This window comes from Sphingobium sp. SJ10-10, assembly GCF_036038995.2.
Classification (GTDB): domain Bacteria; phylum Pseudomonadota; class Alphaproteobacteria; order Sphingomonadales; family Sphingomonadaceae; genus Sphingobium.
The window spans coordinates 497,672-555,342 of the sequence record NZ_CP158133.1; the positions used below are offsets into that span (position 1 = coordinate 497,672).

Here is a 57,671-nt window from a genome sequence, read left to right on the forward strand (position 1 = left end):
GGATACTCGACATCGACTATGCCGACCGGATGGCCGTGGTACAGCCGGGCGTCACCAATCTGGCGATTACCCAGGCCGTCGAAGAAGCGGGATTCTATTACGCGCCCGATCCGTCAAGCCAGATCGCCTGCTCGATCGGCGGTAACGTCGCCGAGAATTCAGGCGGGGTGCATTGCCTCAAATATGGCCTGACCACCAATAACGTGTTGGGCGTGGAACTGGTGCTGATGGATGGCGAGGTTCTGCGGCTCGGCGGGCGGCACCTTGATTCCAGCGGACTCGATCTTCTGGGGGTTGTCGTCGGTTCAGAGGGCTTGTTGGGCGTAGTGACCGAGGTTACGGTACGCATCCTTCCCAAGCCCGAAACTGCGCGAGCGGTGCTGGTGGGCTTCGCCGATCCGGAAGCGGCGGGAGCCTGCGTGGCGCAGGTGATCGCCGATGGCATCATTCCCGCCGGCATGGAAATGATGGACAAGCCCGCTATCCACGCGGCGGAAGCCTTCGTCCACGCCGGCTATCCGCTCGATGTCGGCGCTCTGCTGATTGTCGAGGTTGATGGCCCCGCAGCGGAATGCGACCATCTGATCGAGGAAATCGCGCGGATCGCGCAGGCAAACGGCGCGGTCACCACGCGCGTTTCGCAAGACGACGCCGAGCGCATGACCTTCTGGGCAGGGCGCAAGGCGGCATTTCCGGCGGTGGGGCGCATCTCTCCCGATTATTATTGCATGGATGGCACGATCCCGCGTCGGCGTCTGCCCGAAGTGTTGCGCCGCATGGAGGAGCTTTCGCAAAAATATGGTCTTGGCGTCGCCAATGTCTTCCATGCGGGCGATGGCAACCTGCACCCCCTGATTCTCTACGATGCAAACGTGCCCGGCGAACTCGACCGGGCCGAGGATTTCGGCAACGACATCCTGCGACTATGTGTTGCGGTAGGCGGAGTGCTGACCGGCGAACATGGCGTCGGGATCGAGAAGCGCGACTTGATGCCGGAAATGTTCAGCGAGGATGACCTCAAGCAGCAGCAGCGGGTCAAGTGCGCGTTCGACCCTGGACTGTTGCTGAACCCGGGCAAGGTGTTTCCAACACTGCACCGTTGCGCCGAACTGGGCCGGATGCATGTGCATCATGGCGAAGTGCGGTTCCCGGAACTGGAGCGCTTCTGATGCTGCGGCCGCGCGATACCGAAGACCTGCGTGAGATCGTCGCCGCTGCGGTGGAGAAAGGTACGCGACTCGAATTGCGGGGCGGCGGCACGCGCGCCGGTTTCGGCGCGCCGAGGGATGTGGAAACGCTGTCGCTGGCGGCGCTGTCGGGTGTGATCGATTACGATCCTGCCGAGCTGGTGCTGAGCTTGCGCCCGGCAACGCCGCTGGCCGAGGTGCAGGCACTGGTGGCGAGCGAGGGGCAGATGCTGGCTTTCGAGCCGTGGGGCGATGCGGCCTCCACCATCGGCGGCGTGGTGGCGGCGGGAGTGGCCGGCTCGCGCCGTATCACCGCTGGCAGCGCACGTGACCATCTGCTCGGTTTCTCAGCGATATCCGGCCGGGGTGAGCGCTTCGTCGCGGGTGCAAAGGTCGTGAAGAACGTGACGGGCTACGATCTGCCTAAGTTGATGGCGGGGTCGTGGGGACGGCTCGGAGCGATGACCGAATTGACGCTGAAGGTGCTGCCCGCCCCGCGTGAGGCGGTGACGATGGTGGCCGATGGCCTCTCCGCCGCCGCCGCCCATGCCGCGATGGCCGCTGCATTGGGCAGCAAGGCGGAAGTCTCCGCCGCCGCCCATCTGGCGCGCGGGTTGACGCTGCTGCGGGTGGCGGGGTTTGCTCCCTCCGTCGCGGCGCGTTGCGCTGCTTTGCCTGGCCTGCTTGCCAAGCATTGCGAACTGCGCCGGGTCGACGATGCGGATTCGCTATGGGCCGAGGCAATGACTGCGGTGGGGCTGAAGGGAGCGGTGCGATGGCAGGTTCACCTCCCGCCCAGGCACGCCCCTGAACTGGTCGAGAGCCTGGCCTCGCTGGAGATCGACTGGGCGATGGACTGGGGTGGCGCACGCGTGTGGATTGCCCTGGATAATGAGGGCGAGGATGTGCGCGCGCAAGCTGCGCGACTGGGCGGCGAGGCAATGCTGGTTTCCGCGCCCGCGGCGATGCGCGCCCGCGTGCCTGCGCTGCCGCCCCGCGCAGCGGGTCTGATCGCACTGGAGCAGCGGGTACGCCGCGCCTTCGATCCTGCCGGAGTCTTCTCTACGGGCCGCTTCAAGGAGGATATGGATGCAGACCAGCTTTCCGCCTGAAACGCGGGACGATCCGGCGATGCGTTCGTCGGAAGAGGTGATCCGCAAGTGCGTCCACTGCGGCTTTTGCACCGCTACCTGCCCGACCTATGTGCTCCTTGGTGACGAGCTGGATTCGCCGCGCGGGCGCATATACCTTATCAAGGACATGCTGGAGAATCGGCGCGAACCGAGTGTCGAAGTGGTCAAACATGTCGATCGGTGCCTCTCTTGCCTGTCGTGCATGACCACGTGCCCTTCGGGCGTGAACTACATGCACCTCGTCGATCACGCGCGCACTTATATTCAGGAGAGGCATCGCCGACCGTTGGCCCAGCGGCTGATCCGCGGAACCTTGGCCGCGATCCTGCCTTATAGTAATCGTTTTCGCGCAGCCCTGATGCTTGCCATGCTGGCCAAGCCCGTCCGCCCGCTGCTGCGTCGCATCAACGCTCTCCGGCCGCTGGCCGCGATGCTGGAACTTGCCCCCTCGCGGGTGCCGGCACGGGCTACTAACGACGCGAAGCCGTTGCCGCAACGCAAAGGGCGGGTCGCGCTGCTGCAGGGTTGCGCCGAGCCGGTTCTGCGCCCGGAATTTCGTGCTGCGACAATCCGGCTGCTCAACCGTTTCGGACATGAGGTAGTCCTTTCCTCAGGAGAGGGATGTTGTGGCGCGCTGGTCCACCATATGGGGCGCGAGCACGACGCTCTGGATGCCGCCCGGCGAAATGTCGACGCATGGATCGCCGAGATTGAGGGAGAAGGGCTCGACGCCCTCATCGTCACGGCATCCGGTTGCGGCACCACAATCAAAAACTACGGCTTTATGCTGAGAGATGACCCGGCTTACGCTGAAAAAGCGGCGAAAGTCTCCAATCTGGCGCTCGACGTCACCGAATATCTTGATCGGGTTGACCTGCCTGTCGGCGAACCTATGGATTTGACTGTAGCTTATCATCCCGCCTGTTCGTTGCAGCATGCCCAGAAGGTAACGGGACTACCCAAGAGGCTGCTCGAACGGGCAGGTTACACCGTTCGCCTCCCTGCAGAGGCCCATCTGTGTTGTGGATCGGCCGGCACCTACAACATTCTTCAGCCCATTATCGCGGACCAGCTTGGTTCGCGTAAAGGGCAAGCCATCGAGGCGCTGGACGCGGATGTGGTAGCTACCGGCAATATCGGTTGCGCGACGCAGATTGGCCGCTTTGCCGCCGTGCCGGTCGTCCATACGGTAGAGTTGCTTGATTGGGCCACAGGAGGCCCGATGCCCGGCGCGATGCGTTCATCGAAAAAGGAACAGAGAACATGAGTAATAATGGCGTTTCTTTGACCCAAGCGCAGACAATTGTTGATGCGACACTGAGTGAGGCTCGCAAACTGGCCCTGAAACCGATGAGTGTCGCGGTGCTTGATGCGGGCGGTCACATGGTGGCATTCGCGCGCGAGGACGGTTCATCGACCCTGCGACCGCAAATCTCGACCGCAAAGGCTTCAGGCGCTCTGGCACTGGGCGTATCGTCACGCGTTATAGGTGAAATGGCCGTCGATCGACCGACATTCATAGCCGCTGCGGCAGGCTTGTCTGCGGGAGGCATAATCCCCGCTGCAGGTGGCCTGTTGATTCGCGACGCAACGGGGCAGGTTGTTGGTGCGGTTGGGGTTACTGGAGATACAAGCGACAGCGATGAGCTATGTGCTCTTGCGGGTGTCTCGGCTGCGGGATTGTCGATCTGAATGGCGCTCAGTGGCTAGGCCGTAAACTCAAGCAATATAGTCATTGCCCATGCCCATCGCGTTCCCTTGAACCAACCTATGGGCAGCGCGATGGTCCAAGAGCGTGATCGTCTTAGATTAGGATCGAAGGCGTCCAAAAATCTACATGTTATCCGAGCTGCTTTTCCAGTTCACCGAGCACACGGTAACAGTCGAATACCTTGGCGACACTCGAATTGGGCTCCCGGCCCTCGCGGATGGCGCCAATGAACTCGCGGTCCTGCAACTCTATGCCGTTCATCGACACAGCGACCTTGCTGACATCGATCGGCTCTTCCTTGCCATTCACCAGATCGTCGTAACGGGCGATATAGGTGCCGCTGTCGCCAATATAGCGGAAGAAGGTGCCCAGCGGCCCATCATTGTTGAAGCTCAAGGACAGGGTGCAGATCGCGCCCGTCTCGCTCTTGAGCTGGATCGACATATCCATGGCGATGCCCAGTTCGGGGTGGATCGGCCCCTGCATCGCATGCGCCGACACGATCTTGCCCGCCTGATAGGCGAACAGGTCGACCGTATGCGCGGCATGGTGCCAGAGCAGATGATCGGTCCAACTGCGCGCCTCACCCTTGGCATTGATATTCTTGCGGCGGAAGAAATAGGTCTGGACGTCCATCTGCTGGATGTTCAGCTCGCCCGCCGTGATGAGGTTATGGACATATTGATGCGACGGGTTGAAGCGGCGCGTGTGGCCGACCATGCAGACGAGGCCGGTTTCTTGCCTCTTCGCCAGCACCGCCTGCGCATCGGCCCAACTGTCGGCCAGCGGGATTTCGACCTGCACATGCTTGCCCGCGTTCATGCAGGCGATCGCTTGGCTCGCGTGCATCTGGGTGGGTGTGCAGAGGATGACCGCGTCGACATCGTCGCGAGCCAGCGTTTCGGCCAGCTCGGTCGTCGCATGACCGATGCCATATTTCTCCGCGATCGCATGCGTCGGTTCAAGATTGCGGCCGATCAGGGAGGTGACGGTCACGCCGTCGATATTCTTGAGGCCGTCGAGATGCTTTTCGCCAAAAGCGCCCGCACCGGCAAGGGCTATACGCATGGGGAGTTTCTCCTAGAAAAAGGTTAGCCGACGGGTTCGAGCACCAGATGCCCGATCGCCGTATTGGAAGCAGGAACATGATAATGGCGATGCAGTGGCCTGACCTTTTTGCCCAGCGCCCCGCGCATGATCAGCCACATCACCATTTCGATCCCTTCGGACCCGGTTTCCCGCAGATATTCGATATGGGGAATGGCCCGCAGCGCCTCCCCATCGTCGTTGCTCATCAGGTCGAGGAAGCGGTTGTCCCACTCCGCGTTGATCAGCCCCGCACGCGGCCCCTGAAGCTGGTGGCTCATGCCCCCGGTGCCCCAGACCTGCACATTCAAATCCTCGGGGAAACTTTCCACCGCTCGGGCGATCGCCTCGCCCAGCAGCCAGCAGCGATTGCCCGACGGCGGCGGATAGGTGACGACATTGACCGCGAGCGGAATGACCCTGCACGGCCATTGCCGCGGCTGGCCGAAGAGCAGGCTCAAGGGCACGGTCAGGCCATGGTCGACATCCATCTCGTTGATGATGGTCATGTCGAATTCGTCGAGGATCAGGCTCTGCGCGATATGCCAGGCGAGGTCGGCATGACCCTCCACATCGGGCACGGGGCGCGAGCCCCAGCCCTCATCGGCGGGCTTATAGCGCTCGCCGCATCCAATCGCGAAGGTCGGGATGATCTTCATGTCGAAGGCGGAGGCATGGTCGTTATAGACCAGGATCACGACATCGGGCTTTTCCTGGGCGATCCACTGGCGCGACCAGTCATAGCCGGCAAACACCGGCTGCCAATAGGGTTCGGCGGCCTTTCCATTGTCCATGGCGGCGCCGATGGCGGGCACATGGCTGGTCGCGACGCCGGCGGTAATGCGGGCCATCAACGTTTCTCCTTGATCGACCGGACACCTTGCGGAGAACGGCCGCCGGCGATCATCATCGCCTGATAATCTTCCGGACTCATGCCCGTCATCGTGCCGACCGCCTGAAGGAAACTAAGGCCATCGGTCGAAAACACCTTGGCCAGGAAATAGATATTGCCGCCCAGATCGAGGCAACGATTATAGTCGCGGTCGAGGATCGCCTGGCGTTGCTCCTCGGTCATCGGCCATTCGTCGATATAGGCGCGCTCGCCCGCCTTCCAGCGTTCGCGATTTTCCGCCTTCATCAGGCTCATCGCAAACTGGTTCATCCATAACCCTGCCGCGCGCGCTTGCCCGTGTAGACCCGCGTGCCGGGAATATCATCGAACTCGGCCAGATATTCGTGAATATCGGTCATCTCTGGTCCTCTTCTATCGGCATCCATCCCCCAGTCCTTCCTTCCAATCCGAACCGGGGGATGAATTCCGTCCTACAGGCCACGCATCTTCAACTGCGCGTCGAGGCGCGGGAAGATGCGCCGCGCATTGCCCTCGAAAATGGCGTGGCGTTCGGCATCGCTGATATCGAGCGCGTCGACATAACGCTTGGTATCGTCGAAATAATGGCCCGTCGTCGGATCGATGCCGCGCACCGCGCCGACCATTTCCGATCCGAACAGGATATTCTTGTTGTCGATCACGTCCGCCAGCAGGTCGATGCCCGGCTGATGATAGACGCAGGTGTCGAAGAAGATGTTGTTCATGAGATGCGTGTCGAGGCCGGGCTTCTTCAACATATCGGCAAGACCCCGATAACGTCCCCAATGATAGGGCACGGCACCGCCGCCATGCGGGATGATGAAGCGGAGCGTCGGGAAATCGGAGAACAGGTCGCCTTCCAGCAACTGCATGAAGGCGATGGTGTCGGCGGCGATATAATAGCCGCCGGTCGCATGCATCGCCGGATTGCAGCTTCCTGACACATGGATCATCGCGGGGACGTCCAGCTCGACCATCTTCTCGTAGAAGGGATACCAATAGCGATCGGTCAGCGGCGGATGCCGAAAATAGCCGCCGCCCGGATCGGGATTGAGGTTGCAGCCGATGAAACCCATCTCGACGCAGCGCTCCAGTTCAGCGATGCTGTTCGCCATGTCGGCCTGCGGAGACTGCGGCAGCATGCAGACGCCCACGAAGGTTTCGGGGTAAAGGCGAACGACGCGGGCGATCAGGTCGTTGCAGCGGGTCGCCCATTCCCTGGCGACATCCGCATCGCCAACATGCGGCGCCATGGCCGATGCGCGGGGGGAGAAGATGGTGAGGTCCGCGCCGCGCTCCTTGATGAGGCGCAGTTGGTTGGATTCGATCGTGTCGCGGATTTCGTCGTCGGAAATTTCGGGATAGGCGGGGGCAGGCACGCCAGCCTTGAAAGCGGCCTTCTGTTCCTCGCGCCAGACATCATGGCCCTTTGGCAGCACGGTATAATGGCCATGGCAGTCGATAATCAGGGTCATGCGGCATCCGCCCTTCGAGCGTTGGATTGATTGATATGGTCGATCTTCGCGGTGAGGCCTTCGGGCGGTGAGGTGACGCCCAGTTCACCGATTGCGCGCTGCCGTTCGACGGTGCCGCGGGTCATCGCCGCGCCCGTGCCCAGGCTCTCCAGCGTCTTGACCACCTCTTCCATCTCGGCGGCGCGGCGCATTCCATGGACCAGCATCCGGTCGAGATTATAGTCTGCGCGGTTCTCCCACGGCCTTGCCCTTTCGCTGGCGTCGAGCGAGGCCAGCACCTCCTCGCGCACGCCGGCCGCATCGGCGGCAAGCACGCATTCGGCGGTCAGCGCCTCCACGCCCTTCACCATGACCGACCGGATCATCTTGATGGCGGAGGCGCGTCCCACCGCATCGCCAACCACGCGCATGGCGGCAAAGCCCAATGCGGAGAGCAGAGCCTGCGCATCCTGCGCCCTTTCGCCGCTCAAAAGCAGCGGCACCGAAAGGCGCGCAGGGTTGACGGGCGCCATCACGGCGACATCGACATAATGGCCGCCCGCCGCCTCGATAAGTTGCGCCGCCTGCTGCTTGGTCCGGGGCGCGACGCTGTTCATGTCGCAATATAGAGCGCCGGCGGCGAGGCATTGGGCAGCCACTTCGGCAGCGGCCAGCGCCTGATCGGCGGTCACCAGCGACAAGATGAGGTCGACGCCCGACAGGGCATCGTCAAGGAAGCGCGCACCCGACACATGGGCCGCCTTGTAAGAGGCCAGCATTATATCATGATCGGGCCCGTTGCCTGTCTTGCGGTCGAACACATGCGCCCGCGCTCCCCATCCGCCCGCCATGGCGAAGGTTGAACCCGCCTCGCCAAAACCGATCAAACCGACTTCCTGCTTCATGGACAGGGGCATGACGCATCCCCCGCAAGGGCGCCAATCGAATCCGCGCCGCTCCTATAAGAATTTACGAATATATTTTTCCGGCTTCGGTCTCCATGGCGTCCAGGAAGCGCCCTTGCAGGCGTGTCGGGCGCCAGTCGGTGCGGGTGGTGATGCCGATGGTCCGGCTGACCGATCCCGGCGCCGAACCGATGTTGGCCACTATTCCAACATCCAATTCCAGCGCCAGTTGGTCCACCGACAGCAGCGTCAGATAATCGCCGCCCAGCAGTAGCTGCCGGATGGTCATCACCGACCCGCATTCGATCGGAACGGCGGGCAGCTCTCCACCCAGCGCCTCAAGCATGCGCCGCCATAATTGTCGTAGCGGCGCGCCTTCAGGAGGCAAAATCCAGGGGAAACGGCGCAAATCGTCGGGGGTCCAGCCGCCCGCCAACGGATGCCCGGCGCGCCCGATGATGATCGGCCGGTCTTCGAACAAGGGCGTTTGCGTCAAGTCCTGCCCGACGGAGGGATCGCGCAGCGCGCCGATCATCATATCGACCTCTCCATCGCGCAACGGGCCGACCAGCTCGGCGTGGGAGCCTTCATGGACGCTGATGTCGACCTGAGGAAAGTCGGCGCGAAAGCGGGCAATGGCGGCGGGCAGCAACCGCGCGCGCGACAACGGCATGGCGCCAACCACGATCCGCCCGCTCTCCTGCCCCCTGATGTCGGCAATATCCTCCAACCCGGAGCGCAATTCCGCCAGCGCCAGCCGCAACCGCCGCGCCAACAGCGCGCCCTGTCGGGTCAGCGCCAGACCGCGCCCGCGCCGCTCAGCAAGCCTGTAGCCCATGGCAAGGCCCAGATCGCCCACCGCCCGGTGCAGCGAGGGTTCGGTCACGCCCGCTTCCGCCGCCGCCGCCGGATAGCTGCCCGCCCGCGCCAGCGCGACGAAAGCGCGGATTTGGGTCGCCGTCACCCGGCTGCTGCCGATCAGCCGCAGCGCCACATCGACCCGTGGCGCCAGCGCCAGCGCCGCATCGGTTGGGGCCATGCCGCCCGGTTGCCGCTCGAACAGGGGCAGGCCCAATTGCGCCTCCAGCTTGGCTATGCCCTGGGTGACGGCCGGCTGCGTCAGATTGACCGCGCGGGCGCCGAGCGAAACGCTGCCCTGCTGCACGACAGCGGCCATGGCGGCGAGATGGCGGATATTGAACTGATCGGGGGACATTCCGGATCATTAGCAAAAATTTATGGGTTCCGCATAGATCGGATTTGTCGACCCCAACGGGCTCGTTCATGGGAATCATCAACTTTATTCCGTGGGAGTAGGATCATGTCCGGCGTCGTTGTCCAGAATATCGAGCGGGCGGAACTTTCCATCATCGACGGCTTGGCCCGATGCGGCGTTGCCACCGCGCATGAGGCGCAAGGCCGCACGGGTCTGCTCGCGCCCTATATGCGCCCGATCTACAGCGGCGCGCGGATCGCGGGCAGCGCCGTCACCATCTCGGCCGCTCCGGGCGACAACTGGATGGTCCATGTCGCGATCGAGCAGTTGAAGGAAGGCGACGTCCTGCTGCTGGCGCCGACCAGCCCCTGCACCGACGGCTATTTCGGGGACTTGCTCGCGACCTCCGCCCAGGCACGCGGATGCCGGGGGCTGATCATCGACGCGGGCGTGCGCGACGTGCGAGACCTGACCGCCATGAATTTCCCCGTCTGGTCGAAGGCAGTTCATGCCCAGGGCACGGTCAAGAATAGGCTGGGCAGCGTCAATATTCCGGTGGTGTGCGCCAATGCGCTGGTCAATCCGGGCGACGTGGTGATCGCGGACGATGACGGGGTCTGCATCGTGCCCCGCGCCGATGCGGGCGCGGTGCTGGAAAAGGCGCAGGCACGTGAGGCCGCTGAGGAAGCCAAGCGCCTGCGTCTGGCGGCCGGGGAACTCGGTCTGGACATCTACAATATGCGTCCGCGTCTCGAAGAAATGGGGCTGAAATATGTATAAGCCCTGCCAAATGACGAAGGGAGACGGGGAATGACCTCCGCCCGTGTCATGTGGATGCGCGGCGGCACGTCCAAGGGCGGCTATTTCCTGAGCGAAGACCTGCCCGCCGATGCCGCCGCGCGCGATGCCTTTCTGTTGCGGATCATGGGTTCGCCCGATCCGCGTCAGATCGACGGCATGGGCGGCGCCGATCCGCTGACCAGCAAGGTCGCGCTAGTGAAGAAGTCTAAGCGGGAGGGCGTCGATGTCGACTATCTCTTCCTCCAGGTCTTCGTGGATCAGGCGATCGTCAGCGACGCGCAGAATTGCGGCAATATCCTGGCCGGCATCGGCCCCTTCGCCATCGAGCGCGGACTGGTGCCTGCGCGGAAGGGCGAAACCCGCATCGCCATCTTCATGGAAAATACCGGGCAGATCGCCATCGCCACCGTCGAAACGCCGGACGGAAAGGTCCGCTATGACGGGGAGGCAAGGATCGACGGCGTGCCCGGCTCCGCCGCGCCCATCCCTCTGGAATTTCGCGACACCGCCGGTTCCTCCTGCGGCGCGCTGCTGCCCACCGGCAACGCTTTCGATGAGGTGGAGGGCGTGCGCGTGACGCTGATCGACAATGGCATGCCATGCGTCGTCATGAAGGCGCAGGATGTCGGCGTCACTGGCTATGAGGACCGTGAGACGCTGGACAATGACTTGGGCCTGAAGGCCCGGATCGAGAAAATCCGGCTTGCCGTGGGTGAACGGATGAACCTGGGTGACGTCAGGGAAAAATCAGTGCCCAAGATGATGCTGGTCGCCCCGCCCCGCAGCGGCGGCGCGGTCAGCGTGCGCAGCTTCATCCCCCATCGCGCCCATGCCTCGATCGGCGTGCTGGGCGCGGTCAGCGTCGCGACGGCCTGCCTGATCGAAGGCTCGCCTGCGGCCGAGGTGGCGAGCATAGCCGCGGGCAGCCGCAAGACCCTGTCGGTCGAGCATCCAACCGGCGAAACCACCTGCGTCATGGAACTGGACGAGAAGGGCGCCGTCACCAGCGCGGCGATGCTGCGCACGGCGCGCAAGTTGATGGATGGAGAGGTTTTCGCATGAGTGCCAATGACAGCGGCCGTATCATTTCCTGGCACGAAAATCCCTCTGTCCCTACTTTCACCCCGCCGCCCGGTGCGGTGGACGCGCATTGCCACGTCTTCGGCCCGATGGCGGATTTTCCCTTCAGTCCCAAGGCCAAATATCTGCCGGAAGACGCGGGCCCGGACATGCTGTTCGCGCTGCGCGACAGGTTGGGCTTCGCGCGCAATGTCATCGTCCAGGCGAGTTGCCACGGCACCGACAACAGCGCGACCCTGAATGGCATCGCCAAATCCGGCGGCAAGGCGCGTGGCGTCGCCGTGGTCGATCCCGCCGTCACCGACGCCGAACTGGAAAGGCTGCACGCGGGCGGCATGCGCGGGGTGCGCTTCAATTTCCTCAAACGCCTGGTCGACGATGCGCCCAAGGACAAGTTTCTGGAGATCGCAAAGCGCATCCAGCCGCTCGGCTGGCATGTGGTTGTCTATTTCGAGGCGGATATATTGGAGGAAATGCGCCCCTTCCTCGACGCAATCCCGACGCTGATCCTGATCGACCATATGGGCCGGCCCGACGTCAGCCAAGGTCCGGACGGCGCCGATATGCGGGCGTTCCGCCGCCTGCTCGACAGCCGCGATGATATATGGACCAAGGTGACCTGCCCCGACCGGCTCGACCCCCTGGGCGCGCCTTGGGACGATTTTGCTCATGCGGTCGCGCCGCTGGTGGCGGATTATCAGGATCGGGTGCTGTGGGGCACGGACTGGCCGCATCCGAACATGGAAAAGGCGATTCCCGACGATGGCGCGCTGGTCGACATGATCCCCCGCATCGCGCCAACCGCCCAATTGCAACGCAAGCTGCTCGTCGACAACCCCATGCGGCTTTACTGGCCCGGCGAATAGCGGCGGTCGCGTGCCTCAGCCAATGAGGAAGCGGCCCTATAGCGCACGTAATGCGCGCGCAGGCCGCACCGACATCAACGGGATGGAGCCCAGCAGCCCGATCCCCAGCGTCAGCACAGCGCCCGCGCCTAAAGTCGACAGCACCAGCAGCCAATCGGGCGCCCAGCCGAACTGGAATATCTGCACGATCACGAACCACGCCGCCGCCAGCCCCAGCCCCAACGCCACCAGCGCCAGCACCCCGGCGAGCAGCGCATATTCGATCGCCTGCGCGCCCAATATCTGCGCGCGCGTCGCGCCGAGCGTCTTCAGGATCACGCTGTCATAGGCGCGCGCCTGCCGCGACGCCGCGATCGCGCCGATCAGCACGGCGATGCCCGCCAGGATCGCGACCGATCCGGCCAGCACGATCGCGGTCGACATCTGTCCCAGCAGAATAGTGACCTGCGCCACCACCTCGCCCACCGCGATGATCGACACCGAGGGGAAGGCCGCCAGCAGCGCACGGGTCATCGCTCCCTCCGACGCGCCTTTCGTCGTAATCGTCGCTGACAGGCTGTGCGGCGCGCTACGCAGCGTGTTGGGCGAAAAAACCATGATATAGTTGAAGCCCATCGTCTCCCAGTTGACCTGCCGCAGGGAGGCGATCCGCGCCTCGATCTCGCGTCCCAGCACCGACACGGTGAGCCGGTCCCCGACGCCAACGCCCATCACCTTCGCCGCTTCGCGGTCGAGCGAGATCAGCGGCGGCCCGGCATAGTTTCGGGGCCACCATTGCCCCTTCACCAGTTCCGATCCCTCGGGCAGCGTCTCGCTATAGGTGACGCCCCGCTCGCCGCGCAGGAACCAGGCGCCTTCGGGCAGTTGCTTGAGGTCCGCCACGCGCTGCCCGCCATAGGCGACGATCGTTCCGCGCAGGGTCGGCACCATATTGACCTTGGCCCCAGGCGCCTCTTGCGCGACGAGCGAGAGAAAGCGATCCTTCCCGGCGATAGGGATGTCCAGCACGAACTGGTCGGGCGCGGTGCGGGGCACGGTGTTGCGGATTTCGGCGCTGAGGCTCGACTGGATCGCCGCGAGCGTCACGAACAGCGTCAGGCCCAGCCCGAGCGCCACCACCAGCGCCGAGGTCTGCGCGCCCGGCCGGTGGAGATTGGCCACCGCCAACCGGGCAAGGGGACGGCGCGGCGCGGGTGCCCGGCGTGCCAAGCGCCGGACCAGCAGCCCGATCCCGGTCAGCAGCGCCAGCACGGCGGCGACGGCGCCCAGCATCGACGCCGCGAACCATGGCTCCCGCGCTGTGCCCAGCGCCAGCGCGACGGCCGCCGCCCCGGCCGCGCCCACCGCGATCATGCTCGCGCGGTCGAAACCGCGCCGCTTGTCCACCGTCTCGCGAAACAGCGCGGCGGCGGGCAGGGTGCGCGCATGCGCCAGCGGCGGCATGGTGAAGATGAAGGCGATCAGCAGGCCGTAAAGCGCGCTGGTGACGAGCGGCCAGGGCGCGATGGCGAAGCCCGGCTGCACCGGCAATATGTCCCGCATCGCGGCCACCAGCCCCAGCGGCAGCACGATTCCCGCCGCCAGTCCGCATGCGATCGCCAGCATGGCGACCACGCCGATCTGCATCAGATAGATGCGCGCAATGTCGGCGGACGACGCGCCCAATATCTTCAGCGTCGCGATGCCGTTGCGTTTGATCGTCAGATAGGAGGCGACGCCGTTGCTGACCCCGATCCCGGCGATGGCAAGCGCGGCGAGGCCGATCAGCGACAGGAACTGCCCCATCCGCTCCAGAAAACGGCTGGTCCCCGGCGCTGCCCCGTCGCGGTCCTTGATCTCGAAGCCGGAGGACGCAAAGGCGCGTTTCAGCCGGTCCCCGACCGCCCCTGCGTCCCGGTCCGCCGCCATGCGGATGCGATATTTGCTTTCGTAGAGGCTGCCCGGCTGAATGAGGCCCGTACGCCGGATGCCCTCCATCGACGTGAGCGCGACCGGCCCCAAAGTGAAGCCCTCGCCCACGCGATCGGGCTCGTCCGCGATGATGTCGCGGATGCGGAAGGTCGCCGTGCCATAGCGCAAGACATCGCCTGGCTTCACGTCCAGCCGGTCCGCCAACGCCTGTCCGATCACCAGTTCGTCGGCGCGCATCGGCCCTGCCCGGCCGCCTTTCAGCATCAGCGTGCCGTAGAGCGGATAGACCCCGTCCACGCCCTTGAGTTCGGTCAGCACGGCGGATGGGCCTTTGCCCTCCCCGACCCGCTGCGCCATTGCGCGCAGCCTGATCGTCTCGCTCAGCACCCCTTCACGCCGGAACGCCGCTTTCTCGGCCGCGCTTGCCTCACGCTGCGACATCGCCACTTCGACATCGCCGCCCAGCAGCAACTGCCCCTTACTCGCAATCTCTCCCGTGATCGCGGCGGTCAGGCCGCCGATCGTCGCCAGCGTCGCAACGCCCAGGAACAGGCAGATGAACAGCGGCCGCAACCCCCGAAAGCCGCGATGCAGATCGCGCCGGGCGATCCGCCAGCAGCCCCGCCAGCCCAGCCCCCCTCGCCCGCCAAGCCCCGTCACGGCCTCCGGTCCGCAATGATCAGCCCGTCGCGCATCTCCACGATGCGATCGCACCGTTCAGCCACCCCAGGATCATGGGTGATGATCACCAGCGTCGCGCCGTTCGCTTCCCGCCGGGCGAACAGCAGTTCGACGATCGACCCGCTGGTCGCGCCATCCAGATTGCCGGTCGGCTCGTCGGCAAAGATGATGTCCGGTCCTGGCGCGACGGCGCGGGCAATGGCCACGCGCTGCTGCTCGCCGCCCGAAAGCTGGGCGGGGTAATGATGCAGCCGATGCCCCAGCCCCACCGCCTCCAGCTCGTTCGCCGCGCGGGCGAAGGCATTCGCGAACCCCGCCAGTTCCAGCGGCACGGCGACATTTTCCACCGCCGTCATGGTCGGCAGCAGGTGGAAGCTCTGCAACACGATGCCCACGCGCCCGCGCCTCGCCCGCGCCAGCGCGTCTTCGTCCAGCGGTCCGTAATCAATCCCCGCGACCTGCACCTCGCCTCCGCTCGCGCGCTCCAGCCCCGACAGGATCGCCATCAGCGACGACTTGCCCGACCCCGACGGTCCCAGGATCGCCAGGCTCTCCCCCCTGGGGATGGAAAGGTCGATACCCTTCAATATTTGGGTGGGCGCTTCGCGGGTGCCGAGCGAGAGGGTGACATTGCGCGCTTCAATCGCGATATGGGCGAGGGAGGACGAACCGTGCATCAGCGAAAGGAACCCCATGAAGGCGGGAAGATGGTCGATATATGTGGGCGCGGTGGCGATTGTGCAATTGCTCACCGCCTGTTCGGGCGAACCAGCCGCCAGCAACAGCGCAGCGCCGTCCGCGCAGGCGCAGAATAGCGCCGCCCCGGTCGAAGACGGCAAACTCGTCCTCGTCTTCGGTGACAGCCTCTATGCGGGCTATGGCGTGGCCCAGAATGAAAGCTTCCCCTTCCGCCTCGAACAGGCGCTGAAGGCCAAGGGGCTGGCGGTTCAGGTCCGCAATGCCGGGGTTTCAGGCGAAACCTCTTTGGGGGGCATGCAGCGCCTCGCCTTCACGCTGGACGGCCTGCCGCGCAAGCCCGACCTGCTGCTGCTCGACCTTGGCGGCAACGACATGTTGCGCGGTCTGGCGCCGGAGGACAGCGAAAAGAATCTGCGCGCTATATTGGACCAGCTCAAGCAGCGGCAGATCCCAGTGCTGCTCACCGGCATGCTGGCCGCGCCCAATATGGGCAAGGATTATGGCGCAAAGTTCGACGCCATCTATCCCCGGCTGGCCAAGGATTACGGCCTGCCGATCTACCCCTTCTTCCTTGAAGGCGTGATCGGGAATCCCAAGCTGATGCAGGCCGATTCCATCCATCCCAATCCGGCCGGGGTGAATGTGATCGTCGGCAAGATCGCGCCGGTCGTGACGGGGTTGCTGAAGGACGCCTAAGCGCAACGTGCTCCAGCGAAGGCAGGAGCACGCTGTGCCTACCCTCTCACCCAATCATCATCAGGCTCGCATTACCCCCGGCAGCCGTCGTGTTGATGGAGGTCGACACCTCCTCCAGCAGCCAGTCGAGCGGATACCCCCCATCCGCCCCCGCCGCATGGACGCTGACGACCGGCCCCGGCAAGTCGGCCACTTCCTGAACCACCGCACCAATCCGCCCGGCATCCCCCTCAACCAGCACCGCTCCAAGCGGCCCGTCCGCCTGTGACGCGAAATGCGCCGCAATATGCGCAGGCAACCCCTGCGGCAGCGCCATGTCCCGCAACACCCCGCGATTGCCAGTCGCCAGCATCGCCGCCATCTGCTGCAACAGCCCCTGCCGCGTCGCGGGCCGCATCCCGATCTGCCCACGCGGATGCAGCGCATAGAGGTTGCGCTCCCCCACCGGCCCCGGCAGCGCCATCTCCACCCCTAACGCCGACGCATCGCCATAACGCCGCGCCATGGCCGAAGCCTCCGCTTCACCCTCCGCTGCCAGCCAATCGGCAAAATCGCTGAGCGGCGACCGGAGCGAACCCGCCCGTTCGGCAAAAACCGGGGGCGTGGTCACCAGCCGTCCCAGATAGAGCGGCCCACCCGCCTTGGGCCCAGTACCCGACAGGCCGCGCCCGCCAAAGGGCTGCACCCCAACGATCGCGCCGATGACGTTGCGGTTCACATAAAGATTGCCCGCCTTCACCCGCCCGGTCACCTGCGCGATGGTGTCGTCCAGCCGCGTGTGCAGGCCGAAGGTCAGGCCATAGCCGGTCGCGTTGATCGCATCGATCAACGCGTTCAACCCGGAGCGGGGAAAGCGTATGACATGCAACACCGGCCCGAAAACCTCGCGCTTGAGTTGCGCTATGTCGTCGATCTCGATGATGGTGGGCGGCACGAAGCTGCCGTGCGCCGCTTGGTCCGGGAGCATTTGCTGCTCCACCGCGCAGCCCAGAGCGCGCATCGAGGCGATATGCCCCTCGATCCCCGCTTTAGCATCCTCGGTGATGACGGGGCCGATATCGACCGCCAGCCGATCGGTCCGCCCGATGCGCAATTCCCGGAGCGCGCCCTTCAGCATCGTCAGCGTCCGGTCCGCCACATCCTCCTGCAAACAAAGGATGCGCAGCGCCGAACAGCGCTGCCCCGCGCTGTCGAAGGCCGAGGCGATCACGTCCGCCACCACCTGTTCGGCCAGCGCGGAGCTGTCGACGATCATCGCATTCTGCCCGCCCGTCTCCGCGATCAGGGGGATGGGCTTGCCCGATGCGGAGAGGCGGGATGCCAGTTGCCGCTGGATCAACCGCGCCACCTCGGTCGATCCGGTGAACAGCAATCCGGCGGTCTGCGGCGCCGCCACCAGCGCCGCGCCGATCTCGCCCGCGCCGGGGATCAGTTGCAGCGCGTCGCCCGGCACGCCCGCCTCATGCAGCAACCGCACCGCCTCTGCCGCGATCAGCGGGGTTTCCTCGGCGGGCTTGGCCAGCACCGGATTGCCCGCGACCAGCGCCGCCGCGATCTGCCCGGTGAAGATCGCCAGCGGGAAATTCCAGGGCGAAATGCAGACGACCGGCCCCAAAGCCGCCTGCGCCGGGCCGAAAGCCGCCCGCACCTGGGCCGCATAATAGCGCAGGAAATCGATCGCCTCCCGCACTTCGGCTATGGCGTTGGGCAGCGACTTGCCCGCCTCGCGCACGATCAGGCCCAGCAGGATCGGCATGCGCGCCTGCATCGCGTCGGCGGCCCGCTCCAATATCGCGGCGCGCTCCGCCACCGGCACTTGCGCCCATTCGCTGCCGCCAGCGCGAATGACCGCCGATCGTGCATGATCCGCTGACGCTTCGAACACTGTCCCAACGAGATCGCGCCGATCGGCGGGGTTGAGCACCAGCCGCGCCGTGCCTTCCCCATTCTCCGGCGCGGCCGTCCAGTCGATCGCCGCGCTTTCCGCCAGCGCCTGCGTCAGCGCCGCCAGCACGCTCTCGTCGCTCAGGTCGATCCCGTCGGAATTGCGCCGGTCGGGATAGAGCCCGGACGGCAGCGCGATCTCCGGATGCCGCGCGCCCGGATGCGGCATCGCCCGCACCATCTCTACCGGGTCTGCGATCATCTCCTCCACCGGCACCGCCGGGTCGGCAATGCGGTGCACGAAGGAACTGTTCGCGCCATTTTCCAGCAGGCGCCGCACCAGATAGGCCAGCAGCGTCTCATGCGTGCCGACCGGCGCATAGATGCGGCAGGGGCGGTCGAGATTCCCCTTCCCTACCACCTGCTCATAGAGCGGCTCGCCCATGCCGTGCAGGCACTGAAACTCATAGTCGCCAAGCCTGAAATCCGGCCCGGCCAGATGATGGATAGTCGCCAAAGTCTGCGCATTATGCGTCGCGAACTGGGGGAAGACTTTATCCGTCGCCGCCAGCAGCTTCTTCGCGCAGGCGATATAGGCGACGTCCGTATGCACTTTGCGCGTATAGACCGGGAAATCCGCCAGCCCGTCGACCTGCGCCCGTTTGATCTCCGCGTCCCAATAGGCGCCCTTGACCAGACGCACCATGATCCGCCGCCCGGCCCGCTGCGCCAGATCGACGATCCAGTCGATGACGAAGGGGCAGCGCTTGCCATAGGCCTGCACCACGAAACCAAGGCCGTTCCAGCCCGCAAGGTCGGGGTCCAGCGCCAGGCTCTCCAGCAGGTCGAGCGACAATTCCAGCCGGTCCGCTTCCTCCGCATCGATGTTGAGGCCGATGTCATAGCCCTTGGCCAGCAGCGCCAGTTCCTTCACGCGGGGCAGCAATTCCCCCATGACCCGTTCCGCCTGGGCGCGGCTATAGCGCGGATGCAGCGCCGACAGCTTGATCGAGATACCTGGCCCCGCATAGACGCCGCGCCCGTCCGACGCCCTGCCGATGGCGTGGATCGCTTGGGCGTAATCGGCCAGATAGCGCGCCGCATCGGCCGCCGTCGCCGCCGCCTCGCCCAGCATGTCATAACTGTATTGGAAGCCCTTCGCCTCCTGTACCCGTGCGCGCTTCAGCGCCTCGGCAATCGTCTCGCCGGTCACGAACTGCTCGCCCATCATCCGCATGGCGAGGTCCACGCCTCGCCGGATAACCGGCTCGCCCACACGCGCCACCAGCCGGGTCAGCGCCGCGCCGAGGCTCCGGTCATCGACGCTGCCGACCAGCTTCCCCGTCACCACCAGTCCCCAGGTCGCCGCATTGACGAACAGCGACTTGCCGCCGCCCAGATGCCCGCCCCAGTCGCCGTCAGCGATCTTGTCGCGGATCAGCGCATCGCGGGTCGCATCGTCGGGAATGCGCAGCAGCGCTTCGGCCAAACACATCAGCGCCACCCCCTCCTGGCTGGAGAGCGAATATTCCTGCACCAGCGCCTCGACTCCGCTGCCATTGCGGTTGGCGCGCAGCGTCGTCACCAGCCTGCGCGCCGTTTCCCGGGCCGCCTGCCGCATTGCGTCTGGCAGCGCGGCGGCTTCGAGCAGGGGCGCCATGCACCGCGCTTCATCACGACGATAGGCGGCGGTGATGGCCTGGCGGAGCGGCGACTGTACGCGTATGGCGGGGGCGAAATCAGCGAAGGGGGGCGGGTTCGTCATGCGTGCCATGATAGAGAAATCATGGCATGCAGACCGACTTATGAATAGCAGATATCCAGGAAATATGCCTTATTATTGGCGATTTTCTGGCGAAATATCCTGTATATCATGGATAAATCGGACGAAAAGACGCCCGCCCTCAATCCTCGTCGATCAGGATGCGCACCGCCGCGCCATCGGTGTCGTCGAACTGGCCATTGCCCAGCGCCCAGAAAAAGGCCGCCAGACCCAGCAATCCCAGGCCAAGCGCGATCGGGATGAGCAGGCTGAGACCGATCATTTCACGACTCCTTTCAAACGCAGGGCGTTGGCGATGACGATCAGCGAGGATGTCGACATGGCGACCGCCGCAACCAGCGGCGTCACCTTGCCCGCTATGGCCAGCGGCACCGCCAGCACATTATAGCCGATCGCCAGCGCGAAATTCTGCTTCACCACGGCGACCGTCCGCCGCGCCACATGCACAGTGAGCGCCACGGGCGCCAGCCTGTCGCCCAGAAACACGGCATCGGCGGTGAGTTGGCTCGCGTCGCTGGCGGAGGCGGGCGCCATGCTGGCATGGCCCGCCGCCAACGCCGGGCCGTCATTCAGCCCGTCCCCGATCATCAGCACCTTTTCCCCCTTGCCCTTCAACCGGCCGATCAGCGCTAGCTTGTCGGCTGGGCGCAGATGGCCGATAGCGGTGGTGCGGGTTTCGCGGGCGATCTCCTCCAGCGCGTCGGGGCGGTCGCCGCTGGCGATCAGCACATTCATCCCCATGCCGCGCAGGGCGTCCAGCGTATCCGCCGCGTCGGGCCGCAGGGCATCGGTGAAGCTCAGCAGCATGGCCTGATCGCCGCGCCGATATTCCGCCGCCAGCCCGAACAGGTTGATCAGGCTACGTGGACGCGCGAGGGAAACGGATACCCCTTCATAGTCCGCGAAGACCCCCTCTCCGGCGACTTCGCGGATCTGGTCGAGCGCGGCGGGCGTTACACCCTTCGCCTCCAGCGCCTGCCGTAGAGCAATGCTCAACGGATGGCGCGAGGCCCGGGACAGCGACAGCAGGATCGAACGGTCGTCGCTCCACAAGCGGCGCAACCCCTGCGGGACGGGACGGCCCAGCGTCAGCGTGCCGGTCTTGTCGAACACCGCCTCGCTGACTTCCGCCAGCCTTTCCAGCGCCGACCCGTCCTTGACCAGCACGCCCCGCCGCATCAGCGCGCCACAGGCGACGATCTGCGCCGCCGGCACCGCCAGTCCCAGCGCGCAAGGGCAAGTGATCAGCAGCACGGCGACCGCGATCAGCAGCGACTGATGCACGCCCGCTCCGGCGATCATCCACCCCGCAAAGGACAATGCCGCCAGCAGATGGACGCAGGGCGCATACAAGCGCGCCGCCCGGTCCGCGAGGCGGACATAGCGCGACTTGCCCTGCCCTGCCTCCTCCATCAGCCGGGCGATGTCGGCAATGACGGTATCTGGGCCCGCCGCCGTCACCTCCACCTGGATCGGTCCGTCGATGTTGAGCGCGCCCGCCTGCACGCTGTCGCCGGGACGCACACGCACCGGGGCGCTTTCTCCTGTCAGGAAGGCGATGTCGAGGCCGCTTTCGCCCTCCACGACTCGCCCGTCGGCAGCCAGCCTTTCGCCCGCCGCCACCAATATCGTCATCCCCGGCCGCAACGCATCAGCCCGCGTCCACCGACTGCTCCCATCCGCCGCCAGCACCAGCGCGCCGGGCGCGGTCTGCTTGAGCAGCGCCGCCACCCCCGCTCGCGCCCGCCCACGCATCATGCTGTCGAGCGAGCGTCCTGCCAGCAGGAAGAACAGCAGCATCACCGCCCCGTCGAACCAGGCATGGGCGCCGCCGGTCACGGTTTCATACAGGCTCATGCCGGTCGTCAGCAGCACGCCGATGCTGATCGGCACGTCCATGTTCGTCCGCCCCTGCCGCAGCGCCGCCCAGGCCGAACGGAAGAAGGGCTGGCCCGCATAGGCGACCGTCGGCAGGGCGATCAGCGCGGAGAGCCAGTGGAACATCTCCCGCGTCGCGCCCGCCGCCCCCGACCAGACCGACACCGACAGCAGCATGATGTTCATCGCCGCGAAGCCCGCGACCACCAGCGCGCGCGTCAGCCGCCTGCTTTCGGCCGCCGCGACATCCAGGCCCGCATCCGCCAGCGGCTCCGCCTCGAACCCCAAAGCGGCGATGGCGGCGCGCAGGTCGGGCGGAGTCAGGGCCGGATCGTGCCGGATCGCGACCCGCTTCGCGCCCATATTGACCCGCGCCGACACTATGCCGGGCTGGCGGGGAAGCCCCTCCTCGATCTTGGCGATGCAGCCGACGCAATGGATGCCGGGGACGGCGAACAGGCTTTCGGCCGTCTCCTCCGTTACGGGATCGGGGATCAGCGCTTTCGTGGCCATCAGTCGACCTCCCTCAACAGATGTTCCTCGCGCCCGGTCAGGCGCAGATCGAAGCGGATTTGCCAGCGGCCCAGGGGCAAGGCGCGGTCGCTGGCGTAGACGCCCGGCGCCATTTCGTGGAACGCCAGCGACAGGTCAGGCGCCCGGCCCAGCGGATGCTGCGCGACCGCCATCACGCCGCCGCCCGCCACCGGCGCGCCCTTTGCGTCGGTCAGGGTCAGGCGGACATGCCGCGCTGCATCCATCGTCACCTTATCCTGCCATCCCAGCCGCCGCTGTGCGCGGGCTTCTGCCAGCCAGCCATTGAATTTCTGGCTGGCGACATAGCTGTTTTCGACCACGGTGCCGCCGAAGGACCGCACCGCGATGGTCGCCATCAGCATGTTGACCGCGATCACCACGGCGAAGAACGCGACCAGGATCGCGGTCATGTGCCAGCCGGTGAAACGGCGGATGGGGGATGGAGAGGTCATGCTTCAGGGCCTTTCAAATCGGGCGGGTTCGCTGGCGCTGCCGCCTTCACGATCCATGGCGCGCGCAGTGAAGCGGAAATCCTGCCGCGCCGGGCCGCCGGACGGCAGCGTCAGGAAGATGCGCAGTTTCGCCACGCTGTCGGCGGGCACGGTCGTCCGCACAGTGGGCGAAGCCGCCTCACGCGATCCCGCGTCGGTCCAAATCCTGCCGCCGGGCAGGCCGCTCAGGCCGACCTCCATCTGGCGGGGCCGCGCCTCCATATTGCGCAGCTTGACCGTATAGGCGTTGCGGATCGCGCCGTCGGACAGGCGCACAAAGATCGGGTTGCGGTCCTGCTGCGCGCTGATTTCCAGCCGCTCGCGCGCGCCGAGCGCGAACAGCATCGCCGCGCCGATCCCCGCCCAGACCGCGAAATAGGCGATGGTGCGGGGGCGCAGCAGCGTCCTCAACACCGGGCGCGGCGCCGCGCCTTTCTGCTCCGCTTCCGCATCGTCCTGCGTGCAATAGTCGATCAGGCCGCGTGGCCGTCCGACCTGCGCCATCACCTTGTCGCAGGCGTCGATGCAGAGCGCGCAGGTGATGCAGCCGATCTGCGGTCCCTCGCGAATGTCGATGCCGGTCGGGCAGACGGCGACGCACTGGTTGCAGTCGATACAATCCCCATAGTCCCCCGGATGCGCCTCCGCCTTCTTCAGGCTGCCGCGCTTCTCGCCGCGCCAGTTCTTGTAGGTGACGACCAGCGATTTCTCGTCCAGCATCGCCGTCTGTATGCGCGGCCAGGGGCACATATAGATGCACACCTGTTCGCGCATGAACCCGCCCAGCACGAAGGTCGTCGCGGTCAGCACGAAGGTCGTGACATAAGCGACCGGCGCGGCGGTCCCGCTCCAGAATTGCTGCTGCAAGGTCGGCGCATCCGCGAAATAGAATATCCATGCGCCGCCGGTTATGAAAGCGATCCCCAGCCAGATCGTCCATTTGAACATTCGCCGGGCGATCTTGGCCAGACCCCAGGACGCCTTGGCCAGCTTCAACTGCGTATTGCGGTCGCCGTCGACGAAGCGTTCGACATGCTGATAGAGATCGGTCCACACGGTTTGCGGACAGGCATAGCCGCACCACGCCCGCCCCACCGCCGAGGTGACGAGGAACAGCCCGATCCCCGCCATGATCAGCAGGCCCGCGACATAATAAAATTCCTGCGGCCAGATCTCGATCGCGAACATGTAGAAGCGGCGGTGGGCAAGGTCGACCAGCACCGCCTGATCGGGCGCATAAGGCCCCCGGTCCCAGCGCAGCCAGGGCGTGCCCCAATAGATGGCCAGCGTCACCGCCATGATCGCCCATTTCAGGCGGCGGTAGAAGCCGTCCACCGCCTTGGGATAGACGCCCTTGCGCTTTTCATAGAGCGAAGCGGAACCGGACATCAGCATGGCTTAGCGGCCCGCCCCCGCTGCTGCCTGGGCGGTGCCCTCACCCCCGCCCAGGCTGTGCACATAGGCCGCCAGCATGCGGATGGTCGCCTTGTCCAGCTTGTCGTCCCAGCGCGGCATCACGCCATGGCGGCTGTTCCAGACGGTTTCACGGATCGTCCCTGCATCGCCGCCATAGAGCCAGATGGCATCGGTCAGATTGGGCGCGCCCAGGCTCCGGCTGCCCTTGCCCGCCGGGCCGTGGCAGACCGCGCAATTGTCGACAAAGACCTTGTCCCCCCGCCGCGACGCCGCACTTGGCCGGTCCTGCCCGCTGATCACGCGGACATGCGCCACCACATCGTCGACCTGCGCCGCCGTCAGCAACTGATCCTTGCCGAAGGCGGGCATCAGCGACTGGCGCGTGGCATCATGGTTCGGGTTGCGGATGCCGTCGGTGACGGTCTTCTCGATCGTCGCCAGATCGCCGCCCCACAGCCAGTCGTCGTCATTGAGGTTGGGATAGCCCTTCGACCCTGCCGCGCCCGATCCATGGCACTGGACGCAATGGACGCGGAAGGCCGCCCGGCCACCCTCGACCGCCGCCTGCATCAGTTGCGGCTTGCCCGGCAACGCGGTGATCGGCGTCTGAGCGATCGCCAGCCGGATCGGCGCAATCTGCCTTTCCCGCGCCGCCAGTTCCTTGTCCAGCGCGCCCCGGCTCGACCAGCCGAGCATGCCGCCGGTCGCCCGGTCGATCATCGGCCAGGCCGGATAGGCGATGGTGTAGCCGAGCGCGAACAGGATCGTCGCGTAGAAGGTCCAGAGCCACCAGCGCGGCAGCGGCGTGTCCAGTTCCTGGATGCCGTCCCATTCATGATGCTTGATCTCCGTCCCGGTGGCGGGGTCGATGCGCTTTTCGTCAGCCATGGTCGGCCTCCGTTTGGTCTTCGAAGATGGCGAGCGCGGCTTCCGCGCTGCGCTGTCGCCCATGGGGCAGGAAGTGCCAGCCGATGAGGGTCACATAGACCAGCCCCATGAACACCAGCCCCCAGCTATCGGCGAAATGCCGCAAGGCGTCGTAGCTCATCTCTCGACCTCTTGCGGTTTCGCGCTGTCCACATCGACCAGCGTGCCCAGCATCTGGAGATAGGCGACCAGCGCATCCATCTCGGTCAGCTTGGCCGGATCGCCGTCGAAATCGCGGGCCTGCGCTTTGGGATAGCGCTTGACGAGGTCGCTGCTGTCCGCATCGGGATCGGCCTGAGCCTTCAGGTCGTCATTGGCCCTGGCGATGTCGTCCTTGCTGTAAGGAACGCCGACATCGTTGAGCGCGGTCAGATCCTTGCGCATGTCGGGCAGCTTCAGCTCGCGCTCGGCCAGGAAGGCATAGCCCGGCATGATCGATTCCGGCACCACGGCGCGCGGGTCTTTCAGATGCTGGACATGCCATTCGTCCGAATATCTGCCGCCCACGCGGGCGAGGTCCGGGCCCGTGCGCTTCGATCCCCACTGGAAGGGATGATCGTACATGCTTTCGGCGGCGAGACTATAATGGCCGTAGCGTTCCGTCTCGTCCCGGAAAGGACGGATCATCTGGCTATGACAATTATAGCAGCCCTCGCGGATGTAGATATTCCGTCCCGCCAGTTCCAGCGGCGTATAGGGGCGCACGCCTTCCACCTTCTCGATCGTATTGTCGATCCAGAAAAGCGGCGCGATCTCCACTATGCCACCGATGGCGACGACGATGAGAGACGCGATACCCAGCAGGGAGACATTCCGCTCCAGCCTGCCATGGTCGAAGAATTTGCCCTTGGTCTTGCTTGCCATGTCCGAATACTCCTTCAGGCAGGCTGGGTGACGAGCGGCCGGTCGGCGTCGGCGTCATAGGCGGCGTCGTTCATCGGCTTTTCCTCGCGCAGCGGGCTGCCCGCGATGGTCTTGCCGATGTTCCAGGCCATGATGATCGCGCCGCTCAGGTACATGAGGCCACCCGCCGCCCGGATCAGGTACATGGGGAACATGGCGCTCACCACTTCGGAGAAGGCGTAGACGAGGTAGCCGTCGCTGCCATATTCGCGCCACATCAGCCCCTGCATGATGCCCGCGACCCACATAGCCGCGGCGTAGAGAACGATCCCCAGCGTCGCCAGCCAGAAGTGCCAGTTCACCAGGCGAAGACTGTACAGCCGCTCGCGCTTCCACAGTCGTGGCGTCAGATAATAGAGGCAAGCGAAAGTGATGAGGCCGTTCCACCCCAGCGCGCCACTATGCACATGGCCGATGGTCCAGTCGGTATAATGGCTGAGACTGTTGACCGCCTTCACCGACATCATCGGACCTTCGAAGGTGCTCATGCCGTAAAAGGCCAGCGCCATCACCATCATACGGATGATCGGATCGGTGCGGATGCGGTCCCAGGCGCCGTTCAGCGTCATCAACCCGTTGATCATCCCGCCCCAGCTTGGCATCCACAACATGACCGAGAAGACCATACCCAAAGTCTGCGCCCAGTCGGGCAGCGCGGTATAGTGGAGATGGTGCGGCCCCGCCCAGATATAGAGGAAGATCAGCGACCAGAAATGGATGATCGACAGGCGATAGCTATAGACCGGCCGCTCGGCCTGCTTGGGCACGAAATAATACATCATGGCCAGGAAGCCCGCGGTCAGGAAGAAACCGACCGCATTATGCCCGTACCACCACTGCGTCAGCGCATCCTGCACGCCCGCGAAGGCGCTGTAGCTCTTGGAACCGAGCAGGCTGACCGGCATGGAAAGATTGTTGACGATGTGCAGCATCGCGATCGTCAGGATGAAACTCAGGTAAAACCAGTTCGCCACATAGATATGCGGTTCGCTGCGGCGCAGGATGGTGCCGCCGAAGACGACCAGATAGGCGACCCAGACGATGGTCAGCCACAGGTCGACATACCATTCCGGCTCGGCATATTCCTTGCCCTCGGTAATGCCCAGCAGATAGCCGGTCGCCGCGAGCACGATGAAAAGCTGATAGCCCCAGAAGACGAACCGCGCGAGCGCCGGAAAGGCCAGCCGCGCCCGGCAGGTCCGCTGCACGACATAAAAGCTGGTGGCGATCAGCGCATTGCCGCCAAAGGCGAAGATCACGGCGGAGGTATGCAACGGCCGCAGCCGCCCAAAGCTGGTATATTCAAGCCCCAGGTTCAGCGCCGGAAAGGCAAGTTGAAGCGCGATGTAAAGCCCCGCGAGAAAGCCCACCAGACCCCAGAAGACGGTCGCGATCACGCCCCAGCGGATCGGATCATCGTCATATTTCCCCTGGCTTTCGGGCATCTTCAGCAGCCCGCGCGTGATCGCCTCATAATCGGCATGCCGCATCGTCAGCACGGCCACGGCCAGCGCGGCGGCGCACACGATCCCCATATGCACGGCAAAGCCGAAGTCCGCCGCCGCCAGCGCCGCCAGAAAGGCCAGCGTCGCGAGCGCGAACCAGCCGCCCGTCTTCCAAACCAGTTGCTCCATAGCCAACTCGCTTTTTAAATGATTTCCCCGTCAAAGGCTTTGCGGCGTCCTTCGCTGCGGAACCGCCCTTCTGCATTGACCTCTGTCAAAGCCGGCGTCGTAGGTATGTAGGGGAATGTCCGTATCGGGTGGTTTGCGGACATCATCTCCGTCATCCCAGCGAAAGCTGGGATCTCAGGCGATAGGGTACGGCCTAGCCTCACGAGATCCCAGCTTTCGCTGGGATGACAACCTGTAATATCTGCTATCGGCCAAAAACCGTCCCTTCACTCCCCCTCAGCCATGCCTTCCAGCCGATCGGCATCGACGATGCGCACCCCGCGCCGTCCGGCCAGCGCAATCACACCCAACCGCTTCAAATCGCTGATCTGGCGGGAAACCGTCTCAATAGTCAGCCCCAGCACATCGGCTATCTGCTGCCGCGACAGAGGCAGTTCGATCACCCCCTCCCGGTCCGCCCGCAGCCGCCGGTGCATATCGAGCAGCAAGGTCGCCACCTTCTCCTGCGCATTCTTCCGCCCCAGCAACAGCATCCACGCCCGGGTCCGGTCGAGATCATCCAGCGTCCGCTGCAACAACCGATGCTCCAGCGCCGGATGTTCGCGCGCGAAGCCGTCGAAGGCGCCCCTCGGATAGAGGCACAGCCGCGCATCGGTCAGCGCCGTGACGCTATGCGGCGTCCGCGCACCGAAGGGGCGGCCAATGAAATCCGACGCATAGACGACGCCGACGATCTGCTCCCGCCCGTCGCCGGTGGAAGTGGAAAGCTTCAGCGTCCCCTCGATCACATTGGCGACCAGCGTGGAGCTGTCGCCCTCCCACATCACGGTCTGCCCGGCCTGCAACGATACCCGCCGCCCGATCCGGTTCAGCGCGACGCGCTGTTGTTCGTCAAGATCGGCGCAGATCGCCTGATCGCGCACCTCGCAGCGGTCGCAATATTGCCCGCTACAGCCCTTGGACGCCGGCGCCGCCGCCATGACGAACGCCGCATCGCTCTGCGCCTTTTGCGCCAGATCAAATCGCATATCCATGCGCCGATCCATGCCGCGACAGCACGATGCGACCTATCCGTAATTGTCCCTATGGGAAGAGGGGGTCGATCGGAATCATGTCGGATTTGGGTGGTTTCCCGCCATTTAAATCCGTCATCCCAGCGAACGCTGGGATCTCAGGCGATAGGGCACAACCCAGCCTCACGAGATCCCAGCTTCCGCTGGGATGACGTTTGTTAATGACCGCTCCTGGCCAATTCCGGCCGTCAGCCGACACCTCGTCAGAACTTCATCCCCACACCCACGCCGAAGACGAAGGGATCAAGCTCCAGCTTCACCCTCTGCACTCCCGTAGCGGCGGTAGACAGCCGCGCGGTGGTGTCGATGTCGATATATTTGACGTCGAGATTGAGGAACATCCGCTCGTTCAGGTCGATATCGACGCCAACCTGCCCTGCCCAGCCGAAGCTGTCGGACATATGCACCTTGGTCGCGCCCACCGCGCCTTCCAGCGCGTTCGACGCCTTCTCATTATAGAATAGCGTATAATTCACCCCCGCCCCGACATAGGGCCGGATCTTCCCTTCGGGCAGGAAATGATATTGCGCCGTCAGCGTCGGCGGCAGCACCCAGGTGGAAGCGAGCCTGCCGATGCTTCCGGTCGTGCCGGTCCGCCCGCTCGCGCTGTGCTTGGTGGTCGCGGCGATCAGTTCGAAGCCGATATGGTCGGTCGCCATATAGGTGACGTCCACTTCCGGCATCACGCTGTTGTCGACCTTCACCTTCTCGCCCGGAAAGGCGGGCAGCACGCTCCCGCTCTTCTCGTTGGGCGCGACCATGATGCCGCGCAACCGCACCAGCACATCGCCCTGCGCCGCCTGGGCAGGCGCAGCCAGAATAGCGCAACCGGCAGCCGCGCCCAGCAGGATCGTCTTGATGGTCATGTCCTTGAAACTCCATCCCTGTTGTCAGTGCCGCTCTCCTGCCGCACCGCAGCGAGGCCGGCATTGATCCTGCGCAACCGGCAATTTGACCTGCCTCAATGCCGCAGGCCCGCTCCCCATAGGATCAAGCGCAACATGTGGATCTATCATTGGTAGGGATATTTTCGAGCTCAGGGCAACTCGCCGAACTCTCGTGATCCAGCCTATCATCAAGGGATTAATCGAAGTTGTGACGAAGATGGATTTGGGCTCGGCTCATCTTAGACTGAAGGGGCTAGACGCTGCTGAAATCACGATTTTTGTCGCGATTACATTCCACAGCTTTGCCGACAGGAATGCCAATTACTGGCGCTTCGTGATTCTAAGCTGACTCCCGCTCTATGCTCGCGTTTATTGGGCGACGACAGATAGAGGCCGACGATATCGTGGACCTTATCGACGAACAGCGGGTCGCTCGACATCCAGCGCCATGACGCCCCGGTTTTGCCGATATAACGCAGTGCATAGAATAACTCGCGAAGGCTGTGTCTCCGCTGGCCGGCGTCCGCCCGTTGCAGCAGCGGGTAGGGCGAGCAAGACTTGCGTCAAGTGTTCATGACAAGTCTTTGAATCTTATCGATTCTCAAGTCCATGACAATCTCTAGCCAAATAGTTCAATCCATCGCCTTTTCTTTATATCTTTTGGCCATAGCTAAAGTGATAAACAAAATGCGCCAATGGCAATTTGCGGAGACTAATGCATACTATGAAGAGTTAGAGGAGATTATCATGTATCGCTTCGCAACGGAGACAGTCCAACTAACTGATCGCGAGACAGAAGTTCTGGGCTTCATCGCCTTGGGTCTCTCGGCCAAGGAAGTGGCACTGAAATTGTCGATTTCGCCCTGCACGGTCGAACGGCATATCGAGAATGCGCGACTTAAGACTCGGACGCGCAACCGCACGCACATGATAGCCTACACGCTACGTAGCGGGATGCTGCCGTAGCCGTAGGTCCGCACGTCCGTGTCTGTCTGAAGAAGGTGCTCGGTTGGCGCCGGGGGCGCAACAGCGCGCTCCAGAGTGCCGGTGCAAGGACTTGTCTTTGACGGTCACGCATTCGGTTACCGTCGGCTGCCGGCCGATTGCCACGCAATCGCGGTGACAATATTTGTCCGAGTGGGACCATGCCCCCTCTGACAATAACGTCTTGCACGACGCCCATTGCTCGCAACATCCCGAACCCGAATGGAGAAGCGATGTTCACGCGCTGCGCAAGATCGACCTTTGACCGAAGGTCCGATGGCAGTGGCGAGGCACCTATATCTCTCCGCTTATACCTTTCTAGATAGAATGGGTTAGATTGGGGAGTAGATTAACCAGACTACGCCCCTAGTTAAAACTTGCTACTCTAGCCGTCATCTTCTTGTCACAATTGTTAATGGACCAGGGGGCTGCCGGACGGCACACCATGACCGAAACTCGCTCGATCGCTGTCGTTGCTGAACGACATATTTTTTATAATGCCGGTCTGGCGGCGATGCTCCGGCGAGAAGTCGGATTCGCCAAGGTCATTCGCGTTCACGACTATGGCAGCCTTGCTAAAATATTGTCTACCGAATTTTCAGTTGATTTCCTTGCTCTCGACTTCGACTTGCCTGGATCTTCGGGACTGGCGACGATACGAGAACTTCACGAGAAGCAGCCCGCAATGCGCATGGCGGTCTTTTCCGACCGCACGGATCTGCGCGAGGTGCTGTCCATTATTTCCGCCGGCGCACACGGCTTTATCCCCAAGCAGATCGGGAACGGCGCGGAACTGCTCAAAGCGCTGCAAACCGTGGACGAGGATGGCATCTTTGTTCCAGCCGAACTGCTTGAGCGCCAGCGCCCGCAGGACGACGAGAACGAGGACGAGGAGACCATCAACCTCGAGGCGCTTTCCGGGCTGACAGATCGGGAGCAGCAGGTGATCAGGCTCCTCTTGGCAGGTCATACCAACAAGGTCATCGCGCGCGAACTCGGGATTTCGCCTAGCACCGTCAAGGTGCACGTTCATGCCGCATTCCGCACGCTTGGGGTCCACAGCCGGCTCGCCGCCCTGGCAGCGCTGCGCGTGACTCGGCGCACGGGAACCGAAGCCTGATCGACAGGACTCTCCGCCATGCTGTTTCTTCGAACGCACGAAGCGGCCAATTGGAGCGGCATCCAACCCGCTCTCCCGCCCTGCCCAGCAGAGCCATCGCCGGTTCGTCCACTCAACATCGTCCACGTCATCACCCGTCTTGTGCTTGGTGGTGCGGAGGAGAATACGGTCGCAACCTGCCTCCATCAGGCAGAATGCGGCCACCGGGTGACGTTGATCCACGGCCCTGGCGCCAACCCGATCTGGGCCAAGCGCATCGGTGACCGTATCCGGCTTATCAATATGGACAGCCTCGTCCACCCCATAAACCCTCTTGCAGACTTTGTGGCGATACGCGACCTGCGCCAGCTCTACCGACAACTTCAGCCGGACATTGTTCACACGCACGAGAGCAAGGCGGGGATCGTCGGCAGGGTGGCCGCCGCCGCTGCCCGAGTACCGCTGATTGTGCACACCATCCACATCGCCCCATTTGTCGCGGTGAGCGGTGGGCAGCGCCTGCTCTATGTCGATGCGGAGCGGGCCTGCGCGCGGTTCACCCATCTCCTGATCGCCGTCAGTCGCGGGATGCAGCAGGCCTATCTCGATGCGGGCATCGGCGGGGATGTGCCAATTCAGGTAATCCACAGCGGAATGCCGCTCGATCACTTTATTTCCGCAGTCCCTCCTTCCGACTGGCGAAGCCGCATCGGCGGCTGGAATGGAAGGGAACGGCCCCGCTTCATTCTCAAGATAGCCGCGTTTGAGGAACGGAAGCGCCAACTGCCATTGCTTCGCGCAATGGCGGAAGGGCTCCGCGAGCGTAGCAATGCATGTCTGCTTTTTGCCGGCGATGGGCCGGAACGCCTTCGGTGCGAGGAGGAGGCCCGTACCCTAGGCATCGCGGACAAGGTCCGCTTCCTCGGCCACGATCCGGCGCCGTGGGAACTGATTGCGCTCACCGACCTGTGCGTGCATGCGGCCGAGCGGGAGGGGCTGCCGCGCACGGCAGTCCAGGCGATCGCCGGGGGCAAGCCGCTGGTGGTAGCGCGGCTGCCGGGGATCGAGGAGATCGTTGCAGACAATATCAACGGGATCATCACCGACGCCGATGACCTCGCCATGACTGCGGCACAGATATTCGCCCTGTTGGACTCGCCTGACCGCCTTGCCCGACTGCAGGACGGCGCCCGATCAACGGACGTTTCGTCCTGGCGCGAAGAAAGGATGGGAGAACGGATCGACCGCGCCTATGCCAGTGCGCTGACGGGCAATGTTGCACAGCAGCTGCCGATCACGACGATCGAGTTCCTCGGACTTCCGGGGTCTGGCAAGACGACGGTCGCCCGTAAACTTCTCGGTCTCTTACGCGAGCAGCGGGCGCCGGTGCGCTTTAGCCGCGATGCGATGGGTGATGAATTGTCCTTCCTGCGCAGGTCGCTGAGACGCCTCGCCCTGCTCGCCCCGGTCTTTTTTAGCAGCCCCCGCGCAATCTTCTTCGCATCGCGCGGACTTACCCCGCATAAGCGGGGCGGCAAGGATGCCGCCAAGACCCGTTGGAACTTCCTGTCGGTGCTGGCAATGCAGTTGCGACAAGGCCATAACGGCCTGCTGATTGCCGATCAGGGTTTGGCGCAGGCGATCTGGACCGCGCGCATCCACCACGGGCATGATGCCGCCCCCGCCAAACCGGTGTTCGATCGACTGGACGGCTGGATCGGCGAAACCCTCTTCATCCACGTCGAGGCTCCTACCGCCGTCGCACAGCAACGGCTTGCGCAGCGACGGCGGCACACATCGCGTTTCCAGAGCGCGGAATCCATCGCAGATATCTCTCTCTGGAGGCGTGGTGAGGAGGCCATAGAGCATATTGCCGATGAGATCGAAGGAGAACTCAAGCGCCGACACCTTACGGGCCGGCTGCTTCGCATTCCGAGCGACGGCGGCGACACTCCGCTGGACCGCGCCAAACATATCAGTGACCATCTCTCGCAGCTCGAGCGCGACGGTCGCAATGGGGTGAGATCAGAGAGCATGATTCGACTGGATTGAGTCGCATCACGCCCCCTCAGTCTTTTGTTTTCCGTATTTTACGGGCGGTCAGTTCTTCCCCCTGACTTCAAAAATGTTCGAGCTCATCCCGACCCAGGCTCCTGGAGCGTTTCTCAGACCGGCTGGGCAGCATCCTGCAGGTTCGAACCGGGGCGTCTTGCGCGGGGCGCCCATCCCGAGGTCGATGGCTGACCAACCGGGCGCTTGACCAAATTCAAGGGCGGTCGTGCGACCGAGTTCAGGGGCGGCGCGGTAAAATAAGCGCCAAGATAAATGATCCAGAACAGGAACGCCGTCGTCGGTGAGAAGGAATCGCTGAGCTGGTTCCCAATCAGGTAAAAGATTGCGCCCAGATACATGCCAGCCACGATTGTGTCCGACTCCCGATCGACCTGCCCCTTGGGCAAGGTGGCAAGGAGGAAATTGGCGCCGCGGCTGACGGCACTCAGCACCAGTGCGACCGCTGCCGCCAGACCAAAAACGCCCATTCCACGGAAATAATCGAGAAACATATTATGCGAATGAGCGTAGCGGTAAATCCGCGTCCCCGCACCCTCCCCGAGCAGGGGATGGTCGAGGCCGATCTGGATCGACTCCTTCCACACCATGTCGCGCGTCTGCATGCTGGGAAATTCCCACAGGCCATAGGTCAAAATGCTGTTCACCCGCCTGAAGAAATCCGGACTGGCCCAGCTCAGCACCCACAGGGTCGCAGGCACGGCGAACGCGATCCCGCACAGAATGACGGACAGCTTGAATAGCGTCTTGTCCAGGCTGCCGCTTCGGCTTCCATGGTAGAGCCAGGTCAGCGCCGCCGAGACGAACCCAAGTGCCAGTGCGGTCTTGGTGCCGCTCATGAAGATCGCGGTCGCCAGGACCAGGAGCATGATCGTGCACAATAGGCGAGACATGGCTGTCCGGGCATTCAGCAGCAGCGCGATGGACAGCGGCCAGACCGCCATCACCGCGACGCCCAGCTGGTTTGGCTTCTCGAAAAAGGCGAGGAAGCGATAGTCGCGCATGACGATCGAACGGCCCCAGCCGGTCTGCGACAGCCCGATGGCGATGCCGAAGACCAGCACTCCCGAGAACAGCAGCGCGAAAACCATTCGTCGCTGCAAGTGGGACGGCATACGGGAAAACAGGATCAGCGCGCAGATCGCATAGATCATCGGCAGGATAACCCGAAACGCGCGTAGCGGCACCGGCGAAACCAACATGGACATGAAGGCCATCATCATGACCACGCAGACGCAAAGCGCTTCCAGCCACAGGCCGCGGCCATACCGGCCGTGCAATGCCCGCCGGAAACTTCCCGGCCATGCGGGTTGCGTCAAAGCCCAGAACGCGAGAATGAACGGCATTGCAAAGGCAAAAGACAATTCGCCGGCCATCAGCGGCCGGGGAATCCAGAACGGCAGGAATACCGCCACCGCGACCAGGATGCTAAAGCCGCTCGCTGCCTGTGCTGGCGGGTTTGCAAGAATGGGCGCCGAAATCTGCGGCGATCGCAACGACACGCGCCTTGCACCTGGCGACATTGCCGTCACACCTCCTTCTGCAATTGGCGAAGCGGATTCTCATTGGCAATTCCATCTTCATCCAAGGGATAATCGTAACGATATGCGTAGCCATAGGCGCCGGTATCCTTGGCCGGATCATATTTGCTGATGACCAGTCCGATCTGGTCGGCGCCGGCATCGCCAAGCCGCTTCAGCGCGATCCTCACATCCGCCTTGGACGTCCGGTTGGCCTCGACGACGAATACCGTCGCATCCGCCATCCCGCCGATGCGCGGGGCATCGGCAAGCCCCAGGACCGGCGGGCCATCGAGGACTATCGCGTCATACAGACCGGCTGCTTCATCCAGCAGCGCCGCAAAGCGGCTGCTCGCCAGAAGCTCGGCCGGATTGACCGACGACCGGCCGCCGCGCGACAGCACCGAAAACCCGTGATGCTCGCAATATTGCACCGCGTCCATGAGACCTTCACCGCTCCCTTTCGCCAGCAGGTCGGTAAGGCCGAATTGGTTCACAAGACCAAGGAGCTTGTGAAGCGACCCGCGGCGCATGTCGCCGTCGATGACCAGCACCTTCTTGCCGGTGGCGGCAAGACTCGAAGCAATCTTGACGGCAATGGTCGATTTGCCCTCGTTCGAGCTGCTGCTGGTCAACAACAACACGCTATGCTCGGGAGTTTGGACGATAGGATTGAGCGCGAGGCAGATGGCGTGGTGCGCCTCCGTCACCGCGGACAGCGGATCGTCCATCGCTTCCGCGATGCTCTCGTCACCCTTGAGCAACGGAACGACGCCCAGCAGAGGCTTACGGAAGTCGCTCTCCACGTCCGTCGGTCCGTGCACCTTGTCGTCCATCCGGGTACGGACGAAGCCTGCCACGAGCGCCAGCGCGACGCCCGCCAGGCTCGCAAGCGCCATGTTCAGCGCCGGCCGCGGATAGGATGGCGACGAGGGCATCTGCGCCCGGTCGATGATCGAGATGGGATTGGTCGTGTTCGCCACCTGCGTACTCACTTCGCTATAACGCTGTAGCAGGGTGTTGTAGAGATTGCGGTTGGTATCCACCTCGCGCTTCAGGATGTTGTAGCGCACGTCCTTGCCCTGCTCGGCGAAGGTCGCGGCCTTGAGCGCACCGACGCTGCCCCTGAGCGCCGCCTCTTGTCCGGCCGCCACGCGAAATTGATTGCCGATGGACGCGCGGACGCCCCCGGCGATGGCCCCGATCTGGCGGTCCATCTCGGCAATCTGGGCCTTGGCCTGCATGATTGCCGGATGATCGTCCTGGCGACGTTGCCGCTCCTGCTGCAACGTCGCTTCCAGCTCGGCCCGTTGACGGGTAAGGTTCTGGATCGCGGGGTTGCTGAGCACTTCTGGAAGGCTCATGGCTGGCGTAGCCATTGCCTGCTCCCAGCGCTCCTGCGCCTGCATCCGGTTCGTCTGCGCCTGTGAATAAGCGCTATTGAGGTCCACCAGACTCGCGGTGGTGATGGACCGCCGTTCGCCATCGCTCCCGGCTATTCCCGCGGCATTGCCGGCGTCCACGAGACCCGCGGAGAGGGCGTAACGGACCAGACTGCTCTCCGACTTCTCGAGCCGTCCCTTGGTCTCGCCCAACTGCCGGTGAAGGAAGTTGCGCGAATAGGTGAAGGTGTCGAGCCGCCGTTGCAGGGTGTCGTTGATGAACGTCTCGGCGAAGCTGTTGGCGATCCGCGCGGCAAGCGCCGGATCGTGACTGTCATATTGAACGGCGATCAGCCGGGTGTCCCGCGGAGAGGAAAGGTTCAGCTTTTCCTGCAGCGCGCTCGTCACCATTGCGGCGCGGAAATCGCCGGCCGGTTCATTCTCCAGTCCCGCCTCCCGAAGAAATTGGGGGTCGTTGACCAGGTTGAGTTGATGCGCGACGTGCTGCGCGGTGGAGCGGCTCCCCAACAGGTCGACCTGGGTCTGGAGCATCCTGTTGTTCTCCGAGCTCCCAGGGTCGGGCGTGATATTCTCGGTGCCGAGAATGCGCGCGGTCTGCGGTTCGATCTGAATGGTTGCCTGCGCGGTATAGACCGGCTTGGGCAACCAGATGCTTGCCAAGCCAATGACAAAAGCAACCAGCACGATGGCGAGCATCATCACGCGATTGCGGACAAGCATCCACCAAAGGGCCAGAAGGTCGATCCCCCGGGTGGGAACACCAGGATCATATTCGGCATAGGACTGGATAAGCCGGTCATCGTCGACCCTTACCAACTGGTCGTTCTGGGGCGTCAGCGCAAGAGTCTTGCCGTGCATGGTTATCCCCTGTCGCTAGAAAGGCCGGAACCGGAAGATGTTCAGGATCGGAAATCCGGTCGTGATGTCACGCCACGTTCTGCGGCCTTCCGAATAGCCGACGACGATCACGTCATCGGACCTGATTTGGGGATCGGGCGCCTTGCCGCTGCGGATCTGGCGGATGTCGAAAACCGCTCCCTCCCGCTGTCCGTTGACCAGTCGGAACACGACCACGTCGTTGAGCGCCGCATACTCCGTTTCGCCCTTCGCCAGCGAAAGTGCGCCGAGCAAAGTCGTCGGACCTTCGATCGGATAGACGCCGGGCTGGGTGACCTCGCCCTGCACGGCGACCTTCTGCGCCACCGGCTTGGCGACGACGACGGAAACCTGAGGATTTTTGAGGTATTTCTGGCCATAGCGGCCGGCGACTTCCTTCGCCAGTTCGCTGGCGGTCTTGCCGCTCGCCCGAACGTCACCGATCAGCGTCAGGTTGACATTGCCGAACGCGTCGACTGGTGCTGCCTTGGTCGAAAGATCCGGCTCCTGCAACACGGTGATGTCAAGGGCGTCCAGCGGACCGATTCGGTATTCTGCGGGCGCGACATTGCTGATCGCCGCAGGAACGAGGTTATATGCCGTTCCGCCGCTGGGCAGGCCGGCGCCTACATTATTGCTCGCGCACGCAGCGACGCCGCTCAGCGCCGAAAGGATCAGCAAGAAACGATGGTTCATGCCGCCACACCTCACAACTTGGACTACGCGCAGCCGCCGCTTGGGCGCACGAACACGCAGGCGATCGGGCTTGAACCGCCCGCCGCAACCAAAGTTGTGCTCGCGCGAGCATATTTAAACAATCTTCGCGAAGGTCTAGACCCCAAGGGCTAGCCCGAAATCAGAATTCAAAAGTCCAGACCAGACGTCCATCCTCATGCTCCGCTGAGCCATTCGGGATTCCTTCGTTCCGTTTGATTTCTGCCGTCTCGCGCGGCTGATCAAATGTGTCGGATGGCGCCAGACGGTTGTTGGCAGATTTCGACGTCGCGTCACATCGTGACCGGCGATCGACGTTGCGCGGCCTATCGTCGGTCCGAAATCGACGATGCGCCTTTCTGTCGGAGAGTTAAGCATGGCTACTCGCATCGATGAAATGACGACGAGACCGCTGCAACGGACTCCGGCCAACGCAAATCTCGCTGGCGCATCTGCGCCCCGGCTCACTGGTCTTGTTAGCGACGAACCGCCTGTCGCGGCTACGCGCATAATCGAGCCCATGCCGCGACACGCCTCCGGGTTGGTGCTACAACGCTGCATGGATCTCACACTTGCGATCTTGTGTCTGCTGGTTCTGTGGCCGGTGATGCTCGCCGCCGCCATCCTGGTGCTGCTCAGCGGTCCCGGGCCTATCTTCTACAGTCAGCGCCGTTTCGGCCGCAACGGCGAGATTTTCCGCTGTTTCAAGTTCCGGACGATGCAGGCCGATGCCGATCGGCGGCTTCGTGAACTCCTGGAGTCGTCGCCCGCCATCAGTGCGATCTGGAAAAGAGATCGAAAGCTTCGCGATGATCCGCGCATCACTTATTTCGGACACTTTCTTCGGCGCTATAGTATCGATGAGTTACCGCAACTTTTCAATGTGGTAAGGGGCGAGATGAGCATTGTCGGCCCGCGGCCACTCGCCACGGACGAAGCCCATTTCTACGCAGATGCGTTTAGCACTTATTGCTCTTTGAGACCCGGCATCACCGGCCCATGGCAGGTCAGTGGCCGCAACCAGATTTCCTTCGAAGGCCGGGCGCAACTCGATTGCGAATATGCGCGCACCAAATCCGTTGGCCAGGATTTTCGGATTATCCTGCGGACTATTCCGGTGGTTCTTCACGGCACCGGGTATTGAACGCCTTGACCCTCGCTCACGCACCTGCTCCGGAACGGCGATTGCAGTCGGAGAAGCGGCAGATCCGCAAAGGCGTTGCCTGGAACGCGGTCGGGATGATGGTAGGCAAGGGCTCGAGCATTCTTGCCAAGGTGGGTCTCGCCCGGCTCCTGCTGCCGGAACATTTCGGCTTCTTCAACATGGTGCTGGTCTTCTCGGCTATCATCGCGATCATTGCCGATCTTGGCTTTCGCCTCGGCCTGATCCAGCGGCAGCGAGATCAGCGCACCAAATTGCTGTACGACAGCGCCTTCTGGCTGCTGTTCGTGACGTCGTTCGTGATGATCGCAGTCATGTGGCTGATCGGCGTTCCATTTTTGGTCTGGTTCTATGGTGAACCGCATCTGGCCCCCATCGCGCTGGCGATGAGCACCGCGATCGTGTTCCAAAACCTGCAGGTGGTGCCGGAAGCGCGGCTGGCGCGCAGCATGCGGTTCAAGCAGATCGCCCTGGCCGATATCGCCGGCACGCTGGCCGGATGCGTCGCCGCCATCGCGCTTGCGCTTGCCGGCGCGAATGTGTGGAGTCTGGTGGCACAGACGCTGGTTGCCGCCGCCTGCACATGCGCCGTCACCTTCGCGCTGTCCGGATGGTTTCCGCGCATGAGGATGAACCTGGCCATTCTTCGCGACCTTAGTTCCTATAGCAGATTTATCGTCGGTTCCCGCGTGCTGATCTCCTTTCAGCAGAACCTCGATTATCTGCTTATCGGCAAGCTTGTCGGCGCTCATGCGCTCGGCATCTATTCGATCGCATTTCTGCTGACGGAAACGCTGCGGGGCAAGGCCTATTGGCTGGTGAGCAAAGCCGTTTTCCCGTTCTACAGCAGGGCGATCGGACGGGACGCGGATATCCGCGCGGTCTATCTGGGAACGGTTCGCTATATGTCCGTAACGATATTTCCGGCAGCCACGGTGCTGATCCTGTTCGCGAACTACATCGTCCCGGCCTTGTTCACCCCCAAATGGAACGCCGCCATCGTCCCGATCCAGATCCTTGCAGCGGCGAGCATGGTCGCTGCCTCCGCAGGCACTCCGGGGGAGGTGTTAAGGGGGATCGGCCGGCCCGACCTCGATTTCCGCATCAACCTTGCCGTTTCCACTCTGGTCGCCTTGCCGGCGCTCTGGATCGGGATCAGCTGGCTGGGTCTACCCGGTGCGGCGTTGGCTGTCCTCGGCCATTATTGCGTGTCACGCATTGCCTATGGAGTAGCCCTTTGGCGGCTGATCCGCCTGCCCATGCTTGACCTATTCCACGCCCTGCAGCGCCCCCTGCTGGGCAGCGGCTTGATGGCCGTCATCGCGTTGCTGGTCGGTTCCTGGCATTCGCTCATCGTCCTCGTCCTGGCTCTCGCAGCCTATGCAACGGTGGTGTGTCCGTTGGTTCTTCCCCGGCTTAGACCGCATTATTCATAGCGAGGGTCTGTCCGGCAATCGCTTGCTGTCACTGCCATATCCTGGAAACCGGCAAGGACAGATTCCTGTCCAAAAACAGCGGGGCCGATCAGGCCAGCATTCTCGGCTGAATGCCCCGACCGATCTCAGCGGCAAGCGCGCCGCCTCGATTCGTCCAAGAATCCCTTTATCTTTCAAAGAATAAGCTGGATTCAGCTAAAGACGAATATTGTTACAACTCAAGTACAGTGGGATGAATCCCTCTTAAATGATGGCAATTTTCCGACGAACTGTTCCGTACGAGCGCTCGATTACCTTGTCACGCTACCCCGTAACAAATAGTAACAACCCGTCTTCCACAATCCTCCGGCGGCTCCGTACCGGCGGTGATCCTAGTGCGAACGACGCGCGGACGGCGGCTCGGGGACCGCTTTTTTCGCATCGGGCAGCTTCCCCATATGGTGTCGGTCCACATGGGCTTAAGTCGATGTTTCGCACATCAACTTGAGCGCAAGTCACTGATATTACATTGATTGTTACATATTATTTGAAATATTTACGATTAATTCAGATTAAATAGATAAAATAAACACTCCTAAAGCTATTTATAAGAAATATAACAAATAAATTTCAGGAAGTGTTTTGGTCGCACAAAGGAAATTTAATATATGACGTACATCACTCTTTCGCAGGATTACGGATATACTCCTTATAGCGTGTCGAATCTTGCCGCAGGTTCGGTGATCGATGCAACCAACGCTTCCTGGATCGTTGACAATAGTCGCAATGATAATCCCGATGCCACCCATCTCTCGACATGGGGTACGGGCGCGCTGAATACCTACCCGTTCAAGGTCACGAACGCTGGTACCGGCTTGCTGATCAAGGGCGGCGAAATCTGGGGTCAGGTGCCGCAGCAGTCCGACTGGGAATATACCTATACCAATTCGGCCGCGATCCGCGTCGAGAACGCGCCGAATGTCGTCATCGATGACTGGCGCCTCGACAAGACATGGGACGCGATCCGGATTGCCAACGGTTCCAGCAACTTCCTGATCGATGATACCCACGTCAGCAACGCGCGGGACGATGCCGTCGAGAATGACTATGTGATGGGCGGAACCATTCGCGACACTCTGTTCGACGGCGTCTTTTCGGGCATCAGCCTTGGCGACAGCGACCATTATGATGGTTCGATGAACACGCTTAAGCTCGATGGCGTGTTCATGCGCATGGAGTCCTACCTTTTCCATGGCGAAATGACGCACGTTTCCCCGTTCAAGACGGATACGGGGGCGCCACAGACGACACCCGACATCCGGATCGTCAATTCAGTGATCGCGATCGAGGATCCCAACCACGCCAGCCAAGGCCGGCTCCAGATTGCCTGGGACCATGTCGTCGAATCGCACGGCAATGTCTTCCTGAACCTGTCGGACACGCCGTTGCCGGCCAGCTATCCGAAGCCGCCGGCCGGTTTCACCATATTGCAAGGTCAGGAGGCTCGCGATTATTGGGCGGCGAGCAAGGCCGCATGGCTCGATAATCATGACGGCACGTCCTATGCGGAGGTGACGCCGCTTCCGCCGCTGCCGGGGGGCGGCACCACCTCATCGATCCCGGCCCCAACCCCTTCGAGCCCGGCACCGACGCCGCCGACCACAACGACCCCGACCACAACTACCAGTTCGGGCTCCATCCACACGATCACCGGCACCAGCAGCGGCGAAAAGCTGATCGGCACTGCGGGCGTCGACCACATTGACGGGCTTGCCGGAACCGACACGATCTTCGGCAAGGGTGGCGCTGATCTGCTTACCGGCGGCCGCGGGCATGACAAGTTCGTCTTCGACACGCACCTCGGCGGCGACGTCGCCACGATAACCGACTTCAATACATCCGAGGACTCCGTCTATCTCGACAATGCCGTCTTCACGAAGCTCGGCTCCGGAACGATGGGCAACCCGGTGCGTCTGGCCGACACCTATTTCGAGCATGGTGACGGCGTGGTGGCCAATGACTCGAACGATTACGTCCTGTACGACAGCCACACCGGCATTCTGTCTTATGATGCCGACGGCAATGGTTCGGGCGCTCCCATTCCAGTCGCGCATCTGTCGGCTCATCTGGACCTCACCAAATACGACATTTTCGTCGTCTGATATCGCGATGGCTCTTCTCCGCTGGCCTAGTCCATCGGTGGCAGTTGACTTCAATTAGGCGTAAGGTGCAGGGCGCTCCTTGAGTGATTTCGAGTGAAATAGAACATTTCACGGTTTGGAAATCACGGAAAACAAAGGAAACTGGATTCTGTTTCGATTCAATCTAATCGAAACAGAATCCAGTTTCCGGGTGCGCCCTGTTTTTCAAGGTGTGTGAGCTGCTGTGCTCCAAAGTCCTCCCTATAGGAGGGAAACTACTGTGCTGATCCTGCCCCAAGCCCTTCGAAACAGTCTGACCGTCAAGGCGGCCCTATCTTCCTGCCGCCGTCATTTCACCTATGCGGCCTTGTTCAGCGCCGGAACCAACCTGCTGTTCATCGCCCCCATGCTGTACATGCTGCAGGTCTACGACCGGGTCGTGCCCACGAAGGGACGGGTCACCCTGCTGTTCCTGACCGTGGTATTGATTTTTGCCCTGGTGACCCTCTCGGCCCTCGATGCCCTCCGGTCGCGGCTGCTGGTCCGGGCCGGTGCATGCCTCAATGAGCATATGGCCAGCCGGATCATGCGGGCCACTTTCCTGCAAGGGGAAACTCGCCCGCGGCTTGCCCGCCAGGCGCTGCGCGAGTTCGATCAGTTGCGTAACCTGCTTACCGGTCCAGCCATGCTTGGTGCGCTCGATGCGCCCTGGATTCCGATCTACGTACTGCTCGCTTTCCTGATCCACTTCTGGGTCGGAGTGCTAACCGTCGTTGGCGCGGCGCTGATCACCTTTCTTGCCTGGCGCAACGAAAATGCCACGCGGGAACCCCTGCAACAGGCGAATATTGCCTCTGCCAGGGCATATGCCAATTATGATACGGCCGTGTCCTCATCCGACATTGTCCGCGCGCTCGGATTGCGTGAAGCCCTGATTCATGGCCAGAGCACCGACCGGGAACGTGCGCTGTCGCTGCAGACCGAGGCGGGCATCGCTTCAGCGCGGCTTGGCGCGGAATCCAAGTTCGTCCGCCTGCTGTTACAGTCGCTGGCTCTGGGCGTGGCCGCGCTGCTGGCGATCACCGCCTCTATCAGCCCCGGCTCGATTTTTGCGTCCATGTTCATTGTCGGCCGCGCCCTTGCGCCGATCGACCAGTTGGTCAACGGTTGGCGCTCGATCATCCAGGCGCGCGGTGCGATCACCCTGCTCGACGAACTCCTCGCCGGCACTCCGCCAGAGATGGTCCGCACCCAGCTGCCCGAACCGCAGGGCCGCCTTGAGGCTCACAATCTGGGCGTCGCTGCGCCCGACAAAAAAATAATCCTCGCCAACATCAGTTTCCGCATCGAACCAGGTGAAGTGATCGCCATTGTCGGTCCCAGTGGCGCGGGCAAGTCGACCCTCGTCCGCACGCTTGCCGGAGCGGTACGCCCGACGGTCGGCGAGGTCCGGTTCGACGGTGCCGAGCAATGGAGCTGGGATCCGGAACAGCTGGCGGCGCACATTGGCTTCATGCCCCAGGAAACCGTGCTCCTGGCCGGAACGATCAAGGACAACATCTCCCGCTTCCGGGCCTGGAATGGAGAGAGTGCCGATCGCATCGACAAAGACGCGATCGCTGCGGCCAAACTGGCCGGAGCGCACGAGATGATCCTGTCGCTGGCCGACGGATACGACCACCCGCTCCAGCTTGGCGGCCGTGGCCTGTCGGCCGGCCAGGCGCAGCGCATCGCCCTTGCCCGAGCCCTGTTCCGTTCACCGCGCTACATCATTCTGGACGAGCCGAACGCCAGCCTGGATGCCGAAGGCGACACGCAACTCATACGCACTCTGGAGCAGCTCAAGGCTGCGGGAAAGACGATCCTGGTGGCCGCGCATCGCCTGAGCGTGCTGCCTGTGGTCGACCGGATCATGGTGATCCGCGAGGGCCAGCTTGCCTGGTTCGGTCCGCGCGACCAGGTACTGCACAAGGTCGCACCGCAAGCGGCGCGGGCCGCATCCAATGGGTGATTCCATGACTATATTGCAGCGAATCACGCCCTCATGGCTGCCTGCCGGAAGGGCGGCCTTGGCACTGCCTGGATCGGAACCGAGACGTGCCGCGGACCCGGACTTTGACATCCGGATGGGGATGGGCCTCCTCATCCTGTTCTTCGTGCTGTTTCTGGGCTGGACGGCTGTGGCGCCGCTCGACGCCGCAGCCATAGCGACAGGTCGGCTGGTCGTCTCTGGAGAGCGTCAGTCGGTGCAACACCCGACGGGCGGGGTCGTCGCCAGCATCCATGTCCGAGAAGGCGCCAAGGTGCGCCGTGGCGATATTTTGATCAGTCTTTCCGCGGCAGAAGCGCGCGGTCAGGAGCGCGCGCTCGCCGGCCAGGCCATCTCCCTGCTCGCGCAACGGGCGAGGCTCCAGGCCGAAGAGGCGGGCTCTCCGACCATCATTCCGCCGCCCGAGTTCGCCCGACTTAAGGGTCAGGACCGGATCGACGCGGATCGCGCCCTGAGCATCCAGGAGACGCAGATCCGTACCCGCTCGGCGGTGCTTTCCACCCAGCAGCGCGTGCTTGGCGAACAGGCAAGCCAGGCGACCAGCCAGGGCCGTGGCTACAGCCAGCGCGCCGGGACTATCCAGGAACAGATCAGCCTCTTGAGCGAAGAGCTTGCGGGCCTTCGCGGACTTGCGGAAAAGGGCTTCGTGCCGAAGACCCGGATTCGGGCTCTCGAACGGGCCAGGGCCGACCTCCAGGGGCAGCTTGCCCAGGATCGGGCGACGGCGGACTCAAGCCGTAGCCAGGTCGGGCAGAGCAAGCTCGAGATCCTGCAAGCGAAGATTTCCTATCAGGAACGGGTCGCCTCGGAAATTCGCGACGTCAATAACTCCCTGGCTGACGTTCTGCCGAAATGGGAGGCGGCACGAGACCAGCTCAACCGCGCCGACATCCGAGCGCCAGCGACAGGAACGGTGGTGGGATTGACCGTGTTCACCCCCGGCGGCGTGATTGGGGCCGGCGAGAAGCTCATGGACATCATTCCCGATCGCATGCCACTGACCATCGAAGCGCGGGTGTCACCCAACGACGCCGACGACCTGGAGGCCGGACAACTCGCCTTCGTTCGCTTCTACACGCTCCATGAGCGGTCGCTTCCAGCGCTGGAGGGCAGCGTCACACGCGTTTCCGCGGATGCGTTCACGGAGCAGCGGACAGGCGAATCCTACTACACGGCTTCGGTGCAGGTGCCGCTCTCCGAACTCCACAAGATCGAGGATTTGCGTGGACCCGGCGCGCTCAAAGCCGGAATACCGGTCAGCATCGAGATCCCGCTGCGCAAGCGCACCGCGCTGCAATATGCATTCGAACCTCTCATGGGTGCGATCGAACGCTCGTTCAAGGAGCATTGATGGGAAGACAGCTTGGGTGGATGCGCCTGCTGTGCTGATTCGGAAATTGCCTAACCAGCTTTTGGCCGAGCATCGAGAGTCCGGCGATAGCGGCGTCCGGTGGATGCGAGGATGTTATTGGCGGATTTGGTCCAACGCAACGGCTTGGGATTGGCGTTATGATTATCGATGAAGATTTCGATGACCTCGATCAAGGCTTTCACCGAGCCATCGGCGCCGCGTTTGATCCGCTTTTCCGACAATAAGGTGAAGAAGCGCTCGACTTGGTCGAGCCATGCCGATGATGTCGGCGTGAAGTGCATATGCCAATGCGGCCGTTTGGCAAACCAGTCTCCAAACATCTTGGTCTTGTGACTTTCGGCAATATTCATAACGACATGGACGTCGAGCTCGGCGGGAACATTATGTTCTAGCTCTTCGAGGAAGGCCCGAAATTCGCTCGATCGGTGGCAAGGGTCGCAGCGATCGATCGCTTCGCCGGGACGGACCATTGCCTGGGCGCTTACCGATGCTTGGAAGCCGGCGAACAGCGTCGTCATACCATGACGTTCATAGTCATGGTTGCGCCGTTCGATTTGTCCCGGCCGCATCGGCACCAGCGCTTGGGTACGGCCGAGAGCCTGGTTTTGGTTCCTTTCATCGACACAGATCGCCAACGCCTTGTCAGGCGGGTCGAGAAAGAGGCCAACGATGTCGCGCACCTTCTCGATGAATTGGGGGTCGCTGGACAATCTGGACGTTTCGGCGCAATTTTGCTGCAGCGAAAAGGCCCGCCCAATACGATATACGGAGGAAGTGGAAACGCCCGCAGCCTTGGCTATGTCGCGAATGTTCCAGTGCGTGGCGTTGACCGGCTTTTCTTCGAGCGTCTTTGCGATGATGGCCTTGATCCGATCATCGTCAATGCGGCGCGGCGCGCCACAACGCGGCTCGTCCGAAAGGCCATCCATGCGTTGTTCGGCAAAGCGCGCGCGCCATGCCCGAACCGTCTTGCGCGTGACGCCAACGGCGGCGGCAATCTTGCAATTGTTCGCGCCATCGGCAGCCCTCAACACGATCTCCGCGCGTTGCGCATCGCGGCGAGACGTGCTCCGACGCCGCACTCGCTGTTCGAGCGCTTTTCTTTCGTCGATCGATAATTCGATCAAGACAAGTTTCGTCGTCGACATCACCAAACTCCCAATAGCCTCCCAGCCCATAGGAATCGCATATGGCGACAGGTGAATAGAAATTTCTGAGTTTACGGCCTAGTTCGGCATTCTCTCAAACCGATTGCCACACGCATGTAACTGCTTTCCGCATGGTTTCTTCGAGGTCACCGTCGGTGTCGATCGAGCAAAGGATAGACTTTGCAAACTCAGCTTCGCTTTCGAGCGTCCACCGGCGAAGGACGGCGTTCGGATCTGGTCCTCCGGGCTTGCGTCGCGCCAGATCGCGCTTGAGCGCCGTCGCGATCGGCGCACTCAGCTTAAGAACGAGTCTGGGTTTCGGGAGGCGTCGATAGATTGAGCGCTCCCGCTCCATCAGCCAGCGCTGAAACGGAGAGCGCGCCTGTGTGATGGCAAGATCGTCGAAGGCACTGCCATCGAGGCCCGTCGCATTGGTTGCCGGGCACCGATCCGAGATCACGATCGTTCCCGATGACATCGCCCGCATGCTGCGGGTCAGAAGTCGGCGGCGATCATAAGCGACGAGCAACTTGCCGATGACAAAGAAGGTGGAATATCGTCGTTCAGCACGTCGCTCCGGCTTTTCATACTCGCTGAGGCGTTCATTCGGCAGCGCCTTGCGGACAGCCGGCACAAACAGTCTGGGCAGGAATGACAGCCAGGTCGCCGGTGGCTTGCCGAGGTGAATCGTCTTCACGTCGAGATTCTTCCCCAGCGTCTCAGCCACGAGTTTGGCCAGCGTGGATTTCCCGGTTCCTTTTGGCCCGACCAGCGCGATCCACGCACCTCCCGTCAGCAACGACAGATTGCGTCTGGAGCGAAAGCGCATGGCGAAATGCTTGCCGACCCGCATGATCCGCGAAAATCCGGCGGCGGCATGGCCGAGCCGTCTGTGATATCTCAGCGCCCAGGCCAGCCGCATTCCCATTGCCACCCGCAAGAGGATCGACCCCTTCGCTATGCAATCGATCATTTGCCGAATGGGAATCTGGACCGATGGGAACCAATCCTCGCAAAGGGCCGCCGCTTCGTTGATGTCGCTCCTTTGCAGGAGCCATGACAACTCGTCCCTGCATTCGTCATAATGGGCATTCACCTTGACGATCTCGACGATGCTGTTGTGCTTGAGCAGCATCCTGAGCAGGAACAGCACCAGTTCCGACGCGGGGTCGGGGATACGTACCCCCATCAACGGGGCGGTCCGTGCCAGGAGATCCTCCTCGACGGGAAATCTGAATGACTTCACGAAGCTGTCGCCGCTCACCAACTGATGATAGGCATGCAGATCCAGCAGTCGGCCGACGTCCGGATCCCAGGCCAAGGCATGAAAAACGCCGGCATGGCCAGCGCCCATGCGGGAAACGGCAAGCTTGAACCCGCACTCATTGATGATGCGCTGAAAGGCGTCCGCATCGGAAGGATGGACCAGAAGGTCGATATCCTCACGCCCGCACAGTGTCTTATCCAGTCGTATATTGCTCTTCCAATGGCAGTAACGGATGCCCTGGCGCTCCAATTCAGCGAACAGCATCAGCTCGATCGAACTGGGTCGCAGGTCGCTTTGGTCCTTGCTGGTTATCGGCGCCAATGGAACGGTTGCGCCAGGAGCGACCAGACTTTCGGCTGGCATAGGATCGCTGGAGGAATAACCGTCATGCCCCACCGCATAAACCTCCCATGCCGCTCCGCGCGAAGAACCCAGCGCTGATCGACCTGCATCTTACTCCATGAACCACGCTGCACCAGTCCTGATCGAGCGGCTTGGTGGTCTAAAACGGTCTACACCCATGGGCTATTTGACTTGACCGGCCTCAGATTGGATTCTGGCCTTTACAGCAGTTCGAAAACCCCAGGATTGCCCACGCCAGGCCGAATACCGGAAAGGGACGGAGCGACACCATGGCGACTTTCAAATTACACAGCGACACCGCTACCGTCCTTGAGAATGGCAGCAAGACCGGCAATGTTCTTCTGAACGATAGCCTTGCCAATCAGGTCACGCAGATCAAGGCCGGCAACGGCAGTTTCATGCCAGTTCCTATCGAAGGCGTGACGATTCAGGGAATCTACGGGTTCCTCACCATCATGTCTGACGGCAGCTATTCCTATACCGCATCGACCGACGCGGCAGAACGACTCAAAGCGGGCTCGACCGCCAGCGATACCTTCACCTACGCCGCCGTGGGCGGCGGTTCCGGCACCTCCACTCTGAAATTCACCGTGACGGGCGTCAACGATGCGCCTGTATTGACTTCGACCTCCGCGTCCCTGAACACGATCACGGAGGATCAGACCACCAATAGCGGTCATTCGGTATCGTCTTTTCTGAGTTCGACCGATATCGATTCCAGCGCTCTGCGCGGGATCGCGATCACGGACCTCGCATCCGGCAATGGCCAGTGGCAGTATTCGACCGATAGCCGCGCGACCTGGTCCAACATAGGCGCGGTCAACGATGGCTCCGCGCTGCTGCTGCGCTCATCGGACTATATCCGCTTTGTCCCGAATGGCGACATCGGCACGACGGCGAACTTCACCTATCACGCATGGGATCAGACGAGCGGATCGGCGGGCGCCAAGGTCGATGCGACGACCAATGGCGGCCAGACCGCCTTCTCCACCGGCACCGCGACGGCCTCCATTACCGTCACCAACGTCAACGACGCGCCGGTCGGCCTGGCCTCCAGCGCATCGGGTATCGAAGATGGTCCGCCGATCACCGGCCAGGTGACCGCCACCGACGTCGACAGCACCACCCTGACTTACGCGCTTGTCGCGAATTCCGCGGTCGGCGGATCGGTGTCGATCGATGCGGCGACCGGCAATTACAGCTTCACCCCCGCCGCCAACTTCAACGGCGCGGCTTCCTTCAAATTCACTGCCAGCGATGGGAGCCTGACCTCCGCTGCGGCTACGGTCACGATCGCCATCGCTTCGGTCAATGACGGACCGCCTGTCGCCCACGCCGATAATGCGGGCACCTATGCAGACACGCCGGTCCTGGTCGACGTCCTGTCGAACGATACGGACATCGATGGCGATGCCCTGTCCATTTCGGCCCTGGGCACCGCTGGTCACGGAACCGTTCAGATCCAGAACGGGAAGGTTCTTTACACGCCCGCAGCGGGCTATACCGGCACCGACGCGTTCACCTACACCGTTTCGGATGGCGCCGGCGGCACTGATCAGGGGAATGTGAACGTTACCATTGCTCCTGCTCAGTCGGCTGGTCCCACCGCGGTCAGCGTCACCTTCAGCCAAGGCGCCAACGGATACGCCGATGCCATCGATACGATGCTGAGGCAGAATAGGGCATCTATCCCCTTTGCCGACGCGCCTTTTTTCCGATCGATCCTGGAATCGGGAAAGGAATCGCAGCCGCTTTTGAAGTTCGGCAATGTGTTCGGATCCGGGCCGGGGCAGATCCCTCTCGGGGCGACGATCATCTCGGCGTCTCTCACCCTGGAGGTCACTGACGGGTCCGCCTCCGGCGGTTCGATCAACCGCATGCTGGTGGGTTGGAATGCCGCATCGACCTGGAACAGCCTGGGCAGCGGCGTGCAGATCAATGGGATCGAGGCGACGTCAACCGGCGCCATCAACGTCGGGTCGATTTCGAAGGGCAGCCACGCGTTCAACGTGACGGAAAGCCTCGCCGCCTGGAATGATTCGGCTTCGACTTCTACCGGGCAGAACGCGGCGAACTTCGGCTGGGTATTCAAGCCGACCAACATCGACAGTTGGGACTTCAATTCGGCGCAAGGCGCCGTGAAGCCGGTGCTGTCCGTAACCTACACGCTGGCCGGGGTTCCTCCCCCAGCCCTGCCGGCAGTTTCGATCGGGACGGTCGCTACCGCGCACGAAAATGACGGCACAATCACGTTCAGCCTGTCCCTCAGCCAGGCTTCGACACAGGATATCACGATCAACCTTAGCACCAGCGATTTCACGGCGAAGTCGGGGGCCGACTATCTTGCCGCAACCAGTTCCATAACCTTCTCGCCGGGGGAATTGACCAAGACGTTCGATGTCAGCCTATTGAACGATGCCGCCGCCGAACGGCTGGAATCCTTCAAGGTCCAGATCAACTCTGCGACCAACGCCACGATCGACAAGGCCGTCGCTACTGGCCAGATCACCGATGACGATGTCACTGTTCCGCCGATGCCGGCCATCAATGCAAGCGTAGTCGCCGTGCATAATATTTCAGACGCCACCCAATATAATGGCGGTCCCGGTTACGGGATCAGCGATCCATCGGGGATTGCCTATATTCCAAGCCTGGGCAAGCTTCTGATAGCGGACTCCGAGCATGACGAGAGCCCCTTTTACAGCAACATCAACCTGTTCTCCCTGCAACTCGACGGGTCTTACGTCGGCAACTACAGCCTCACTTCCTTCTCAAAGGAGCCTACCGGCCTCGCTTACAACTCGAACAACGGTTATCTGTACATCCCGGACGACGACCAACAGGAGGTGTTCTGGGTCTCGCCTGCGAATCCGTCGGTCAAGCTCGGCTCCTTCGACACTGGCTATCTCGGCCTTCTCGACACGGAGGATCTGAAGGTCGATCCAGTGACGGGGCATATCCATATGCTCGACGGCGTATTGAAGCAGATGATCGAACTTACCGACCAAGGTGTGTTCGTGAACTCGGTTTCGCTCCCATCCGTGATGAAGGATGCGGAGGCACTCGCCTATGATCCCACGCATGATGTATATTTTGTCGCCTCGGGAGCCTCATCCAAGATCTGGGCCATCGATCCGCAGGCCAACATTTTGGCGACCATAGACGTGCTGTCTTCCTATAGCCCGAGCGCCAAGATCAAGGGCATGGAACTGGCGCCCAGCAGCGATCCGAACGATGGCAACGCCTTAAGCCTGTATGTGTCCGACTATGGTTCCGACCAACAGAATGACGGCCGATTGTACGAAATCCACCTAGGCAATGACTGGTTTTTCAATTGGTAAATCAGGCGAGGGGCAGCCAGCATCGGCAGCGATCAGTTTGTAAAGCCGCCCCAACTGTTCGGAACGCATGTATCGGGGTTCGAGCGCGGCTCGGTTGGCAGTCGGGTGAGCTTCGGATGGCAATTGATCCAGTTGTTCTTCGCGCGGGTCCAGGCGTCTCTCGCGGCCTGTCCCCTGAGCAGGCGGAAGCTGGACGGCGGGAGCGGGACGAAGTCGGGGATCGGCGCATCCGAAAGCCACAGGAACAGGTTATTGGAGGAGCCTGTCAGCTTCGACCAGCTAGTGGTCCAGAATTGCGGGTAGGAAGTGCCACCGGCATAATCCACCGCGACAACCGAATTTACCACCTGAAACCGCGGAGCGCGCTGATCGCTCTTCGTCAACGCCCCGAACCGCCGCCCTTCCTTGTAGGAATATTCCTGCAGGCGAAGTAGAACTCCGGAAAGCGTCACCATCTGGTTGCTTGCATCACCCGTGTTGCTGTCCTTTCGCGGCTTGACGCTGATGCCCTGAAACGCGCCGTCGATCAGCGTGTCGCGGATGGTCATGGTCTGGAGAAAGTCGTTCTCGACCGCATCGTCGCGTGCATTGCTGATCCAACTATTTTCGATCAGCAGGCCGGGAGAGCCGCGGCCCACGCGGATCGCATCCCACGCGCCGGTGATCCGTACTCCATCGACGACGCCGTTGGATACTCCCTCAAAGGTGATCACCGAGCTGTTGCAATAGGTGGCCCGCCATTCCGACGATTGCGGCACACGGCTCAGAAACAGGCCTCCGATGATTGCGGTCCGATCTTGCTGCTCTATCAGCAGGGGATATTTGTTGACCGGCAAATTTCCCTGGTCGCAATCCTGATCGGCGGTCGGCTTCGGGTTGCGACTATTGGCGACAGTGAAGATGGCTCGCCGGGCATCGAGAGCGCTGCTGCTCACCCCGGCGGGCGGCGTGAATTTCAGCCGCTCAAGTGGTTGCTGGCCACGTAGATTGACGATCCGCCTTGCCGTCTGGAGAGCTCCGTAGGTGTCGTCGCGGTAGCCGGACATCTTGCTCATCGAGGCAGGAACCAGCGCGGTCATTCCTCCCGCAACCGCCAACGTTGCCACAGCGCAGAAGAGGCGACCTTTTCCGAGCCGAAAAATGGGCTTTGACCGCACAAGCGCCCCTTTCCCCAAAGTGGTCGATCAAGGCGTATCATGCGCCCGCTGAAACTCTTTGACCAGCAGCAATCTGGAACAGGGCGCGCGCAAAAATCGCATGTCGGGCAACCGTTGATAGACGCTGTGAGACCTGATGCACCGCGCGTTACGGAAAGGCAGCGAGTTGGGGTAACGATGGGCGTCGGTTGCACGGCCCTCGTGCGGGGTTAGTGACCTCCCGGTAGATGATTGAACGGCATCACCGATTTGGCTCAACTTAATCTCATGGCCCGGATATTGCTTTTATCTGATCAAGGGTAAATTCATTCCGCGCTGAACATTTGCAACTTGCATCAGGAAGTTTGCGCTACGCACGACCCTGCTTCCTTTCACCCAAGCGGCTCCGAATTGTTTGAAATGCAGGCGGGGGAAGACCTCGGTCCGCGCAGGCCAGCTTTATCCGGCGTGTGAGCTGGGAAAATTTCGGCTTCGGACGTGTTGAAAAGAATTGTTCAATTTCTGACGTGACTACGGCTTCCACATCGGGGTTTAGCCGATGGCGGCCTTTAGGAAATCCGGTGGGTCTGCCCAGCAGCGAACTGGTGATCGGATTTGCCCGATAGCGGGTTACCAGCTTGAACACCCAAGCCCGGCTGATGCCTAATCGATTGGAGGCCTCCGTGACTGCTGCTCGATTGAGCTTCGGCAGCTCGGAAAGTGCGCGGATCACCGGCTCACGCTCGCAAGCAATCCGCCAGGACTGGTCATCTGCTCGTAGACAAGGCGTGTCCGCACTTACCATTTCCCCATCCCCGCATTGGCAGAGACTCGTGTCGTCGGGTCCACTTATATTCTACCAGATTGGGTCGCCGGAGGCTACGATCCAGTGATATTCAGACCATCCAAAGTCAGGACGATCAATGGCTTTCCAGTACACCAGTTTATTGGAAACGATAATTTGGGGTTCAGAGCGGGAAATAGCTTATCGCAACTACGGATTCGACCTCATCGGCCTGATCAGGTTCTTGTCCAAGACCGCGGAGGTCATCGTACTGGCGTTGCACAACGGGCCACCAACTTCCTCAAATATGACGCATCCTCGGTCTCAAGTGACGCCTTGCCTGTCCTACTAAGCGGGCGTCCTGGTTCGCGCTCGATTGGGCTGAGGCGCGCGCGCCTGAACCCTCCAACCGCTTCAGCTTCTGCAACTGCCCCACCACCGCCAAATGGGATAGACCAGCAACGACGGCTTCCGGTTCAAAAACAGTTCGGCCCAACTAAAGGAGAAAACTATCTTGACCCACCAATGATATTCGAAACATAACCATCGGGCGGGAAACTTCTCGTTGAAAAGCCCGAGTCAGTTTTCGAGGCAATCAACACGGATGCCTTTTAGCAGCCAGTGAACCGGCGAGATCTCCAGTGAACCAGATATACGGATCTTTGCTTCCTCTGCTATTGATTGCCATCGCGCTCCTTTGGATCGCAGGCATAGCCTGGTTCTGGCACCTACAGTCAAAATCGAGAGGCATGGTCACGGTCACAATTTTCGACAGGCTGCTGACGATCGTCTGGCTGCCAGCATATCTAAGCACGCTTCTGTTTCTTTCAGTCGCATATATTTGGGACCGCTATATCAAGGCGAGGTGATTTTATGGCAGATGGCCTCATAGAGAGACCGCCATATTTCCTTCTCCATCAGGATCGTCATCTGTCGCCCATAATATGCGACTGACGATCTCGCCCTTGCGTTCCGATCGATATCGGGCGAACATCCCTCCTTCCCAACGACCGCCTTCGCCAAGAAAGACGGGTGGATTGGAGGAGAGCCAGGATGAGCGTCTGTTGTACACGGGCCATCGCGCTCGTCGGCCCCGCCGGAGGGGGCAAGACCAGCCTTGCGGAAGCGATGCTGTTCATAACCGGGGCAATACCGCGCCAGGGATCGGTACAGGCGGGAAACAGCGTGGGCGACGCCAGCCCGGAAGCCCGCGAGCGCGGCAGTTCGACCGAGCTCAACCTCATGCATTTCGAATGGATGGGCGACCGTTTCGCGCTGATCGACGTGCCGGGCGCGCCGGGTTTCACGGCGGACGGGGCGATCGCGCTCGACATGGCCGACCTTGCCATCGTGGTGATCGATCCCGATCCGGAGCGGGCCGCGCTGGCCCAGCCGGTGCTGCGCAAGCTGGAACAGGCGGGCATTCCGCACGCGCTGTTCGTCAACAAGATCGATCAGGCGCGGGGCAGCATAGAGGATCTGCTGACCGCGCTCGCGCCGATGAGCGCCGCCGCACTGGTGGCGCGCCAGATTCCGATCCGCGCCGGGGAGCGAGTCGCGGGCTTCGTCGACCTCGCGCTGGAGCGGGCCTATCATTATGAGGTGGGCAAGAAATCCCAGCAGGTCGCGCTCGCCCCGCATGTGAAGGATGATGAAAGCGCGGCGCGCTTCCATATGCTGGAGCAACTGGCCGACCATGACGACCTGCTGCTGGAACAGTTGCTGTCCGACGAACAACCAAGTCTCGATACCGTTTTTGCCGATCTGGCTCGGGAAACCGCGAGCGGGCTGATCGTGCCGGTGCTGTTCGGTTCCGCGTCAAACGGCTTCGGCATCCGGCGGCTGCTGAAGATGCTGCGCCATGACACGCCGATGGCGGCGCAGACGGCGGAGCGGCTCGCGATCCGGGGGGAAGCGGCGCAACTTTTCAAGATTTCCCACGCCGCGACGGTGGGGCGGCTGGCGCTGGCCCGCATCTTCGGCGGCCCGCTGGCCGATGGGGCGGAGATGGTCGACGGCGACGGGCGGCCGTTGCGGCCCGGCGGGCTGTTCGCGATCCAGGGCGCGGCCACGACGAAAATCCCCTCCGCGGAGACGGGCGCGATCGTCGGCATCGCGAAAATCGAGGGCGTCCAGGCGGGCGATGCGATCGGCATGGCGGGGACTGTCCCGTCGACAGGCCTTGGGGTGGAAAAAGCGGCGGCCAATTGCGCGCTGGCGATCGCGGCCAAGGACCATAAGGACGAGGTCCGGCTTTCCACCGCGCTCAACCGGCTGGCCGAAGAGGATGCCGGTTTGCATTGGGATCAGAACGAAGGGTCGCGCGAAACCCTGCTCCACGGCATGAGCGAGGACCATCTGGCGGTCGCGCTGGACCGGCTGAAGCGGCGCTATGGCGTTGCCGTGTCGGTCCACGCGCCGACCATCGCCTACCGGGAATCGATCCGCAAGGCGGTCACGCAGCGCGGCCGTCACAAGAAACAGTCGGGCGGCCACGGCCAGTTCGGGGATGTGGTGCTGGAAGTCCGTCCGCTCGAACGCGGAGAGGGCGTAAGGTTCGAGGAACGGATCACCGGCGGCGCGGTGCCCAAGCAATATATTCCGGCGGTCGAAAAAGGCATGCTCGATGCCGTGGCGAAGGGTCCGCTCGGCTTTGCGGTGGTCGATGTCACCGCCGCGCTGGTGGACGGCTCATTCCACAGCGTCGACAGTTCGGAACTGGCCTTTCGCACTGCCGGGCGCATGGCCATGTCGGACGCGCTGGCAGCGGCATCGCCCTATCTGCTGGAGCCCATCGCCCATGTGACGATCATGAGCCCAAGCGCCGCGACATCACGCATTACCTCCACCGTGGCGAGCCACCGGGGCCAGATGCTGCGCATGACGGCGCTGGACGGCTGGTTTCACTGGGATGTGCTGGAAGTCCTTTTGCCCGAGGCGGGCTTGCAGGGGCTGGAAGCGGAAATCCGGTCGATGAGCCAGGGCATGGCGCATTATGAAGCGCATTTCGATCATCTGGCGGAGGTCAACGCGAAGCTGGCGGACAGCATCGTGCACCGGGCGAGGGAACCGGCTTAGGGCAAGACGCCCGGCTGCAAATGTCTCAGGGATTCTTCTTG

Annotated in this window: 42 protein-coding genes and 2 pseudogenes (2 of these 44 running past the window's edge); 18 read left to right on the forward strand and 26 right to left on the reverse strand. The window is 62.5% G+C overall.

The genetic code is table 11. The features are described 5' to 3' along the window. The 4 genes in view from VVT58_RS17910 to VVT58_RS17925 are tightly spaced (each overlapping or abutting the next) and all read left to right on the forward strand, a layout consistent with a single transcriptional unit that may run on beyond the window. On the forward strand, window positions 1-1,169 hold the 3' portion of the coding sequence (locus tag VVT58_RS17910) for an FAD-linked oxidase C-terminal domain-containing protein (protein ID WP_327752279.1). It extends 325 nt beyond the left edge of the window; the window shows 1,169 of its 1,494 coding nt (coding positions 326-1,494); its start codon lies beyond the left edge, outside the window; the stop codon is at window positions 1,167-1,169. Next, window positions 1,169-2,299 (forward strand): FAD-binding protein, encoded by a 1,131-nt coding sequence (locus tag VVT58_RS17915; protein ID WP_327752280.1) that lies wholly within the window; start codon window positions 1,169-1,171, stop codon window positions 2,297-2,299. The genes VVT58_RS17910 and VVT58_RS17915 overlap by 1 nt, the downstream gene beginning before the upstream one ends. Continuing rightward, entirely contained in the window at window positions 2,277-3,587 is a 1,311-nt protein-coding gene (gene glcF, locus VVT58_RS17920) for a glycolate oxidase subunit GlcF (RefSeq protein ID WP_327752281.1), read from the forward strand. Before VVT58_RS17915 ends, glcF begins: the two co-directional genes overlap by 23 nt. Then, window positions 3,584-4,012, forward strand: a complete 429-nt coding sequence (locus tag VVT58_RS17925; RefSeq protein WP_327752283.1) for a heme-binding protein — start codon at window positions 3,584-3,586, stop codon at window positions 4,010-4,012. The genes glcF and VVT58_RS17925 overlap by 4 nt, the downstream gene beginning before the upstream one ends. 148 nt (window positions 4,013-4,160) lie before the next feature. Here the strand turns inward: VVT58_RS17925 and VVT58_RS17930 are convergent, their stop codons facing one another. The 6 genes and pseudogenes from VVT58_RS17930 to VVT58_RS17955 form a co-directional block, all read right to left on the reverse strand. Beyond that, window positions 4,161-5,099: a Gfo/Idh/MocA family oxidoreductase gene (locus VVT58_RS17930; protein ID WP_327752284.1), complete on the reverse strand. Its 939-nt coding sequence runs from the start codon at window positions 5,097-5,099 to the stop codon at window positions 4,161-4,163. A 23-nt stretch (window positions 5,100-5,122) separates the two neighbouring features. Continuing rightward, window positions 5,123-5,968, reverse strand: coding sequence for a class III extradiol dioxygenase subunit beta (locus VVT58_RS17935; RefSeq protein ID WP_327752287.1), 846 nt, complete (start codon window positions 5,966-5,968; stop codon window positions 5,123-5,125). Further along, a pseudogene (gene ligA, locus VVT58_RS17940) lies at window positions 5,968-6,368 on the reverse strand (protocatechuate 4,5-dioxygenase subunit alpha). Before ligA ends, VVT58_RS17935 begins: the two are co-directional and overlap by 1 nt. 72 nt (window positions 6,369-6,440) lie before the next feature. Beyond that, window positions 6,441-7,463 carry an amidohydrolase family protein gene (locus VVT58_RS17945; RefSeq protein ID WP_327752288.1) on the reverse strand — a complete coding sequence of 341 codons (1,023 nt, stop codon included), beginning with the start codon at window positions 7,461-7,463 and terminating at the stop codon, window positions 6,441-6,443. Beyond that, the gene (locus VVT58_RS17950) at window positions 7,460-8,347 is read right to left on the reverse strand and encodes a DUF1932 domain-containing protein (RefSeq protein ID WP_327752408.1); all 888 of its coding nucleotides are present in this window, start codon (window positions 8,345-8,347) and stop codon (window positions 7,460-7,462) included. The genes VVT58_RS17945 and VVT58_RS17950 overlap by 4 nt, the downstream gene beginning before the upstream one ends. A 64-nt stretch (window positions 8,348-8,411) precedes the next feature. Further along, window positions 8,412-9,563 (reverse strand): LysR substrate-binding domain-containing protein, encoded by a 1,152-nt coding sequence (locus VVT58_RS17955; protein ID WP_327752290.1) that lies wholly within the window; start codon window positions 9,561-9,563, stop codon window positions 8,412-8,414. 105 nt (window positions 9,564-9,668) lie between these two features. Between VVT58_RS17955 and ligK the strand changes: the two genes are divergently transcribed. The 3 genes from ligK to VVT58_RS17970 are packed head-to-tail and all read left to right on the forward strand — an operon-like array spanning window position 9,669 to window position 12,310. Beyond that, a complete protein-coding gene (gene ligK, locus VVT58_RS17960; protein WP_327752291.1) occupies window positions 9,669-10,343 on the forward strand; it encodes a 4-carboxy-4-hydroxy-2-oxoadipate aldolase/oxaloacetate decarboxylase in 675 nt (224 codons plus the stop codon). A gap of 30 nt (window positions 10,344-10,373) precedes the next feature. After that, window positions 10,374-11,426 (forward strand): 4-oxalomesaconate tautomerase, encoded by a 1,053-nt coding sequence (locus tag VVT58_RS17965; protein ID WP_327752292.1) that lies wholly within the window; start codon window positions 10,374-10,376, stop codon window positions 11,424-11,426. Continuing rightward, window positions 11,423-12,310 (forward strand): amidohydrolase family protein, encoded by an 888-nt coding sequence (locus VVT58_RS17970; RefSeq protein WP_327752293.1) that lies wholly within the window; start codon window positions 11,423-11,425, stop codon window positions 12,308-12,310. Before VVT58_RS17965 ends, VVT58_RS17970 begins: the two co-directional genes overlap by 4 nt. Before the next feature lie 36 nt (window positions 12,311-12,346). On the opposite strand, the gene VVT58_RS17975 is transcribed toward VVT58_RS17970, so the two are convergent. Both VVT58_RS17975 and VVT58_RS17980 read right to left on the reverse strand, forming a co-directional pair. Continuing rightward, complete coding sequence (locus VVT58_RS17975) at window positions 12,347-14,881, reverse strand: FtsX-like permease family protein (RefSeq protein WP_327752294.1); 2,535 nt, start codon at window positions 14,879-14,881, stop codon at window positions 12,347-12,349. Next, on the reverse strand, window positions 14,878-15,579 hold the full coding sequence (locus VVT58_RS17980) for an ATP-binding cassette domain-containing protein (protein WP_327752295.1): 702 nt from the start codon (window positions 15,577-15,579) through the stop codon (window positions 14,878-14,880). The genes VVT58_RS17975 and VVT58_RS17980 overlap by 4 nt, the downstream gene beginning before the upstream one ends. A 16-nt stretch (window positions 15,580-15,595) precedes the next feature. Here VVT58_RS17980 and VVT58_RS17985 point away from each other — a divergent pair, with 16 nt between their 5' ends. Further along, on the forward strand, window positions 15,596-16,297 hold the full coding sequence (locus tag VVT58_RS17985) for an arylesterase (RefSeq protein ID WP_327752296.1): 702 nt from the start codon (window positions 15,596-15,598) through the stop codon (window positions 16,295-16,297). Between the two features lie 46 nt (window positions 16,298-16,343). Here the strand turns inward: VVT58_RS17985 and putA are convergent, their stop codons facing one another. The 11 genes from putA to VVT58_RS18040 form a co-directional block, all read right to left on the reverse strand. Next, window positions 16,344-19,946 (reverse strand): trifunctional transcriptional regulator/proline dehydrogenase/L-glutamate gamma-semialdehyde dehydrogenase, encoded by a 3,603-nt coding sequence (putA, locus tag VVT58_RS17990; RefSeq protein ID WP_327752409.1) that lies wholly within the window; start codon window positions 19,944-19,946, stop codon window positions 16,344-16,346. 139 nt (window positions 19,947-20,085) lie between these two features. Further along, a complete protein-coding gene (ccoS, locus tag VVT58_RS17995) occupies window positions 20,086-20,226 on the reverse strand; it encodes a cbb3-type cytochrome oxidase assembly protein CcoS (RefSeq protein ID WP_066562254.1) in 141 nt (46 codons plus the stop codon). After that, window positions 20,223-22,355: a cation-translocating P-type ATPase gene (locus VVT58_RS18000; RefSeq protein WP_327752299.1), complete on the reverse strand. Its 2,133-nt coding sequence runs from the start codon at window positions 22,353-22,355 to the stop codon at window positions 20,223-20,225. The genes ccoS and VVT58_RS18000 overlap by 4 nt, the downstream gene beginning before the upstream one ends. Continuing rightward, window positions 22,355-22,828, reverse strand: coding sequence for a FixH family protein (locus VVT58_RS18005; protein WP_327752302.1), 474 nt, complete (start codon window positions 22,826-22,828; stop codon window positions 22,355-22,357). Before VVT58_RS18005 ends, VVT58_RS18000 begins: the two co-directional genes overlap by 1 nt. Before the next feature lie 3 nt (window positions 22,829-22,831). Then, window positions 22,832-24,262, reverse strand: a complete 1,431-nt coding sequence (gene ccoG / locus VVT58_RS18010) for a cytochrome c oxidase accessory protein CcoG (RefSeq protein ID WP_327752303.1) — start codon at window positions 24,260-24,262, stop codon at window positions 22,832-22,834. 3 nt (window positions 24,263-24,265) lie between these two features. Beyond that, window positions 24,266-25,171, reverse strand: coding sequence for a cytochrome-c oxidase, cbb3-type subunit III (gene ccoP / locus VVT58_RS18015; RefSeq protein WP_327752305.1), 906 nt, complete (start codon window positions 25,169-25,171; stop codon window positions 24,266-24,268). Then, entirely contained in the window at window positions 25,164-25,331 is a 168-nt protein-coding gene (locus VVT58_RS18020) for a cbb3-type cytochrome c oxidase subunit 3 (RefSeq protein WP_066562242.1), read from the reverse strand. Before VVT58_RS18020 ends, ccoP begins: the two co-directional genes overlap by 8 nt. Further along, the gene (ccoO, locus tag VVT58_RS18025; RefSeq protein WP_169576260.1) at window positions 25,328-26,074 is read right to left on the reverse strand and encodes a cytochrome-c oxidase, cbb3-type subunit II; all 747 of its coding nucleotides are present in this window, start codon (window positions 26,072-26,074) and stop codon (window positions 25,328-25,330) included. The genes VVT58_RS18020 and ccoO overlap by 4 nt, the downstream gene beginning before the upstream one ends. A gap of 14 nt (window positions 26,075-26,088) precedes the next feature. Continuing rightward, the gene (ccoN, locus tag VVT58_RS18030; RefSeq protein WP_327752311.1) at window positions 26,089-27,747 is read right to left on the reverse strand and encodes a cytochrome-c oxidase, cbb3-type subunit I; all 1,659 of its coding nucleotides are present in this window, start codon (window positions 27,745-27,747) and stop codon (window positions 26,089-26,091) included. 266 nt (window positions 27,748-28,013) lie between these two features. Further along, on the reverse strand, window positions 28,014-28,781 hold the full coding sequence (locus VVT58_RS18035; RefSeq protein ID WP_327752313.1) for a Crp/Fnr family transcriptional regulator: 768 nt from the start codon (window positions 28,779-28,781) through the stop codon (window positions 28,014-28,016). Window positions 28,782-29,023: 242 nt separating this feature from the next. Further along, on the reverse strand, window positions 29,024-29,686 hold the full coding sequence (locus VVT58_RS18040; RefSeq protein WP_327752315.1) for an OmpW family outer membrane protein: 663 nt from the start codon (window positions 29,684-29,686) through the stop codon (window positions 29,024-29,026). Between the two features lie 780 nt (window positions 29,687-30,466). On the opposite strand from VVT58_RS18040, the pseudogene VVT58_RS24435 reads away from it, so the two are divergent. The 3 genes and pseudogenes from VVT58_RS24435 to VVT58_RS18060 form a co-directional block, all read left to right on the forward strand. Then, window positions 30,467-30,590, forward strand: a pseudogene (locus VVT58_RS24435) (LuxR C-terminal-related transcriptional regulator); the annotation flags it as partial. Window positions 30,591-31,136: 546 nt separating this feature from the next. Beyond that, entirely contained in the window at window positions 31,137-31,811 is a 675-nt protein-coding gene (locus VVT58_RS18055; protein ID WP_327752317.1) for a response regulator transcription factor, read from the forward strand. 18 nt (window positions 31,812-31,829) lie between these two features. After that, window positions 31,830-33,842 carry a glycosyltransferase gene (locus VVT58_RS18060; protein WP_327752318.1) on the forward strand — a complete coding sequence of 671 codons (2,013 nt, stop codon included), beginning with the start codon at window positions 31,830-31,832 and terminating at the stop codon, window positions 33,840-33,842. Between the two features lie 113 nt (window positions 33,843-33,955). Here VVT58_RS18060 and VVT58_RS18065 read toward each other — a convergent pair whose 3' ends face one another. From VVT58_RS18065 to VVT58_RS18075, 3 genes are read right to left on the reverse strand one after another with little or no spacing between them, the layout of a single operon-like run. Continuing rightward, window positions 33,956-35,383 (reverse strand): O-antigen ligase family protein, encoded by a 1,428-nt coding sequence (locus VVT58_RS18065; protein WP_327752320.1) that lies wholly within the window; start codon window positions 35,381-35,383, stop codon window positions 33,956-33,958. 5 nt (window positions 35,384-35,388) lie between these two features. Beyond that, a complete protein-coding gene (locus VVT58_RS18070) occupies window positions 35,389-37,641 on the reverse strand; it encodes a polysaccharide biosynthesis tyrosine autokinase (protein ID WP_327752322.1) in 2,253 nt (750 codons plus the stop codon). A 15-nt stretch (window positions 37,642-37,656) separates the two neighbouring features. Further along, the gene (locus VVT58_RS18075; protein ID WP_066562223.1) at window positions 37,657-38,355 is read right to left on the reverse strand and encodes a polysaccharide biosynthesis/export family protein; all 699 of its coding nucleotides are present in this window, start codon (window positions 38,353-38,355) and stop codon (window positions 37,657-37,659) included. A gap of 394 nt (window positions 38,356-38,749) precedes the next feature. On the opposite strand from VVT58_RS18075, the gene VVT58_RS18080 reads away from it, so the two are divergent. The 5 genes from VVT58_RS18080 (at window position 38,750) to VVT58_RS18100 (ending at window position 46,492) form a co-directional block, all read left to right on the forward strand. Then, complete coding sequence (locus tag VVT58_RS18080) at window positions 38,750-39,517, forward strand: sugar transferase (RefSeq protein WP_327752323.1); 768 nt, start codon at window positions 38,750-38,752, stop codon at window positions 39,515-39,517. 5 nt (window positions 39,518-39,522) lie between these two features. Beyond that, on the forward strand, window positions 39,523-40,971 hold the full coding sequence (locus VVT58_RS18085) for a lipopolysaccharide biosynthesis protein (protein WP_327752324.1): 1,449 nt from the start codon (window positions 39,523-39,525) through the stop codon (window positions 40,969-40,971). Between the two features lie 647 nt (window positions 40,972-41,618). After that, window positions 41,619-43,112, forward strand: a complete 1,494-nt coding sequence (locus VVT58_RS18090; protein ID WP_327752325.1) for a calcium-binding protein — start codon at window positions 41,619-41,621, stop codon at window positions 43,110-43,112. A gap of 259 nt (window positions 43,113-43,371) precedes the next feature. Then, complete coding sequence (locus tag VVT58_RS18095; RefSeq protein ID WP_327752326.1) at window positions 43,372-45,102, forward strand: type I secretion system permease/ATPase; 1,731 nt, start codon at window positions 43,372-43,374, stop codon at window positions 45,100-45,102. A gap of 115 nt (window positions 45,103-45,217) precedes the next feature. Then, entirely contained in the window at window positions 45,218-46,492 is a 1,275-nt protein-coding gene (locus VVT58_RS18100) for an HlyD family type I secretion periplasmic adaptor subunit (protein ID WP_352000086.1), read from the forward strand. Window positions 46,493-46,542: 50 nt separating this feature from the next. Here VVT58_RS18100 and VVT58_RS18105 read toward each other — a convergent pair whose 3' ends face one another. Then, the gene (locus VVT58_RS18105) at window positions 46,543-47,691 is read right to left on the reverse strand and encodes an IS630 family transposase (protein ID WP_327752329.1); all 1,149 of its coding nucleotides are present in this window, start codon (window positions 47,689-47,691) and stop codon (window positions 46,543-46,545) included. Between the two features lie 64 nt (window positions 47,692-47,755). After that, window positions 47,756-49,324 carry a hypothetical protein gene (locus VVT58_RS18110; RefSeq protein ID WP_352000088.1) on the reverse strand — a complete coding sequence of 523 codons (1,569 nt, stop codon included), beginning with the start codon at window positions 49,322-49,324 and terminating at the stop codon, window positions 47,756-47,758. A 236-nt stretch (window positions 49,325-49,560) separates the two neighbouring features. Between VVT58_RS18110 and VVT58_RS18115 the strand changes: the two genes are divergently transcribed. Next, window positions 49,561-52,632 (forward strand): Ig-like domain-containing protein, encoded by a 3,072-nt coding sequence (locus VVT58_RS18115; protein WP_327752332.1) that lies wholly within the window; start codon window positions 49,561-49,563, stop codon window positions 52,630-52,632. 32 nt (window positions 52,633-52,664) lie between these two features. Here the strand turns inward: VVT58_RS18115 and VVT58_RS18120 are convergent, their stop codons facing one another. Further along, the gene (locus VVT58_RS18120; protein ID WP_327752333.1) at window positions 52,665-53,711 is read right to left on the reverse strand and encodes a hypothetical protein; all 1,047 of its coding nucleotides are present in this window, start codon (window positions 53,709-53,711) and stop codon (window positions 52,665-52,667) included. 1,894 nt (window positions 53,712-55,605) lie between these two features. Here VVT58_RS18120 and VVT58_RS18125 point away from each other — a divergent pair. Next, entirely contained in the window at window positions 55,606-57,630 is a 2,025-nt protein-coding gene (locus tag VVT58_RS18125; RefSeq protein ID WP_327752334.1) for an elongation factor G, read from the forward strand. Between the two features lie 25 nt (window positions 57,631-57,655). Here the strand turns inward: VVT58_RS18125 and VVT58_RS18130 are convergent, their stop codons facing one another. Beyond that, a protein-coding gene (locus tag VVT58_RS18130; RefSeq protein ID WP_327752335.1) for a hypothetical protein crosses the window boundary here: on the reverse strand, window positions 57,656-57,671 show its final stretch. 404 nt of this gene lie beyond the right edge of the window; only the last 16 of its 420 coding nucleotides appear in the window; its start codon lies off the right edge, out of view — the gene reads right to left on this strand; it ends in the stop codon at window positions 57,656-57,658.

Excerpts from the sequence above, each read along its gene's own strand:
- VVT58_RS18020 (WP_066562242.1), bottom strand. The coding sequence starts at position 25,331 with ATGAGCTACGACGCCTTGCGGCATTTCGCCGATAGCTGGGGGCTGGTG.
- VVT58_RS17965 (WP_327752292.1), top strand. The coding sequence starts at position 10,374 with ATGACCTCCGCCCGTGTCATGTGGATGCGCGGCGGCACGTCCAAGGGC.
- ccoN (WP_327752311.1), bottom strand. The coding sequence starts at position 27,747 with ATGGAGCAACTGGTTTGGAAGACGGGCGGCTGGTTCGCGCTCGCGACG.
- ccoG (WP_327752303.1), bottom strand. The coding sequence starts at position 24,262 with ATGCTGATGTCCGGTTCCGCTTCGCTCTATGAAAAGCGCAAGGGCGTC.
- VVT58_RS18105 (WP_327752329.1), bottom strand. The coding sequence starts at position 47,691 with ATGGGCTGGGAGGCTATTGGGAGTTTGGTGATGTCGACGACGAAACTT.
- VVT58_RS17930 (WP_327752284.1), bottom strand. The coding sequence starts at position 5,099 with ATGCGTATAGCCCTTGCCGGTGCGGGCGCTTTTGGCGAAAAGCATCTC.
- VVT58_RS17985 (WP_327752296.1), top strand. The coding sequence starts at position 15,596 with ATGAAGGCGGGAAGATGGTCGATATATGTGGGCGCGGTGGCGATTGTG.
- ccoS (WP_066562254.1), bottom strand. The coding sequence starts at position 20,226 with ATGATCGGTCTCAGCCTGCTCATCCCGATCGCGCTTGGCCTGGGATTG.
- VVT58_RS18005 (WP_327752302.1), bottom strand. The coding sequence starts at position 22,828 with ATGACCTCTCCATCCCCCATCCGCCGTTTCACCGGCTGGCACATGACC.
- VVT58_RS17980 (WP_327752295.1), bottom strand. The coding sequence starts at position 15,579 with ATGCACGGTTCGTCCTCCCTCGCCCATATCGCGATTGAAGCGCGCAAT.
- VVT58_RS18075 (WP_066562223.1), bottom strand. The coding sequence starts at position 38,355 with ATGAACCATCGTTTCTTGCTGATCCTTTCGGCGCTGAGCGGCGTCGCT.
- ligK (WP_327752291.1), top strand. The coding sequence starts at position 9,669 with ATGTCCGGCGTCGTTGTCCAGAATATCGAGCGGGCGGAACTTTCCATC.
- VVT58_RS17950 (WP_327752408.1), bottom strand. The coding sequence starts at position 8,347 with ATGAAGCAGGAAGTCGGTTTGATCGGTTTTGGCGAGGCGGGTTCAACC.
- VVT58_RS18100 (WP_352000086.1), top strand. The coding sequence starts at position 45,218 with ATGGGGATGGGCCTCCTCATCCTGTTCTTCGTGCTGTTTCTGGGCTGG.
- VVT58_RS17945 (WP_327752288.1), bottom strand. The coding sequence starts at position 7,463 with ATGACCCTGATTATCGACTGCCATGGCCATTATACCGTGCTGCCAAAG.
- VVT58_RS17970 (WP_327752293.1), top strand. The coding sequence starts at position 11,423 with ATGAGTGCCAATGACAGCGGCCGTATCATTTCCTGGCACGAAAATCCC.
- VVT58_RS18065 (WP_327752320.1), bottom strand. The coding sequence starts at position 35,383 with ATGTCGCCAGGTGCAAGGCGCGTGTCGTTGCGATCGCCGCAGATTTCG.
- VVT58_RS18125 (WP_327752334.1), top strand. The coding sequence starts at position 55,606 with ATGAGCGTCTGTTGTACACGGGCCATCGCGCTCGTCGGCCCCGCCGGA.
- VVT58_RS18115 (WP_327752332.1), top strand. The coding sequence starts at position 49,561 with ATGGCGACTTTCAAATTACACAGCGACACCGCTACCGTCCTTGAGAAT.
- ccoO (WP_169576260.1), bottom strand. The coding sequence starts at position 26,074 with ATGGCAAGCAAGACCAAGGGCAAATTCTTCGACCATGGCAGGCTGGAG.
- ccoP (WP_327752305.1), bottom strand. The coding sequence starts at position 25,171 with ATGGCTGACGAAAAGCGCATCGACCCCGCCACCGGGACGGAGATCAAG.
- VVT58_RS18080 (WP_327752323.1), top strand. The coding sequence starts at position 38,750 with ATGGCTACTCGCATCGATGAAATGACGACGAGACCGCTGCAACGGACT.
- VVT58_RS18090 (WP_327752325.1), top strand. The coding sequence starts at position 41,619 with ATGACGTACATCACTCTTTCGCAGGATTACGGATATACTCCTTATAGC.
- VVT58_RS17955 (WP_327752290.1), bottom strand. The coding sequence starts at position 9,563 with ATGTCCCCCGATCAGTTCAATATCCGCCATCTCGCCGCCATGGCCGCT.
- VVT58_RS18120 (WP_327752333.1), bottom strand. The coding sequence starts at position 53,711 with ATGACCGCGCTGGTTCCTGCCTCGATGAGCAAGATGTCCGGCTACCGC.
- glcF (WP_327752281.1), top strand. The coding sequence starts at position 2,277 with ATGCAGACCAGCTTTCCGCCTGAAACGCGGGACGATCCGGCGATGCGT.
- VVT58_RS18035 (WP_327752313.1), bottom strand. The coding sequence starts at position 28,781 with ATGGATATGCGATTTGATCTGGCGCAAAAGGCGCAGAGCGATGCGGCG.
- VVT58_RS17915 (WP_327752280.1), top strand. The coding sequence starts at position 1,169 with ATGCTGCGGCCGCGCGATACCGAAGACCTGCGTGAGATCGTCGCCGCT.
- VVT58_RS18000 (WP_327752299.1), bottom strand. The coding sequence starts at position 22,355 with ATGGCCACGAAAGCGCTGATCCCCGATCCCGTAACGGAGGAGACGGCC.
- VVT58_RS18040 (WP_327752315.1), bottom strand. The coding sequence starts at position 29,686 with ATGACCATCAAGACGATCCTGCTGGGCGCGGCTGCCGGTTGCGCTATT.
- VVT58_RS17925 (WP_327752283.1), top strand. The coding sequence starts at position 3,584 with ATGAGTAATAATGGCGTTTCTTTGACCCAAGCGCAGACAATTGTTGAT.
- VVT58_RS18070 (WP_327752322.1), bottom strand. The coding sequence starts at position 37,641 with ATGCACGGCAAGACTCTTGCGCTGACGCCCCAGAACGACCAGTTGGTA.
- VVT58_RS18060 (WP_327752318.1), top strand. The coding sequence starts at position 31,830 with ATGCTGTTTCTTCGAACGCACGAAGCGGCCAATTGGAGCGGCATCCAA.
- putA (WP_327752409.1), bottom strand. The coding sequence starts at position 19,946 with ATGACGAACCCGCCCCCCTTCGCTGATTTCGCCCCCGCCATACGCGTA.
- VVT58_RS18055 (WP_327752317.1), top strand. The coding sequence starts at position 31,137 with ATGACCGAAACTCGCTCGATCGCTGTCGTTGCTGAACGACATATTTTT.
- VVT58_RS17935 (WP_327752287.1), bottom strand. The coding sequence starts at position 5,968 with ATGGCCCGCATTACCGCCGGCGTCGCGACCAGCCATGTGCCCGCCATC.